Source organism: Lentzea sp. NPDC058450 (assembly GCF_042721395.1).
In the GTDB taxonomy this organism is placed as follows: domain Bacteria; phylum Actinomycetota; class Actinomycetes; order Mycobacteriales; family Pseudonocardiaceae; genus Lentzea.
This window is the reverse complement of record NZ_JBHXLO010000015.1, coordinates 128,248-183,952: the sequence shown is the minus strand read 5'-3', so window position 1 is coordinate 183,952 and position 55,705 is coordinate 128,248. Positions and strand designations below refer to the sequence as shown.

Below are 55,705 nucleotides of genomic sequence, written 5' to 3'. Positions count from 1 at the left end.
TCGAGGTGCAGCCCGTCCTCCGCCGCCCGCTCGCGCAACCCGGCCCGCCCCCAGGCCGCACGGCCGCCGCCACCACACACAAGGTGTCCGGCACGACCCCGCTCCCGTGCTCCCGGACCGCCGCGGCCAACGCTCCGTCGTACCCACCGCCGGGCAGTCCCGCCACCGAACCGTCCCAGCGCCGTCGCCCGAGCCGGCACGGTGTCGCAACGAGGCCTGCGAGGGGCCCCTGCGGATCGGGCCGCGCGCCGTTCGAGACGATCTCCACGAACCCGATCCCATGGAGGGCACGCCATGCTGCACCACGTCGAGCTCTGGGTCCCGGACCTCGCCCGCGCCGAGGCCACGTTCGGGTGGATCTTCACCGAGCTCGGCTGGACCGAGCACCAGCGCTGGCCGGCCGGCGTCAGCTGGAAGCACCAGGACACCTACGTCGTGGTCGAGCAGTCCCCGGCCGTGACCGGACCGCACGACCGCATGAAGGCGGGCCTCAACCACCTCGCCCTGCACGCCGGCACCCAGGCCGACGTCGACCGCCTCGTCGCGAAATCCGAGGCCAACGGCTGGAAGCTCATGTTCGCGGACAAGCACCCTCACGCGGGAGGACCAGACCACTACGCGGCGTTCATGGAGAACGAGGACGGGTTCGAAATCGAGCTCGTAGGCGTCTGAACGTGTAAAGATTCGCACCGTGCCAAGACTGCTGATCGCCGCGTTCGCACTGCTCCTGGCCGGGTGCGCGACCGCGCCGGAGCCCACGCCCGTCAGCAGTGAGACGACCACGAAGGCCACCGAGCAGATGTCGGACGAGGCGCTCCAGTCGCAGTGGTGGACGTGGGCCGCGTCGAGCACGGAGAAGCGCAACCCGCTCGTCGACGACAGCGGCCAGTGGTGCGCCGAGAACCAGCCGAAGGACGTGTGGTTCTTCGCGGGCACGCTCGGCGGTGGTGGCTCGGTGAACCGCCGCTGCCAGGTGCCGGCCGGCAGGCCGCTCGCCGGTCCGGCGATCAACACCTACACCAACTGCGACACGTTCCTGGCCGACGCCAAGGGCACGGTGACGCTTGACGGCCAGCTGGTCGAGCTGCGGCGGATCGACCCGACCGCCATCACCTTCCAGACCGTGCAGGACAACGTGATGGGCGCCCCGACCGGCAGGGTCGACGCCAGGGCGTGCGGCCTGTGGGCGTGGCTGCCGCCGCTCAGCCCGGGCGAGCACGAGCTGCGCGTGCAGGGCGAGTTCGGCAGCTTCAAGACGTCCGTGCGGTACATCCTCACCGTCAGGTAGACCGGCAGCGGGCGCCGGCGTGACTTCACCCGATCAGGTGGTGAAGTCGGCTAGCCCCGTGCCGATTCCTTCCGCGCCAGGAACCCGCCCAGCAGCATCCCCAGCCCGGCGGGCGCGAGCACGAGCAACGCGGTGAACGCCGCCCCGCCTGTCAGCGCCACCCACAGCGCCTCCTGCCCGGTCTGGTCGACCAGCAGCGCGGACCCGATCACGCCGAGCGCCCCCGCGAACGGACCGGCGATCAACGCCGCGACGAACCACTGCATGCCGCGTCCGTCCAGCTCGCGCAGCGCGTCGACCGCGCCCCACAGCACGGCGGCGACGATCAGCAGGCCGAGCGCGATCGGCCGGACCGACGAGGCCTCCGGGCTGCGCACGCCCACGGCCGCGACGCCGGTCTGCACGGCCCCGTGCAGGAGCCCCATCCACAACGCACGGACGAACCAAGGACGCATGCGGACAGCTTAGGACTGGCCGTACGCTGCGAGGCATGTCGTCGTACGCCGCGCGCCGAACCGCCCTGCGCCAGGAGCTCCAGGCCACGAACCTGGACGCGTTGCTCGTCACGAACCTCCTGAACGTCCGGTACCTCACGGGGTTCACCGGATCGAACGCCGCCGTGCTGATCGGCGCGGACGGCGACGACGTGTTCTGCACCGACGGCCGCTACCTCACCCAGTCGGCCAAGCAGGTGCCGGACCTGGAACGCCTGATCGACCGCCCGTGCGACACCACGCTCGCCGCGCGCGCCAAGGGCAGGCTCGGGTTCGAGAGCCACCACGTCACCGTCGACGGCCTGGACGAGCTGAAGGCCGCGGCGGCCAAGGCGGAGCTGCACAAGGCGGGTGGCCTGGTCGAGAAGCTGCGGCTGGTCAAGGACGAGGTCGAGATCGAGGCGTTGCGGATGGCGTGCGCGGCGGCGGACCGCGCGCTCGCGGCGTTGATCGGGCACGGCGGGCTGCGCGCCGGCCGCACCGAACGCGAGGTGGCCCGCGAGCTGGAGAGCCGCATGCTCGACCACGGCGCGGAGGGCCCGTCGTTCTCGTCGATCGTGGCGTTCGGCGCGAACTCGGCCGTGCCGCACCACTCGCCGACGGACGCGACGCTGCACGCGGGTGACTTCATCAAGCTCGACTTCGGCGCGCTGGTCGACGGCTACCACTCCGACATGACCCGCACGCTCGTCCTGGGCAAGCCCGCGGACTGGCAGCGCGACCTGTACGACCTGGTCGCGCGCTCGCAGGCGGCCGGCCGCAACGCGCTCGAGCCGGGCGTGCGGGTGAGCGATGTCGACCACGCGTCGCGCGAGGTGATCGAGAAGGCCGGGCACGGCGACGAGTTCCTGCACGGCCTCGGTCACGGGGTCGGCCTGGAGATCCACGAGGCACCGGCGTTGTCGAAGGTGGGTGCCGGTACACTTTCGGCCGGTATGGCGGTCACCGTCGAGCCCGGCGTCTACTTGTCGGGGCGGGGCGGGGTCCGCATCGAGGACACCCTCGTGGTCCGCGAAAGCGGTCCGGAGCTCCTCACCCTGACCACGAAAGAACTCGTGGTCGTCTGACACCCCCGTCCTACACAGGAGAAATCCCACCGTGGCCACCACGAACGACCTGAAGAACGGCCTGGTGCTGAACCTCGACGGCCAGCTCTGGACCGTCACCGCGTTCCAGCACGTCAAGCCCGGCAAGGGTGGCGCCTTCGTGCGCACGACCCTCAAGCACGTGCTGACCGGGAAGGTCGTCGACAAGACCTTCAACGCGGGCACCAAGGTCGAGACCGCCACCGTGGACAAGCGCGGCATGTCGTTCCTCTACAAGGACGGCTCCGACTTCATCTTCATGGACGGCGACACCTACGACCAGATCCCGGTTCCCTCGGAGACCGTTGGCGACGCCGCCAACTACATGCTCGAGAACCAGGAGGCCGTCGTGGCCGTCCACGAGGGCGTGCCGCTGTTCATCGAGCTCCCGACCTCGGTCGAGCTCGTCATCCAGCACACCGACCCGGGCCTGCAGGGCGACCGCTCCACCGGCGGCACCAAGCCCGCGACGCTCGAGACCGGCGCCGAGATCCAGGTCCCGCTGTTCGTCACGACCGGCGAGAAGATCAAGGTCGACACCCGCGACGGCCGCTACCTCGGCCGCATCAGCGACAAGTCCTGATGGGTGCTCGGAGCAAGGCCCGCAAGCGCGCGGTCGACTTCCTCTACGAAGCCGACCTGCTGGGCACCGACCCGGTGACGCTGCTGGCCGAACGAGTCGGATCCCCGGACGTGCCGCCGGTGAACGACTACACCGTGTCCCTGGTCGAGGGCGTCACCGCGCACAAGTCGCGCATCGACGACCTCATCTCGGAGCACGCCGAGGGCTGGACGTTGCAGCGCATGCCGGCGGTCGACCGCGCGGTCCTGCGCATCGGCCTGTACGAGCTGCTGTGGGCGGCCGACGTGCCGGACGCTGTGGCGATCGACGAGGCCGTGGAGCTCGCGAAGGGCCTGTCCACGGACGACTCGCCGCGGTTCGTCAACGGCGTGCTCGGCCGGATCGCGGTCATCGCGGACCAGCTGCGCGCCGTCCTGTAGTTCTCCGACACCGCGGGCGTTCCATCGACGACGTTGATGGAACGCCCGCGGTTTTGGCATTGGACGTCATGTGTCGGCGCCGCCACGCTGAACTGCATGAACCTGCAGACGTTCCTGGACGAGGTGGCCGCGACGGTCGCCGCGAACGACGACGAGCACGTGCTCACCAAGCAGGTGGCCGACCACCTGGCCACGCTGCTGACCAGTGGTTATCGGCTTCCTGTCGAGCTCACCCGCCCGGACCCGGACCACCACGTCAACTACCCGCTGCACCGCACCGGGACCTGGTGCGTCGCGGTGGTCGTGTGGGCTCCCGGCCAGCGCACGCCCGTGCACGGCCATGAGACGTGGGGCGTCGTAGGCATCTACTCAGGCGCTGAACGCGAGATCCGCTATGCCAAGCCCACGACCCCAGGCCCGCTCACGGCGTTGGACGAACAGACCTTCCCCGCCGGCAGCGTCACCGTGTGCTGCACGACCGACGACGACGTGCACGCCGTCGAGGCCGCGTCCGCCGACCCGACCATCGGCATCCACGTCTACGGCGCCGACATCGGCACGATCCGGCGGCGCCGCTACGACCCGGCGACCGGGGAGGTCACCTGGTTCACGGGTGGCTGGCACGAGCCCAGCCCCGCCGCTCTCCCTCGTCGATGAGCTGCAGCGCCGCCTCCCACAGCTTCGCCGACCCCTCACCGATCACGGCCTTGCGGGCCCGCACGTCGTCCGCCGTCACGCCGGGCGTCCGCCACGTCCCACCGCGGGCCATCCAGTTGAGCAGCAACGGTTGCAGCCGGTCCATGGCCTTCGCGAACCGCGCCTCGGGCGTCTTGCGCGCCTCGAACTCGTCCCACAACGCCCGCATCGCCACCCCCGTGTCCGCCGGCAGGATCCCGAACAGCCGGTCCGCCGCGGCTTCTTCGCGTTCCTGCTGACTCTCGGCCAGCGCGGTGTCGTAGATCGGCGTGTCCCCGGCGTAGATCTCGATCAGGTCGTGCACGACGACGAGCTTGATCGTGTGGCCGACGTCGACGGGTTCGTCGGCGTACTCGGCGAGCGTCATGACCATCAACGCGAGGTGCCACGAGTGCTCGGCGTCGTTCTCGCGCCGGTCGGCGGCGGCCAGGGGAGAGGCGCGCAGGATCGTCTTGAGCCGGTCCACCTCGATCAGGAACGTGAGGTGCTCGCGCAGCCGGGAGTCCACGACGGACGGCAACGGGTTCTGGTCAGCGAGGAGGTCCACGTTGACAGGACCCTACCGCCCTGCCAGGAACTCCTCCCACGTGCGCGTGCCGCGGTCGCCGGCCAGGCTCAGGTTCAGCCCGCCCCGGTAGGCCTTCCCCGCCTTTCCCGGCAGCGGCAACGGCACCGTGAGCCGGCGCTTGCCCTCGACGGTCAGGTAGCTCCGCACGAGGTCGCGGAGGTCGAGGTCGGCGGGGCCGGCGAGGTCGGCCACACGACCGGCGGGCGACCCCAGCGCGAGCTCGACCAGCCGGACGGCCACGTCCCGGGCGTCGACCGGCTGCAACCGCAGTCCCGGCACCGGCACGATCGGGAGCGTCGCGAGACCGCGCACCATCGTCAGCGCGAGGTCGTGGAACTGGGCGGCGCGCAGGATCGTGAACGGGATGCCTGAAGCCTCGACCGCGTGCTCGCAGGCGAGTTTCGTGCGCAACCAGGCCAGCGGCACCGTGTCGGCCCCGATCACCGAGATGTGGACGAAGTGGCGGACGCCCGCGCAGGCCGCGAGCAGGTTGCGGGTGGCGACGTCGTCCCCCTTCTGCCCGCCGGCCAGGTGCACCACGACGTCGGCCTCGATCGGCGGCACGTCCCCGAGCAGGTCGCAGGCGATGTCGCCGTGCCGGCTCAGCACCGTCACGGTGGCGCCCGCCGCGCGCAGCAACGGGACCACGTGCCTGCCGAGAGTGCCGGTTCCACCCGTGACGACGATCTTCATGATTACCCTCCAGGAAGAGTCCGTTGCCCGCTCGACCCGGTGGCGCCCGGGAACGTGACAGGGTGTGGGCCAGGCCACAGGGGGAAGTCGTGATCGCACAGTTCGAGCAGGAACGGCCGCGCCTGCGCGCCATCGCCCACCGCATGCTGGGCTCGTTCGCCGAGGCGGACGACGCGCTGCAGGACGCCTGGCTGCGCGTGGACAGGGCCGGCACCGCCGAGGTCGAGAACCCCGCCGCGTGGCTCACCACCGTCGTCGGCCGGGTGTGCCTGAACATGCTGCGCGACCGCCGCGAGCACGCCCACGAGATGCCCGACCCGGTGATCGAGAAGAGCGAGGAGCCCGAGCAGCAGGCCGTCGCGAAGGACCAGGTCGGACTGGCGATGCTGATCGTGCTCGACACCCTCAAGCCCGACGAGCGCCTGTCGTTCGTGCTGCACGACATGTTCGCCGTGCCGTTCGACGACATCGCGCCGGTGCTCGGCAAGACCCCGGCCGCGGTGCGGCAGTTGGCCAGCAGGGCAAGAAAACGTGTCCAGGACCGCCCTCAGCCCAACGTCGACATGGCCACCCAACGCGAGGTCGTCGGGGCATTCCTCAAGGCGTCCCGCGAGGGCGACCTGGAGGGACTGGTCGCGGTGCTGCACCCGGACGTGCTGCTGCGCGCGGGTGCGCTGAGCGTCGTCGGTGGGCGCGAGGTCGCCGGTCGTGCCAGCCTGTTCCGCAGGTTCGCGGCACGGGCGAGCATCGAGTTCGTGGTGGTCGGTGGCGAGATCGGCTTCGTCGCGAGGGTGGACGGCAGGCCGTTCTCGGTCATGGCGTTCACGGTGCGCGACGGCCGTGTCGCCGCGATCTACGTGATCCAGGACGAACAGCAACTGTCGTCGATTATTCCGTGAGCAATACCACTGCTGTCGCTGGTCACGTCGAACGCCCGTGAGGTGTCTATTTGTGTGGGCGCTCGATTGAAGGGACCAACGTGATCGGGGAGTTGGACCAGGAGAACAAGCTCGCCTACCGCATGCTCGGCCGTTTCGCGGAGGCGGCGGACGCGGTCGAGGAGGCGCGGCGCAAGATCAGGAAGACCGGTGAGCCGAGCTGGCTCAGCACCGTCGTCGCGCGGGTGAGCCTCACGATGCTGCGCGCGCGGGCCAAGAACGGCTTCGAGATGCCGGACCCCGTGGTGAGCAAGGGGCCGAACCACGAACCCGGCCTCGGCGTGCTGACCGCGCTCGACGCGCTGACCCCCGACGAACGCGTCGCCTACGTGCTGCACGACATGTTCGAGGAACCGTTCGAGCAGGTGGCGCCGCTGATCGGCCGCACACCGCTCGGCGCGTTGCAGGTCGAGGCACGCGCCCGCAAGCGGGTCGAGAACAGACCGGTGTCCGACGTGGGGCTGCTCGGCCAGCGCGAGGTCGTCGACGCGTTCATGGCGGGCGAGGACGTGCTGGACCCGGACGTGACGCTGCGTTCGGAGGAGATCTGGCTGCGCGGCGCGGGCATGGTCGGGCCCAAGGCGGCGGTGCTGCAGAACGCGCCGTGCGTGGAACCCGCGGTGGTCGGCGGCGAGGCGGGCCTCGTGTCCACAGTGGAGGGGCGGCCGGTCGCGCTGGTGTCGTTCACGGTGCGCGAGCGCCGGATCGCGGCGATCCACGCGATCACGGACCGGGAGCACGTCCGCCGACTGTTCTCACCCGAATGACCCCGTGAACGCACGAGGCTCCCACGAACGTCCTCAGGGCGACTGACAGGACGTCGGGGGAGCCTCGCGTTGCGAGTTCGAGGAAGCTCAGTCTTCCTTCGCGGGACGCGCCTCGGGAGGAAGCACACCCCAGTCGATGAGCTGCTCGGTGAGCTCGCCCGGCGTCATGTCGTAGATGATCGCGAGCGAACGCAGGTCCTCGGTGCGGATGGAGAGGACCTTGCCGTTGTAGTCGCCGCGCTGCGACTGGATGGTCGCGGCGTAGCGGGCCAGCGGGCCGACCTTCTCGACCGGCAGCTGCTGGAGCCGTTCGAGGTTGATCACGATCTTGGTGGCCGGCTCGGCGCCCGACGGCACGCGGCCCTCCGGCAGCAGCTCGGCGACGGGAACCCCGTAGAAGTCGGCCAGCTCGGCCAGCTTCTGCACGGTCACCGCGCGGTCACCGCGCTCGTAGGAGCCGACGACCACGGCCTTCCAGCGACCGCCGGACTTCTGCTCGACGCCGTGCAGGGACAGACCCTGCTGCTGGCGGATAGCGCGGAGCTTGGCCCCCAGCGCCTTGGCGTAGTCGCCCATGTGGCGGTTCTCCGTTCATTCGCCCCGTCAGCAGTACACGCGTGCTGCGGGGAGGCTTAGATCGATACGCAGAGTAATGATTACTCGCCGTGGTCGGCAGGTCAAGCTGATCTCAAGGAGAGACGCGCGCCACGCCTGGCCTACCACTCGGATGGTTGACCGTCCGTAGGTGATACGGTGCAGGTCAGCCTAGTTATTACTAGGTGTCCGACGTCCTTTAAGGACCCGTCCAGTGAGGCGGGGAAGGAGGTCCAGCCGTGGCGTCACGTCAACGTGGCGCGACGGATCCGGCCGGGGATCGCGAGATTCTCTCGGCCGGTGACGTCGCGCGCACTGTCGCCCGAATGGCCCATCAGATCATCGAGAAGACCGCTCTCGATGCACCCAGCGCACCCGACGTCGTCTTGATGGGTATTCCCAGCCGGGGAGCCCCCCTCGCACGACGCCTTGCCGCTAAGATCGCCGAATTTTCCGGCCGCACGGTGCACGAGGGCACGCTCGACATCACCCTCTACCGGGACGATCTCCGCCGAGGCCCCACCAGGCCGTTGGAGGCGACGAAGCTGCCCGAGGGCGGCGTCGACGACAAGCTGGTCGTGCTCGTGGACGACGTGCTGTTCTCCGGACGCACGATCCGCGCCGCCCTCGACGCCCTGCGCGACCACGGCCGGCCCCGCGCCGTCCAGCTGGCCGTGCTCGTCGACCGCGGTCACCGGGAGCTGCCGATCCGCGCGGACTACGTCGGCAAGAACCTGCCGACGTCGAAGACCGAGGACGTCGTCGTGATGCTCGAGGAGTTCGACGGCCGCGACGGAGTGGTGCTGAAGTGAAGCACCTGCTCACCACCGACGGCCTCGGCCGCGACCAGGCGGTCGCGATCCTCGACACCGCGGACCGGCTGAAGCAGGCGCTGCTCGGCCGCGAGGTCCGCAAGCTGCCGACGCTGCGCGGCCGCACGGTGATCACGATGTTCTACGAGAACAGCACCCGCACGCGGGTGTCGTTCGAGATCGCCGGCAAGTGGATGTCCGCGGACGTGATCAACGTCAGTAGCTCCGGTTCCAGCGTCAGCAAGGGCGAGTCGCTGCGGGACACCGCGCTCACGTTGCAGGCGGCGGGTGCCGACTGCGTGATCGTGCGCCACCCGGCGTCCGGTGCCGCGCACCGGCTCGCGGGCTGGCTCAAGCACACCAGCACGTCCGTGGTGAACGCGGGCGACGGCATGCACGAGCACCCCACCCAGGCGTTGCTCGACGCCGCCACGCTGCGCGACCGCCTCGGCAGCCTCGACGGCCGCCGCGTCGCGATCGTCGGTGACGTCCTGCACAGCCGGGTCGCCCGGTCGAACGTGCACCTGCTGACCACGCTCGGTGCCGAGGTCACGCTCGTCGCCCCGCCCACGCTGCTGCCGACGGGCGTGGAGAACTGGCCGGTCACGGTCTCGCACGAGATCGACTCCGAGCTCGCCTCGCAGGACGCGGTGATGTTGCTGCGCGTGCAGGCCGAGCGGATGACCGGCGGGTTCTTCCCGAGCTCACGCGAGTACTCGATCGCGTACGGCCTCAACGAGCGCCGCCTGAAGCTGCTGCCCGAGCACGCCGTCGTGCTGCACCCCGGCCCGATGCTGCGCGGCATGGAGATCGCCTCCGTCGTCGCCGACAGCCCGCAGGCCGCCATCACCGAGCAGGTCCGCAACGGTGTCCACGTGCGCATGGCCGTGCTGTACCACCTGCTTGCCCACGAGGAGGAAAACGCGTGAAGCCCTTGCTTCTCAAGGGAGTTAGGCCCTACGGCGAGGGGGAACCGCAGGACGTTCTGATCCGTGACGGCGTCATCGCCGAGGGCACGGACGAGAACGCGGAGGTCATCGAAGGCAACGGCGCGGTTCTGCTGCCTGGCTTCGTCGACCTGCACACCCACCTGCGTGAGCCCGGTCGCGAGGACACCGAGACCATCGAGACGGGTTCGAAGGCCGCCGCTCTCGGCGGCTACACGGCCGTTTTCGCGATGGCCAACACCGACCCGGTCGCGGACAACGCCGTGATCGTCGAGCACGTCGCCCGCCGCGGCCAGGAGGTCGGCCTCGTCGACGTCCACCCGGTCGGCGCCGTCACCGTCGGGCTCAAGGGCGAGAAGCTCGCCGAGCTCGGCACGATGGCCAAGTCCAAGGCGAACGTCCGGGTGTTCTCCGACGACGGCCACTGCGTGCACGACCCGTTGATCATGCGCAGGGCCCTGGAGTACTCGAAGGCGCTCGGCGCCGTCATCGCGCAGCACGCCGAGGAGCCCAAGCTCACCGTCGGTGCCCAGGCGCACGAGGGCGAGAACGCCTCACGCCTCGGCCTGCAGGGCTGGCCCGCCGCGGCCGAGGAGTCGATCGTCGCCCGTGACTGCATCCTCGCGCAGCAGGTCGACGCGAAGCTGCACGTCTGCCACGTCAGCACCACCGGCACGGCGGACGTCCTGAAGTGGGCCAAGGCCCGTGGCACCAAGGTGTCCGCCGAGGTCACCCCGCACCACCTGATCCTGACCGACGACCGGCTCGCCACCTACGACCCGGTCAACAAGGTCAACCCGCCGCTGCGCACGCAGAGCGACGTGGACGCGCTGCGCCAGGCCCTGGCCGACGGCACGATCGACTGCGTCGCCACGGACCACGCCCCGCACGCGATCCAGGACAAGGACTGCGAGTGGTCGGCGGCCCGTCCGGGCATGCTCGGCCTGCAGACCGCGCTGGGCATCGTCGTCGAGACCATGGTCAGGACGGGCCTGCTGGACTGGCGCGGCGTCGCCCGGGTCATGAGCGAGAAGCCCGCCGAGATCGCCGGCCTGACCGACCAGGGCCGTCCGATCGCGGTCGGCGAGCCCGCGAACCTCGTGCTGGTCGACCCCGACGCGTCGTGGACCGTCAACGGCGCGGAGCTCGCGAGCATCGCGGGCAACACCCCGTTCGAAGGCATGGAACTGCCCGCCGCGGTGACGGCCACCATCTTGCGTGGCCGGGTGACCGCACTGGCGGGAAGGATTGCGGAATGAGCCGGATCCTCCTCTCCCTGGCGGTCTTCGTCTTCTTCGCCCTGTGCGTCTACGGCATGTGGCACGGCTGGAAGCGACGCCAGCGCAAGCAGGCCGACCTGCCGGCGTTCCCCTCGACGCCGGAGAAGCTCGGCGCGGCGCGGCTCGCGACCACCGGCGTCTACATCGGAACGACGAACGCGGGTAACTGGCAGGACCGCATCCAGGTCGGCGACATCGGCCACCGCGCCGAGGCGACGCTGAGCCTGGTGCCGGAAGGCATCGCGATCGACCGGACCGGCGCCTCGCCGTTGTTCATCCCCGCCGAGTCCATCCGGGACGCCCGGACCGACCGCGGCCTCGCGGGCAAGGTCATGTTCAGCGAGCAGGGCTTGTTGGTGGTGCAGTGGGAAAACGATGGCCACCTGTTCGACACTGGCTTCCGCGGTGACGACAAAGACGTTTACGACGAATGGGTCAAAGCTCTCGTGGGAGGCAAGGCGTGACGAACGCGGCATTGGTGCTGGAAGACGGACGAGTCTTCCGCGGTGAGGCGTACGGAGCGACCGGCGTCTCGCTCGGCGAGGTCGTGTTCTCCACGGCCATGACCGGGTACCAGGAAACCCTGACCGACCCGTCCTACCACCGCCAGATCGTGGTGCAGACCGCGCCGCAGATCGGCAACACCGGCTGGAACGACGAGGACGACGAGTCGTCGAAGATCTGGGTGGCGGGCTACGTCGTCCGCGACCCCGCGCGCACGCCGTCGAACTGGCGCTCGAAGCGCGGTCTCGACGAGGAGCTCGCGAACCAGGGCGTCGTCGGCATCGCGGGTCTCGACACCCGCACGCTGACCCGTCACATCCGCGAGCAGGGCGCGATGCGCGCCGGCGTGTTCTCCGGGGCCGAGCTCACGGACGCCGCGTCGATGGTCGGGCAGGTCAAGGCGTCGGCGCAGATGGTCGGCGCGAACCTCGCGGTCGACGTCACCACCGAGAAGCCGTACGTGGTCGAGGCCGTCGGCGAGAAGAAGTTCACCGTCGCGGCGCTGGACCTGGGCATCAAGTCCAACACCCCGCGGATGATGGCCGCACGCGGCATCGAGGTGCACGTCCTGCCGCTGACCAGCACGTTCGAGGACATCCTCAAGGTCAGCCCGGACGGTCTGTTCCTGTCGAACGGTCCTGGTGACCCGGCGACGCAGGACCACGCGATCGAACTGACGAAGCAGGCGCTGGGCCGCAAGCTGCCGCTGTTCGGCATCTGCTTCGGCAACCAGATCCTGGGCCGCGCGGTCGGCCGCGGGACGTACAAGATGCGCTACGGCCACCGCGGCATCAACATCCCGGTCATCGACGTGACCACCGGCAAGGTCGCCATCACCTCGCAGAACCACGGGTTCGCGCTGGAAGGGACTCCGGGGGAGGAGTTCTCCTCGGAGTTCGGCCGCGCCGTGCTGTCGCACTACTGCCCCAACGACGGCACCGTCGAGGGCGTCCGGCTGCTCGACGCGCCGGCGTTCTCCGTGCAGTACCACCCCGAGGCCGCGGCCGGTCCGCACGACGCCGCGCCCCTGTTCGACGACTTCGTGACCATGATGAATGAGGCCCGCTGATGCCGAAGAGGACTGATCTCAAGCACATCCTGGTCATCGGCTCCGGCCCGATCGTCATCGGTCAGGCCTGCGAGTTCGACTACTCCGGCACCCAGGCGTGCCGGGTGCTGCGCGAGGAGGGCATCAGGGTCAGCCTGGTGAACTCCAACCCGGCCACGATCATGACCGACCCCGAGTTCGCCGACGCCACCTACATCGAGCCGATCACGGCCGAGTTCGTGGAGAAGGTCATCGCGCAGGAACGCCCGGACGCGATCCTGGCGACGCTGGGCGGGCAGACGGCGCTGAACACGGCCATCGCGCTGCACGAGCGCGGCGTCCTGGAGAAGTACGACGTCGAGCTGATCGGCGCGAACATCGACGCCATCCAGCGCGGCGAGGACCGGCAGATCTTCAAGGACCTGGTCCGCCGCATCGGCTCGGACGTCCCGCGCTCGGCCGTTTGCAAGACGATGGACGAGGTCCGCGCGACCGTCGCCGACCTCGGCCTGCCGGTCGTCATCCGGCCGTCGTTCACCATGGGCGGCCTGGGTTCCGGCATGGCGTACACGCCCGAGGAGCTGGAGCGGCTCGCGGCGATCGGCCTGGAGGAGTCCCCGGTCACCGAGGTGCTCATCGAGGAGAGCGTGCTCGGGTGGAAGGAGTACGAGCTCGAGCTGATGCGCGACCGCAACGACAACGTCGTCGTGATCTGCTCGATCGAGAACATCGACCCGATGGGCGTGCACACCGGTGACTCGGTGACGGTGGCGCCGGCGATGACGCTGACCGACCGCGAGTACCAGCACATGCGCGACGTCGGCATCCAGGTCATCCGCGAGGTCGGCGTCGACACCGGTGGCTGCAACATCCAGTTCGCGATCCACCCGGACAACGGCCGCATGGTCGTCATCGAGATGAACCCGCGCGTGTCGCGGTCGTCGGCTCTCGCTTCCAAGGCAACGGGTTTCCCGATCGCCAAGATCGCCGCGAAGCTCGCGATCGGCTACACGCTGGACGAGATCACCAACGACATCACCGGCGAGACCCCCGCGTCGTTCGAGCCGACGCTCGACTACGTCGTCGTGAAGGCGCCGCGGTTCGCGTTCGAGAAGTTCCCCGGTGCGGACCCGACCCTGACGACCACGATGAAGTCGGTCGGCGAGGCCATGTCCATCGGCCGCAACTTCGTCGAGGCGCTCGGCAAGGCACTGCGTTCGCTGGAAACGAAATCGGTCGGTTTCTGGACTCAGCCCGACCCGGAGGGCACTACGCTGGAGTCCGTCCTGGCCCAGCTGGAACGAGGTCACGACGGCCGCCTGTACACGGTCGAGCGTGCTCTTCGGCTCGGGGCGTCCATTGAGGACGTCTACACCGCGTCGAAGATCGACCCGTGGTTCATCGAGCAGATCGCGTGGCTCGGCACGTTGCGCACGGAGCTGCTGGACGCCCCCGTGCTCGACGAACCGTTGCTGCGCAAGGCGAAGCGCGCCGGTCTGTCCGACCGGCAGATCTCCGTTCTCCGCCCGGAGCTGGCGGGTGAGGACGGCGTGCGCGCGCTGCGCCACCGTCTCGGCGTGCGTCCGGTCTACAAGACGGTCGACACGTGCGCGGCGGAGTTCAAGTCCGAGACGCCGTACCACTACTCGGCGTACGAGCTGGACCCCGACGCCGAGACCGAGGTCGCGGAGCAGCGCGAGAAGCCCAAGGTGCTGATCCTGGGCTCCGGGCCGAACCGCATCGGTCAGGGCATCGAGTTCGACTACTCGTGCGTGCACGCGGCGATGGCGCTGCGGGCGGCCGGGTACGAGACCGTGATGGTGAACTGCAACCCGGAGACGGTGTCGACGGACTACGACACCTCCGACCGCCTGTACTTCGAGCCGCTGACGTTCGAGGACGTGCTGGAGGTCGTGCACTCCGAGCAGCGCTCCGGCACGGTCGCGGGCGTCATCGTGCAGCTGGGCGGCCAGACGCCGCTGGGTCTGGCGAAGCGCCTGGCCGACGCCGGCGTGCCCGTCGTGGGCACTACGCCCGAGGCGATCCACCTGGCCGAGGACCGCGGCGCGTTCGGCAAGGTGCTGACCGACGCCGGCCTGCCCGCGCCGAAGTTCGGCACGGCCACGTCGTTCGGCGAGGCGAAGGAGATCGCGGACGAGATCGGCTACCCGGTCCTCGTGCGCCCCTCCTACGTGCTCGGCGGGCGCGGCATGGAGATCGTGTACGACGAGGAGTCGCTGTCGGGCTACATCGCCCGCGCGACCGAGGTGACGCCCGAGCACCCGGTGCTGGTCGACCGGTTCCTCGACGACGCCATCGAGATCGACGTGGACGCGCTGTGCGACGGCACCGAGGTGTTCATCGGCGGCGTGATGGAGCACATCGAGGAAGCCGGTGTGCACTCCGGCGACTCGTCGTGCGCGCTGCCGCCGATCACCCTGGGCGCCTCGGACATCGAGAACGTCCGCCGCTCCACCGAGGCCATCGCGCGCGGCATCGGCGTGAAGGGGCTCCTGAACGTCCAGTACGCGCTCAAGGACGACGTGCTGTACGTCCTGGAGGCGAACCCGCGTGCGTCGCGCACGGTGCCGTTCGTGTCCAAGGCGACGGCCGTGTCGATGGCCAAGGCCGCGTCGCGCGTCATGCTCGGCGCCACGATCGCGGAGCTGCGCGTCGAGGGCATCCTGCCGGCCACCGGTGACGGTGCCCGGCTGCCCGAGCACGCGCCCGTCGCGGTCAAGGAGGCGGTCATGCAGTTCCACCGCTTCCGCACGCCCGAAGGCCACGGCGTCGACTCGTTGCTCGGCCCGGAGATGAAGTCCACCGGCGAGGTCATGGGCATCGACTCGTCGTTCGGCAAGGCGTTCGCGAAGTCGCAGACGGCGTCGTACGGCTCGCTGCCCACCAAGGGCAAGGTGTTCGTGTCGTTCGCTAACCGCGACAAGCGCGCGATGATCTTCCCTGTGAAGCGCCTCGCCGACCTCGGGTTCCAGATCCTGGCGACCGCGGGCACAGCGGAGGTCCTGAAGCGCAACGGGATCCCGTGCACCGAGGTGCGCAAGCACTTCGAGGGCGAGGGCAACGTCGTCGACATGATCCTCAACGGCGAGATCGACATGATCTTCAACACGCCGTACGGCAACAGCGGGCCCCGTGTGGACGGTTACGAGATCCGCACCGCCGCCGTCGCCAAGGACATCCCGTGCGTCACCACCATCCAGGGCGCCGCCGCGGCCGTGCACGGCATCGAGGCGCTCATCCGGGGTGACATCGGGGTCCAGCCGCTGCAGGCCCTCCAGGCCGCGCTGCGGGGTGACGCGTGACGTTCGGCGAGAAGCTCGCGAAAGCCGTTGCGGCGCACGGACCCCTGTGCGTCGGGATCGACCCGCACCCCAGCCTGCTGGAGTCGTGGGGCCTCTCGCCGACCGCGGAAGGCCTCGAACGGTTCGCCATGACGTCCGTGGAGGCGTTCGGCGGCACCGTCGCGATGGTGAAGCCGCAGGCGGCGTTCTTCGAGGCCTACGGGTCCCGTGGCGTCGCCGTGCTGGAGCGGGTGATCGCGGGGCTGCGCGACTCGGGCACGCTCGTGCTCGTGGACGCCAAGCGCGGCGACATCGGTTCGACCATGGCCGCCTACGCCCAGGCGTTCCTGAGCGACGGCTCGCCGCTCGCCGGTGACGCCGTGACGGTCTCGCCCTTCCTCGGGTTCGGGTCGTTGCAGCCCGCGCTCGACACGGCACGGGCGACGGGCCGGGGCGTGTTCGTGCTCGCGCTGACGTCGAACCCCGAAGGGGCCGAGGTCCAGCGCGCCGTTGCTCCGGACGGGCGAACCGTGGCGCAGACGATCATCGATTTCGCAACCGCTCGGAATTCAGGCATTTCCCCGAGCGGTGATGTCGGGCTCGTCGTGGGTGCCACGATCGGGGAAACGGATGTAGACCTCTCCGGGTTCAACGGACCGATCCTGGCCCCCGGTTTCGGTGCCCAGGGCGGCTCTGTGGCAGATCTAAAACGGCTCTTCGGGCCCGACATGCGGGGCGTTCTGCCCACTTCTTCACGAGATGTTCTCAAGCACGGCCCGGACGTGTCTTCGCTGGTCAGCGCCGTGCGGAGGGTCCAGGAGAGCCTCTAGGGGACGGGCGCGCCACAACTTTTGTGTGTGGCGCGCTCACCTGGGGAAACATGTGTTGGTAGGGTCCACGCCACCGGCTGCCCCGCTGGTCACCGGGCTCATAGCACACGTAACGTGGGCGACGAGTTGCCGGAGGCAGTGATCAGGCCGCCGGAGGGTGTTGGTACTACTACCACCCGCCGCATCACTCACCACCGCTGAAGATTTACCTGACTGGGTCACGTTGTACTCAGGCAATTGCGGTCGGTACGGTCGCGGCACCGATCCGAAAAGAATCCACACCACGGAGGAAATCGTGGCTCTTCCCCAGCTTACCGAGGAGCAGCGAGCCGCAGCGCTGGAGAAGGCTGCTGCCGCTCGTCGCGCTCGGGCTGAGCTCAAGGAGCGCCTCAAGCGCGGCGGCACGACCCTGACGGACGTGCTCAAGGCCGCCGAGAGCGACGAGGTCCTGGGCAAGATGAAGGTGTCCGCGCTGCTCGAGGCCCTCCCGGGCGTCGGCAAGGTTCGCGCGCAGCAGATCATGGAGCGCCTCGAGATCGCTCCCAGCCGTCGCCTGCGCGGTCTCGGTGACCGTCAGCGCAAGGCCCTGCTCTCCGAGTTCAGCGGAGAGTGATTGGCACCGAGGCGGGGACGGGTTCTGCCCGTTCCCGCCTCACCGTCTTGTCCGGGCCGTCCGGCGTTGGCAAGTCCAGCGTCCTGGCGGAGCTGCGCAGGCAGCAGCCCGACGTCTACTTCTCCGTCTCGGCGACCACCAGGAAGCCGAGGCCGGGCGAGGTCGACGGGGTGCACTACCACTTCGTGGACCGAGAGAAGTTCCAGCAGATGGCCGAGGCGGGCGAGTTCCTCGAACACGCCGAGTTCGCGGGCAACTGCTACGGAACGCCTCGCCGGCCCGTCGAGGAAGCACTGGCCGCCGGCCGTCCCGCCCTGCTGGAGATCGAGCTGCAGGGCGCGCGGCAGGTCCGAGTGGCCATGCCAGAGGCCCAGCTGGTCATGCTGATGCCCCCGTCCTGGGAGCACCTGGTCGACCGGTTGACCGGCCGAGGCACCGAACACCCGGACGTCGTCGAACGTCGCTTGGAGATCGCCCGCGACGAGCTGGCGGCCGAAAAGGAGTTCGACGAGGTCGTCGTGAACGCCGACGTGCAGTCGGCCGCGGCCGACTTGCTATCCTTGATGGTCGGACCACGAATTTCAGGAGTCTGAAAGTGATCACCCACACCGAGCTCGGTCATCTGACCGGTTCCCCGGAGGGCATCACCAACCCGCCGATCGACGACCTGCTTGAGCAGGTGAGCTCGAAGTACGCGTTGGTGATCTACGCCGCGAAGCGTGCCCGCCAGATCAACGACTACTACGCGCAGCTCGGCGAGGGCCTGCTGGAGTACGTCGGCCCGCTCGTCGAGCCGGGCCCGCGTGAGAAGCCCCTCTCCATCGCGCTCCGGGAGATCCACGCCGGTCTCCTCGAGCACACCGAGGGCGAGTAGTTCCTCGTGGGGCTTGCCCCACACCCACGCCGGGGGCGACCCCGGACCCCCAGCGGGTCCTCCCTTGTGGGCGTGACCGCGCCGGTCATCGCTCACAGGAGAGTCTTTGAACCCCGCTGCATCTGACGCCGATGCCCCCGTCAAGCCCAAGATCGTCCTTGGGGTTGGCGGGGGCATCGCCGCGTACAAGGCCTGTGAGGTCCTGCGGCGGCTGACCGAGTCCGGTCACTCGGTGCGGGTCATCCCGACCGAGGGCGCGCTGAAGTTCGTGGGAGCCGCCACGTTCGAGGCGCTGTCGGGCCAGGTCGTGTCCGCGGACCCGTTCGACGACGTGCACGAGGTGCCGCACGTCAAGCTGGGCCAGAACGCCGACCTCGTCGTCGTGGCCCCCGCGACCGCGAACCTCATCGCCAAGGCCGCCCACGGCCTCGCGGACGACCTGCTGACGAACACCCTGCTCACCGCGCGCTGCCCGGTCCTGCTGGTCCCGGCCATGCACACAGAGATGTGGGAGCACCCGGCGACGCAGCACAACGTGCAGCTGCTGCGCAGCCGTGGCGTGAACGTCGCCGAACCCGCTTCCGGCCGGCTGACCGGCAAGGACACCGGCAAGGGCCGCCTGCCCGACCCCTCCGAGATCGTCGAGCTCGCCCGGCTCCTCTTGGTGCAGAGCGACGCGCTGAAGCGGACACTCGAAGGTGTGCACGTCGCGATCTCCGCCGGTGGCACGCGAGAACCACTCGATCCGGTGCGGTTCATCGGCAACCGCTCGTCCGGGAAACAGGGCTACGCGCTCGCTCGGGTGGCCGCGCAACGCGGTGCGAAGGTGACTTTGGTCGCGGGAAACACAGCGGATCTGGCCACACCTGCCGGCGTCGATCTGGTCCGCGTGGGCTCCGCGATGGAGCTGCGCGACGCCATGCACAAGGTCGCGGCCGACGCGGACGTGGTCGTGATGGCCGCCGCGGTGGCCGACTTCCGGCCGGTGTCGCTCACCGGGCACAAGATCAAGAAGACCGACGGCGACCCCGACCCGATCGCGTTGACGAAGAACCCCGACATCCTCGTGGAGCTCGTTTCCGCACGTAGGAATGGCCAGCTCATCGTGGGTTTCGCGGCGGAGACCGGCGACGAGACCACGTCGGTGCTCGACTACGGCCGGGCGAAGCTGCGCCGCAAGGGCTGCGATCTCCTGGTCCTCAACGCGGTCGGCGACGGCAAGGCGTTCGAGCAGGACGACAACGCCGGCTGGCTGCTGTCCCCGGACGGCGCCGAGACGCCTATACCCCACGGGCCGAAAACTCAAGTGGCGTCCGCTGTCTGGGACGCAGTTACCGCTCGCTTGACTATGTCTCGGTAGAGTTTTTCCTCAGTCCAACCCCGCAACTAAGGAGTGTCCGTGAGCCAGCACAGCAGCAGGCTGTTCACCAGTGAGTCGGTGACCGAGGGACACCCGGACAAGATCTGTGACGCGATCAGCGACTCGATCCTGGACGCCTTGCTGGCCAAGGATCCGCGCTCGCGTGTCGCCGTGGAGACGATGGTCACCACCGGCCAGGTCCACGTCGCGGGTGAGGTCACCACCGAGGCCTACGCGGACATCCCCACCATCGTCCGCGAGAAGATCCTCGAGATCGGCTACGACTCGTCCGCGAAGGGCTTCGACGGCCACTCGTGCGGCGTCAACGTCGCCATCGGCGCGCAGTCCCCGGACATCGCGCAGGGCGTCGACACCGCCTTCGAGAACCGCGTCGAAGGCGCCGACGACGAGATCGACAAGCAGGGCGCCGGCGACCAGGGCCTGATGTTCGGCTACGCGTGCACCGACACGCCCGAGTTGATGCCGCTCCCGATCGCGCTGGCCCACCGCCTGTCCCGCCGCCTGACCGGGGTCCGCAAGGACGGCACCGTCCCGTACCTGCGCCCGGACGGCAAGACCCAGGTCACCATCGAGTACGCGGGCGACCAGCCCGTCCGCCTCGACACGGTCGTCATCTCCACCCAGCACGCCGACGGCATCGACCTCGAGAAGCTCCTCGGCGTCGACCTCCGCGAGCACGTGGTCGCCCCCGAGATCGCCGAGCTGGGCCTCGACACCACGAACGTCCGCCTGCTGACCAACCCGACCGGCCGCTTCGTCATCGGTGGCCCCATGGGCGACGCGGGCCTCACCGGACGCAAGATCATCGTCGACACCTACGGCGGCATGGCCCGCCACGGCGGCGGCGCCTTCTCCGGCAAGGACCCGTCGAAGGTGGACCGCTCGGCCGCCTACGCCATGCGCTGGGTCGCCAAGAACACCGTCGCCGCCGGCCTGGCCACGCGCGTCGAGGTCCAGGTCGCCTACGCCATCGGCAAGGCGGCCCCGGTCGGCCTGTTCGTCGAGACCTTCGGCACCGAGACCGTGGACCCGCAGAAGATCCAGCAGGCCATCACCGAGGTCTTCGACCTCCGGCCCGCCGCGATCATCCGCGACCTCGACCTGCTCCGCCCGATCTACGCGCCGACCGCCGCGTACGGCCACTTCGGCCGCACCGACGTCGACCTCCCCTGGGAGTCGACCGACCGCGCGGAGGCCCTGCGCAACGCCGCAGGCGCCTGATTCGCCTCTGACGGCCCGCTTCCCTTCGGGGAGGCGGGCCGTTCTGGTTTGAAGGGTGCGCCTCGCCGGTTGCGTCAGGAGGGAGCGCTGGCGCTGCCCGGCGAGGCGCGGCACGCCACCTGGTCCGGGGTGTGTCAAGGGGGCACGGACCAGGTGGGCGTTGGCCCACGTTCGGGCGGAGTTCCTTGCGGCGCCCCTGATACACGAGCCGCCCGAACTTCTTGAGCGCACCGGCCGCCTCGCCGCTTCCCGCCTGCTGTGATCTGTGAAGAACACCCCGGTCTTCCAGGGTCTTTGTTCATACGAGGGTCGGTTCCGCGCCATGTACCGGGACTACAAACTGCGGGTATGTCGCTCTCTCGTCGTGGGTTCATGGCTGCGGTCGCTGCTGCTGGTGCGGGCACGCTGTTGCCGCCGTCGGTGTACGCCGCGTTGGCCCGTGAGCCTCGTGCGGGTGGGTTGCGTGCCATCAAGCACGTGGTGATGTTGGTGCAGGAGAACCGTTCGTTCGACCACTACTACGGGTCGCTTCGTGGCGTGCGGGGGTTCTCGGACCGCAACGCGCTGAAGGGCGTGTTCAACCAGTCCGGTGTGTTGCCGTTCCCGGTGCGTGAGGCCGCATCCGGGCGGGACATCCAGTACATCGGAGACCTCGACCACAGCTGGAACGGCGGGCACTCCGCCTTGCGGGGCGGGTGGAACGACAACTGGGTGCCCGCCAAGACCGGGGCGACCATGGCGTTCTACACGCGTCAGGACATCCCGTTCCACTACGAGCTGGCGGACACGTTCACGTTGTGCGACGCGTACCACTGCTCAGTGCCGTCCTCCACCTCGCCCAACCGCAACTACTGGGTGTCCGGCTACACGGGGTTCGAGCCTGCCGGTGGGCGGGCCACCGGCAACGCGGCCTACAGCGAGGACACGCACGCCGGGTACTCGTGGAAGACGTATCCGGAGCGTCTCGAGGCCGCCGGGAAGTCGTGGCGGGTCTACCAGGAGTGGGACAACTTCCAGGACAACAACCTCGAGTTCTACCTGCGCTTCAAGGAGATCGCGAGGAAGGTGTTGCCCGCCGGGTTCAAGTCGCTCGACAAGCTGTACGGCACCGGCGACGCCGCGTTGATCGGGTCGCTGGACCTGTCGGCGCTGTCGGCGGCGGAGAGGTCCTTGTACGACAGGGGCTTGCAGCGGGTGAAGCCCGGCGGGCTGGGGGAGACGTTCCGGGCCGACGTCGCCGCGGGGCGGTTGCCGGCCGTGTCGTACCTGGTTCCGTCCTCTGTGGACTCCGAGCACCCCGGGGCCTCGTCACCGGCCGCATCCGCGTCGATCACCTACCAGGTGCTGGACGCACTGGCTTCCAACCAGGACGTGTGGGAGTCCACCGTTCTGTTCATCACCTACGACGAGAACGACGGGTTCTTCGACCACATGCCGCCGCCGCGGCCGCCGTTGTCCGTCACGGACGAATACGTGGGTGACCGGCCGTTGGGGCTTGGTGCGCGTGTGCCCATGACGGTCGTGTCGCCGTGGTCTGTCGGTGGGTATGTCAACTCGCAGGTGTTCGACCACACGTCGATGACGCGGTTCCTGGAGAAGTGGACCGGCGTGCGGTCGGAGGAGATCTCCGCATGGCGCCGCACGGTCGCTGGCGACCTGACGTCGGCGTTCGACTTCGATCGGCGGCGAACCTGGCCCGAGGTCGGAGAACCGGCTCCCGTGCCGCCCGCCACGCCTCGGTGGCGGCCCGCGCCTCCGTCCGAGCAGAAGATGCCGGAACAGGAGGCCGGACGGCGGCGTGCGCGCGCTCTGCCGTACCAGCCTGACGCGTCGTTGCGCGGGGCCACGTTGGAGATGTCGAACTCGGGCGCGGCCTCCGCGCACCTCGCGCTGTACCCGTACTCCGGGCAGTTCGCGCTGCCGCAGCACTTCGACGTGGCCGGTACCGCGACGGTCGAGGTCACCGGAGACCACGACCTCGTGCTGCTGGGGCCCAACGGGTTCCGTCGTGAGTTCGTCGGCAGTTCTTCGGACCGTGCGCGCGTGTCGTCGTCGGTGCGCGGCTACAGCCGTGTGCTGACGTTGACGTTCGAGAACAGCGGTTCGTCGCGGCTGACGTTCGTGCTGGGGCGGCGTCGCTACGTCGTGAGGCCCGGCCACCGCACCGTGATCCCGTGGCTGACCATCATGAACTCCGGCTGGTACGACCTGACGGTCACGGTGGAGGAGGAGCCCCGGTTCCGCCGGCGGCTCTGCGGTCACATCGAGAACGGCCAGGAGTCGATCTCAGGCTAACGTCTGGCCCGTGGAGATCACGGGGGACGAGATCCGGCGGCGGATGATCGAGCACGAGTCGCTGGGTCCGGGTGGGTTGAAGCTCGTCGGCGCGACGATCACCGGTCAACTCGACCTGAGTGACGTCGTGGCGAAGAAACCGTTGGTGCTGCACGACTGCACCACCGAGTCGCCGGTGGTGCTCAGCCGAGCGCAGTTCTCGCTGCTGGACCTGCGCGGCCTGGTCGCCCCGGCGATCGAGGCCCGCGGCCTGGCCGTGGACCACCACCTGCGGCTGAGCGGCGCGCGCCTGAGCGGCGCCGAGTCGATCGACGCGCTGCACATGCGCATCGGCGGCAGCGTGTACCTGGACGACGGCTTCCACGCGACCGGCTCCGTCACCCTGAGCGGCTCGCGCGTCGCCGGGGTGCTGGCGTGCCAGGGCGGCCGGTTCGAAGGCGGCCTGAACCTGGTCGACCTGCACGTGGGTGACGCCATCTTCCTGTCGCACGGGTGCGAGGTGTCCGGCGGCGCGCACTCGGCCGTGCGCATGCGCGGCACACACGTGGACGGCCAGCTCATCTTCCGGCGCGGCCGGTTCACCTCACCCGGCGTGGCGCTCGACCTGAGGCACATGAGCGTCGGCAAGGAGCTGTTCCTGCCCTTCGAGTGCGTAGACGGCCAGGTGCAGCTCGAAGGACTCACCTACGAAGGCCTCCCACGGGACGCCACTGTGGACGATTGGCTGACAGCGTTACCCACGCGCACCCCGTACTACGCCACACAACCGTGGACGCAACTCGCCGCCGCACACGCCGCCGCAGGCCACGAACGCGACGTGCGCCGCATCCGCGTTGCCCAGCAACGCGATCTGCGCCGCCGCGGCCGGCTCTCGCGGTGGGGACGCGTGTGGCACCTGATCCGAGGCGTGACCGTCGGACACGGCTACCGCCCGGGCCTGGCGCTCGTGTGGCTGGCCGGGGTGCTGGCGGTGTCGGTCGGCGTGGTGCTCACCAGCGGCGCCGTGCGCTGCTCGGTGGTGGAACAGATCGGCTACGCGCTGAACGTGGCCACACCGCTGGTCAAGGTGGACGCCGCCCGATGCACGGTCGACGTGACCTCAGGCGCCGGCCAACTCGTCCTGGCCTCGACCTGGCTGCTCCAGGTCCTGGCGTGGGCGTTCGCAACCCTGTTCGTGGCGGGCTTCACCGGTTTGGTGAGGCGCAACGCGTGACTGTCGGGGGTGTCTGATACACCAGGAGGCATGAGCGCGAAGACCGGAGCGAGAAAAGGGGAGCGAATCCCCGCGGAGTCGCTGCCGGTCGCCCGAATCGTGGTGGACGTCCCCCTGGCCCACCTGGACCGCCCGTTCGACTACGCGGTTCCGTCCGAACTGGACGAAACCGCCACACCGGGAGTCCGAGTCCGAGTCCGGTTCGCGGGCCAACTGGTGGACGGCTACCTGCTGGAGCGCAAGGAAACCTCCGAGTACGGCAAGAAGCTGGCCTTCATCGAAAAGGTGGTGTCCCCCGAACCGGTGCTGGCGCCGGAAATCGCCGCCCTGGCCCGCGCCGTGGCCGACAGGTACGCGGGCGGCATGATCGACGTGCTGCGCCTGGCGATCCCACCCCGCCACGCCCGAGCAGAAGCCGCCGCACAAGGCGAAGCACCACCGCTACCCCAACTCCCGGCCTGGGTGACGCAGCAGCCCGCACCGGAGGGACCCGCCGCCGCGGTTGTCGTCGCTGACGCCGCCGCCGACGCTGCCGCCGAACCGGAAGCGCAGCCTGCCGACGCAGCACCCGGCCAGCCTGCCGCGGCCGACCCCACTGCCACCCTCGGCCAGCTCACCGCGGATGACTCCACCGCCACATCCGGCACGTCCGCTGTGGCTGAACCCGCCGCATCCCCCGCAGCCGGTCCCGCTTCTGCACCCGCTGACCTCACCCTCGCCGAGGCCGAACCTCTGGTGCCGGAGCCCGCCGTCCCCGTGCGTTCGGAGTTGCCGCCCGTCCCCGCGGACGCCTGGTCGCGGTACCCGCGCGGGCCCAAGTACCTGGAGGCCCTGCGTGAGGGCCGTCCCGCCCACGCCGTCTGGCAGGCGTTGCCGGCGGAGGACTGGCCCGCCCGCCTCGCGGAGGCCGCTGCGGCGGTGGCTTCGTCCGGGCGCGGGGTGGCGATCGTCGTGCCCGACCACCGCGACCTGGCGCGTGTTGCCGAGGCCTGCGGGAGGTTGATCGAGGGTGTGGTGACGCTGTCTGCCGACCTCGGGCCTTCTGAGCGGTACAAGCGGTGGCTGGCTGTGCGGCGCGGGGTTGCTCGGGTGGTGGTCGGGACGCGCGCCACGGCGTTCGCGCCCGTTCGGGACCCCGGGCTGCTCGTGGTGTGGGACGACGGTGATGACCTGCACGTGGAGCAGCGGTCGCCCTATCCGAACGTGCGGGACGTGCTGGTGCAGCGCGCGCACATGACCGGGGCGGCGTTGCTCATCGGCGGGTTCGCTCGTACTGCTGAGGCGCAGTTGCTCGTCGAGACGGGCTGGGCGCACGAGATCGTGGCTTCTCGCGAGACGTTGAGGTCCGTGGCGCCGCGGGTGGTGTCGGTGGGCGACACCGACTGGCAGGACGTGAAGGACTCGGCCGCGCGGACGGCTCGGTTGCCGTCCATCGCGTTCGACGCCGCCCGGTTCGCGCTGGCCGACTCGCCGGTGCTGATCCAGGTGCCGCGGCGCGGGTACGTGCCGTCACTGGCCTGTGGGCAGTGCCGGGGGCCCGCGCGGTGCCGCCGGTGCGCGGGGCCGCTGGCGTTGCCCGGTGGCACGCAGGACGGCCTGCCGAAGCCCGCGTACTGCCGGTGGTGCGCGGCCACCGAGGCCGGCTTTCGGTGTCCCACCTGCGGGTCGCGCAAGCTGCGCGGGCAGATCATCGGCGCCCGGCGCACGGCCGAGGAGCTCGGGCGGGCGTTCCCGGGGCACCCGGTGCGCACCAGCGGCGCGGACGAGGTGCTGACCAAGGTGCCTGGCAAGCCCTCGCTGGTGGTCGCCACGCCGGGTGCCGAGCCCGTCGCCGAGGGCGGGTACGGCGCCGTGCTGCTGCTCGACGGGTGGGCGTTGCTCGGCAGGGCCGACCTGCGGGCGTCCGAGGAGGCGCTGCGGCGCTGGATGACGGCCGCCGGACTGGTGCGGCCCGGCAACGGGCGGGTGGTGGTGATCGCCGACTCGTCGCTCACGCCGGTGCAGGCCCTCGTCCGCTGGGACCCGGTGTGGCACGCCGCGACCGAACTGGCCGCGCGCACCGAGCTCGGGTTCCCGCCGGCGGTCAGGATGGCGACCGTCGACGGCACCCCGGACGCCCTCAACGCCATGCTCGACGAGCTGCGGCTGCCGTCCACCGGGGAGATCCTCGGGCCGGTGCCGCTGGGCGAGGACGAGACCAAGGAACGCGCGCTGGTGCGGGTGTCCCGCGCGGAGGGCCGGCAGCTCGCCGCCGTGCTGGCAGAGGCTCAGGCCGTGCGGACGGCCCGCAAGGAGCAGGAGCTGGTGCGCATCAAGCTCGACCCGCTGGAAGTGCTGTAGCGGTCAGCTCTCGTAGTGGGAACGCAGACCGGCGATGTGCTCGCGGATGTCCTCGTCGGTCAGCTTCTCGTACTCCAGGTACTCGCTCATGTAGGTCATGAGGTCGTTGCGCTCGGGGTGCTGCTCGCCCGCGATCACGTGCGCCGTCGTGCCCGCGATGCCCGCCGGGAACAGCAGGAACCCGTCGAGGCCCGCCATGGTGTCGAAGGAGGCGTTCTTGGCCTCCCACAGGGCCCACACGTCGTCCTCGCGGCCGCACTCGGCGAGCAGCAGCGCGGCCAGCACCAGCGCCTCGCGCACGCCCCAGCCCTCCTGGTGCGCGGCGGTCTCCTCGGCGAGCAGGTGGCGCACCAGGTCGGCGTCGCCATCGCGGCGTTCGCGCAGCAGGAGGTGCAGCGCCTCCTCGCGGTCGGCCTCGTCGAGCGGGGTGTTCGTGAAATCGTTTCGCAACTGGTCAAGATCGATCGACACGCCCGCACCTTAGGCCTTCCTCAAGGGGTGTTGCCATCCGGTCACAACGGAGTAGAAGTTTCCGCATGTTGCGAACGGTCGCCGCCTTGACGCTCTCCGTAGCCCTGGTCGCCCCCGCCCCGGCGGGAGCGGCGGAGTCCTCGCCAGCGCCACGCGTACCCGAGCAGGTCGGCTGGGGAGGCGCGGTCTCCAGCGTCGACCCGGACGCCTCCCAGATCGGCATCGACGTGCTCCGCCGCGGTGGCAACGCCGTGGACGCCGCCGTCGCCACCGCCGCCGCGCTCGGCGTCACCGACCCGTTCAGCGCGGGCATCGGCGGCGGCGGCTTCTTCGTCTACTACGACGCCCGCTCCGGCAGGGTGTCCACTCTGGACGGCCGGGAGACCGCGCCGAGGTCCGCGACCGACCAGCTGTTCGTGGAGAACGGCGCGCCGCTGCCCTTCGCCGAGGCGATGACGAGCGGCAAGTCCGTCGGAGTCCCCGGCACGCCGAAGACGTGGCAGCAGGCGCTGCGCAAGTGGGGCACGCTCAACCTGCGTGAGGCCATGGGGCCCGCGGAGTCGTTGGCACGGCGCGGTTTCGTCGTCGACCAGACGTTCAACACGCAGATCGCGAACAACGCCGCCCGCTTCGCCGACTTCACCTCTACCCGCGACCTCTACCTGCCCGGCGGCCAGCCGCCCGCGGTCGGCAGCACGTTCCGCAACCCGCAGCTCGCCGACACCTACCGCGAGCTCGCCCGCACTGAGCTCGCCTCGCTCTACGGCGGCGCCGTCGGCCGCGACCTGGTGAAGACCGTGCAGAAGCCGCCGGTCGTCCCCGGCTCCACCCGCAACGTCCGCGCCGGCGACATGCAGCTCTCCGACCTCGCCCGCTACCAGGTCGAACGCCGCGACCCGACGCACACCCGCTACCGCGGCCTCGACGTCTACGGCATGGCCGCGCCGTCGTCCGGCGGTACGACCGTCGGCGAGGCGCTCAACATCCTGGAGTCGACCGACCTCTCGAAGGTCTCCGACGTCGAGTACCTGCACCGCTTCATCGAGTCGACCAAGCTCTCCTTCGCGGACCGGCTGCGCTGGGTCGGCGACCCGAAGTTCAACCGGGTGCCGACCGAGGGCCTGCTGTCGCAGAAGTTCGCCGACAGCCGCGCCTGCCTGATCAAGCCCGACGCCGTGCTGCCCGCCCCGCAGCCCGCCGCAGACCCGTACAACCCGAAGGCCTGTGAAGCCACCGCCGGCCTCTCCGCCCTCCGCGAGGACGCCGAACGCACCACGCACCTCACCACGGCCGACCGCTGGGGCAACGTCGTCGCCTACACGCTCACCATCGAGGCGGAGGGCGGCAGCGGCATCGTCGTCCCGGGCCGCGGCTTCCTGCTCAACAACGAGCTCACCGACTTCGAGTTCGTCGCCCCGACCGCCGGCGTCCCGCACCCGAACCTCCCCGGCCCCGGCAAGCGCCCGCGCTCGTCCATGGCCCCGACGATCGTCCTCGACCACGGCAAGGTCCTGCTCGCCGTCGGCTCACCGGGCGGCTCCACCATCATCACCACGGTCACCCAGATCCTGACCGCCCGCCTCGACCGCAAGATGTCCCTGGTCGACGCGGTCAAGGCCCCGCGCGCCTCGCAGCGCAACGCCGCGACCACCCCGGCCGAGGCGGAGTTCATCGCCGCCTCCACCACCGCGGGCCTCCAGGCCATCGGGCACAAGTTCAGCCAGAACGCCGAGATCGGCGCCGCCACCGCCGTCGAACGCACCAAGGACGGCCGCTGGCGCGCCGTCGCCGAACCCACCCGACGCGGCGGAGGCGCCGCCCGCGTGGTGAAGGTGGGCTGAGCCGCCCGAACCTGACACACGAAGAAGGGGCAGGCCGTCACGCGGCCTGCCCCTCCTTCACGCCGTGGTGACCGACGGTCACTCGAGTGCACCCTCGTAGGCGACATCGCCGTGGTCGTCCCGGACGACCACGTGCAGGCGTCCCGGTTCGAGCGGGGAGGTCGGCCTCGAGAGGTCTTCGCGCCCGTCCCTGAGGGGGACGTTCGCCAGGAAGAACCCGTCGACCATCTCGGCCTTGACCGCGGGACCGTCGCGGTCCGACACCTCGACCGTCCCGGTGTGACGACCGAGGTGACCGACGACCGAGTACTCCCCGGTGGACACGATCGAGGCGCTGTGACGTTCCCGGCCGGTCCCCTGTTGCGCGATCAGGTACGGCTTGTCGGGGTCCTCCCGCACGTTGCGGACGATCCAGAAGGACTCGGCCGCGTCGTCGACGAAGCAGTACCCGAACTCCGCGTCCCCCCGCCGCGCGATCAGCGCGCCCTGCCGGTTCGCGAGCCCCGTGGCGACAGCGGGTTCCCAGTTCTCCAGCAGATCGGAGTGCAGCCCGCTGTCCTCCCACTCCTTGTCCAGGCACTGGGCGAGGACGTTCTCCGGAGACGCGCTGTCGGGGTCACCGCTCTCGAAGCTGGGCGTGGCGACCGCGGAACTCGGATCGATGATCGGCGTCTCCACGGGCCGATCGTCGAAGAACAGCGTTGGTCTCCGGGTTCCCGCGCCCCAGACCTCGATGACGAAGAAGCCGGCGGTGACCACGCTGTCGTTGAACGACTCGGGACCGAGCTGAGGGGCGCTCGCGATCCCGAGAGGGTCGCGGTCGATCCGTTCCCTCCCCGCGGTGGTCGTGCCCTGCGGCGGTACGCCGGCGATGATCCGGGGCGAGCGGTAGGTGATCGACCCTGCCTTCAGCACGGCAGGCTCGAAGTCGTCCTTCGCGACGCTGGCCGTGGAGCGGGTGAGCTCGCAGAAGCGACCGTCCACGCCGTGCAGGACCTTGCGCTGGCGGAGGACGGCCATCTCGGTGGACTGCCAGTTCGGGTCTCTCAGGGCGGCGCGACAGCGTGCCAGGTCCTGGTCGGAAGGCAGGACGACGCGCGGGTTGCCGGGGCTGACCTCGTGGCCGGCCGTCTGCGTGACGACCACACCGCCCGCGATGAGGAGGGCCACCCCGGCGGCGACCGCGAGCGGAGCGCGGCTGCGGTGCGGCCGGACGGTGACCGACTCGGTGAAGTCCGGGCGCATCCGCTCCTTGACGTCCGCGGGCAGTTCGCGGTGGGGAGGCAGGTCGAAGGCCATCACCGCACCTCCAGGGTGTCGAAGGAGACCTGCTTGCGCAGGCGGGTGCGGGCGCGCGAGATGCGGGACCGGATGCTCACCTCGGCCACGCCCAGGGCCTCGGCGGCCTGCGCGGTGGACAGTTCGCCGAGCAGGACCAGTTCCACGGCCTCGCGTTCGGCGCGGGGGAGACGTTCGACCGCCTCCAGCACCTCGCGCAGCCGGGCCTCGTGGTCGAGCGACGCGACCACGTCGTCGGCGTGGTCGCGCTGCACGTCGTTGCGCGGCACGCGGTGCAGCAGCCGGGTGAACCGCGCCTTGCGGCGGAACTCCGACCGGGCCAGGAAGCCCGCGACGGTGTACAGCCACGGCAGCGCGCTGTCGTGCACGAGCTTCATCTCGGCGCGGCGGCGCCACGCCGTCATGAACGTCGCGGACGTCAGGTCCTCCGCGGTCGACCACGAGGCCGTCAGCCGGTAGGCGTGGTTCCACACCGCCTCGGCATGACGGTCGTAGAGCAAGCCGAAGGCGCGCTCATCGCCGCGTGCCCACAGTTCGGCGTCCGACGGGGCGTCGTCAGGCATGGCGGCGGCCCCCTCCCAGATCGGTCGCATCAGCCTCATGTCCCGTTGGTGTCCACCTTCCGGCCGAGTGTTGCAGCCGATCTTCCTACCTCGGGCTGACCACCTCTCGATACTCCGAGCCGATGTGCGCTGACCTGCGCGAACGGCACAGTTGACACCATGACGACGACTACCGCATCCAGGGCCGCAGTTGCTCACTTCGACTTCCACGCGCTGCTGCGCCCCGTGCTGACGGCGCTGCGCTTCACCGGCCACTTCCTCATGGCGCTGGTGGGCGTGATCTTCCTCGGCAGCGCGTCCGAGCACTGACCGCGTTCCTCGTAGACTGACTCCCAGTCCACACGAGGAGCACTGCGTGACCGTCCAACCCATCCGCCTGTTCGGCGACCCCGTGCTGCGCACCGCGGCCACCGAGGTCACCGACTTCGACAAGGAACTGCGCACCCTGGTCAAGGACCTGTGGGACACGATGCAGGACGCGGGTGGCGCCGGCCTCGCCGCGCCCCAGCTCGGTGTCGGACTGCGGGTGTTCACCTACCACTGCGACGGCTTCGCGGGGCACCTCGTGAACCCCACCTGGGACGTCGTCGGCGAGGAGATGCAGGACGGCTCCGAGGGCTGCCTGTCCATCCCCGGCATGTCGTGGGACTGCAAGCGCCACCTGCACGTCGTGGCGAAGGGCTGGAACATGCACGGCGAGCCCGTCGAGGTCGAAGGCACCGAGACGCTGGCGCGCTGCATCCAGCACGAGTCGGACCACCTCGACGGAGTGCTCTTCCTCGACCGCCTCGACGCCGAGACCCGCAAGCAGGCCATGCGCGAGATCCGGCAGTCCTCGTGGTTCGACGGTACGGTGCCCACCTTGAAGCAGAGCCCGCACCCACTCTTCGGCAGGTCCAGCTGACCATGCGACTCGTGTTCGCCGGTACGCCCGAGGTCGCACTTCCCTCGCTGCGCGCCTTCATCGACTCCTCCCGCCACGACGTCGTCGCCGTGGTCACCCGCCCCGACGCACCCTCCGGCCGCGGCCGGAAGCTGGAGCGCTCCCCGGTCGCCGCCCTCGCCGACGAGCACGGCATCGAGGTCCTCACCCCGGCCAAGGCGGGCGATCCCGAGTTCCTCGACCGCCTGCGCGCGCTGGAACCCGACCTCTGCCCGGTCGTCGCCTACGGCAACCTCCTTCCCCAGCGGACGCTGGACGTTCCCAAGTTCGGCTGGGTCAACCTCCACTTCTCCGTGCTGCCCGCGTGGCGCGGCGCCGCGCCGGTGCAGGCCTCCGTGCGCAACGGCGACGACATCACCGGCGCCTCGACGTTCCGCATCGTCAAGGAGCTCGACGCGGGCCCGGTGTTCGGCGTCGTCACCGAGAAGGTGCGCGACCGCGACACCTCCGGCGACCTGCTCACCCGGCTGTCGATCTCGGGCGCCGACCTGCTGCTGTCCACTGTGGACGGCATCGAGGACGGCACCCTGGTCGCCGTCGACCAGCCCGCCGACGGCGTCACCTACGCCGCGAAGATCACCGTCGAGGACGCGCGCCTCGACTTCACCACGCCCGCCGCGGCCGTCGACCGCCTGGCGCGCGCCGTGACACCGGAACCCGGCCCGTGGGCCGAGTTCCGCGGCGAGCGGCTCAAGCTCGGCCCCGTCACGCCCGTCGCCGACGTGACGCTGCCCGCCGGTGAGGTGCTCGTCGAGCGCAAGCGCGTGCTCGTGGGCACCGCGACCACCGCCGTGGCCCTCGGCGAGGTCCAGGCGCAGGGCAAGAAGCGCATGGCCGCCACCGACTGGGCGCGCGGCGTGCGGATCGAACCAGGGGAGCGCATCGCGTGACGTTCCCCCGACCGAGCTCACCCGACCTCGCCCGTGAGGCGCGGGATGGGGACGCGCCGCTCGTGACCCGTGCCGGAGCACGCGAGTCCGGGCGTGTCGTCCTCGCCGCCGCGAGCAAGCCCAAGACAGTGGAGTGCACCGCATGACCAACGACCCGCGAGGCGCCTCCAAGCCTTCCCGCCCGCGCAGGCCGCACCCGCCGAAGCGCCGCACCGGCCCCTCCCGGCCACCCGTGGAGGACCCGCCTCGCCTCGCCGCGCTGGAGACCCTGCGCGCCGTGCGGCAGCGCGACGCGTACGCGAACCTGGTGCTGCCGCAGATGCTGCGCGACCGCCGCATCACCGGCCGTGATGCCGCATTGGCCACCGAACTCACCTACGGCGCGGCACGGGCACAAGGACTGCTCGACGCCGTCATCGAGGCGTGCTCGGACCGCCCGCTGTCCGAAGTGGACGGCTCGGCGCTCGACGCGTTGCGGCTGGGCACGTACCAGTTGCTGCGCACCCGCATCCCGTCCCACGCCGCCGTCGCCTCGACCGTCGACCTCGTGCGCGGTGAGCTCGGGTCCGGTGTCGCCGGCTTCGTCAACGCGGTGCTGCGCCGCGTGGCCGAGCAGGACGAGGCCGCCTGGGTTGACGAACTCGCACCTGACCCGGACACCGACCCGATCGGCAACGTGGCCTTCGGTCATGCCCACCCGCGCTGGATCGCGCAGGCGTTCGCCGAGGCCCTCGGCAGCCGCGAGGAACCGTTGAAGCTCGCCCTGGAGGCGGACGACGCCCGGCCGGCCGTGCACCTGGTCGCCCGCCCCGGCGAGGTGAGCGCCGACGAGCTCGCCGCGATCGTCGGCGGCGACGTGGCGCCCTACTCGCCTTACGGCGTGCACCTGGAAGCCGGCGCGGGCGATCCCGGTGATCTGGAACCGGTCCGGGAACGCCTGGCCAACGTCCAGGACGAGGGCAGCCAGCTGTGCGCCCTTGCTCTGACGCGCGCGCCGATCAAGGGCACGGACGACCGCTGGCTGGACCTCTGCGCAGGCCCCGGTGGCAAGGCCGCCCTGCTGGCCGCGCTGGTCGGCCTGGAAGGCGGCGAGCTGATCGCCGTCGAGAAGGCACCCCACCGCGCGGAGCTCGTGCGCAAGATCACCACCGGCCTGCCGGTGACCGTGGAGGTCGCCGACGGGCGCGAGACCGACTTCGTCGAAGGAGCGTTCGACCGCGTGCTGGTCGATGCGCCCTGCACCGGTCTTGGTGCTCTGCGCAGGCGCCCGGAGGCGCGGTGGAGGCGCCAGCCCGCCGACGTCGGCACGCTCACGAAGTTGCAACGTGAGCTGCTCACCGAGGCGTTGCGGCTGGTGCGCCCTGGAGGCGTCGTGGCTTATGTCGTGTGCTCACCTCATCTCTCGGAGACCGTCGGGGTGGTGACGGACGTCGCCAAGCGGACCGGGGCCGAAGTGCTGGACACGCGGGAGCTCTTCCCCGGAGTCCCGGGACTCGGAGAAGGCCCGCACGTCCAGCTCTGGCCTCATCTGCACGGCACCGACGCGATGTTCTGCGCGGTGCTGCGACGCCCGAACTGAGCGCTCAGAACCTGCGAGAACGACGCTAGCGGCGGGGTCTGACAGAGCCGGACAGGCCGGAAGCGGACCAAGGGCGAGACGAGCTCGGTGGCGCGACGGTGGGTGACGTGCGGAGTGCGCGTCACCCAGTTCCGTGACGTCCGCAGCCGGGTCCGGAGCGGCTGAGTCGGCGGAGTTCGGCATCAGAGAGTCACGTCGGGAGTGGCTGGTGCCCTGATGGTGTCTGTCGGGGTCTCGATCGTGTCGTCGGACCGGCGGTGAGATTCGGTGGTCGGAGAACCGGCGGTGCCGTTCGCCCCGGCCACCGAACCTAAGATCGTCGCCATGACACGTGGTCTGCTCGGACTTGTCGCGTCGGGCTGCGGCGGCGTGGAGAAGTGGTTCCGCACCGACCTCGCCGAACCGGCCGTCCAACGGGGCTGGCAGTTGGCCATCACCTTCACCCCGTCGGTCGCGCCGTGGTTCGAGGCGGCCGGCGAGATCGACCAGCTCCAGGCGCTCACCGACCTCCCGATCCGCTGGGAGCCGCGGATGCCGAGCGAGCCCAAGCCGTACCGCACGCCGGACGCGTTCATCTTCGCCCCCGCCAGCGCGAACTCCGTGGCCAAGCTGGCGCTGGGCATCGGCGACAACCAGGCGCTGACCGCGTTGAACGAGGCGATCGGCGTCGAGGACTGCAAGGTCGTCGTCGCGCCCCACGCCAACGCGGACAAGCGCCGTCACCCGATGTGGGAGACCCACGTCACGACACTCACCGGAGCGGGTGTCGTCGTGGTCTCAGACGTGCCTCCCCGCAGCCTGCTCGACCTGCTGGACACCTAGACTTCATCCTCGTGGTCCACACGCCGATGATCGCTCCCAGCATCCTGTCCGCCGACTTCGCGCGCCTCGCCGACGAGCTCGCCGCGGTGCCCACGTCGGACTGGATCCACGTCGACGTCATGGACAACCACTTCGTGCCGAACCTGACGCTCGGCCTGCCGGTGGTGAAGTCGCTGCTCAAGGTGACCGACATCCCGATCGACTGCCACCTGATGATCGAGGACCCCGACCGCTGGGCCATCGGTTACGCGGAGGCGGGCGCCTACAACGTGACCGTGCACGTCGAGGCGGCGAACGACCCGATCGCGCTGGCCAAGAACCTCAGGGCCGCGGGCAGCAAGGCGGGCCTGAGCATCAAGCCCGGCACTCCGCTGGAGCCGTACGTCGAGGTCCTGAAGCACTACGACACGCTGCTGGTCATGTCGGTCGAGCCGGGCTTCGGCGGCCAGAGCTTCATGGCGGACGTGCTGGACAAGGTCCGCCAGGCCCGTCACCTCGTCGACACCGGCCACCTCAAGCTGGTCGTGGAGATCGACGGCGGCATCAACGCCGACACGATCGAGCAGGCCGCGCAGGCGGGTGTCGACTGCTTCGTCGCGGGCTCCGCGGTCTACGACGCCGCCGACCCCGGCAAGGCCGTCGAGGCCCTGCGCGCCCAGGCGGCCGGCGCCCAGGGAACCAGGACCACGTGACGCCCGAGGACGCGATGGCGCTCGCCATCGCCGAGAGCGAACGGGTGCGGGGCACCACGAGCCCCAACCCGCCGGTCGGGTGCGTGATCCTCGACGAGGACGGCAAGGCGGTCGGATTCGGTGCCACGCAGCCCGTCGGTGGTTCGCACGCCGAAGTCATGGCGCTGAAGGAAGCGGGCACGAAAGCACGGGGTGGCACGGCCGTGGTCACCCTTGAGCCGTGCGCGCACTACGGCCGTACGCCGCCGTGCACCGAAGCGTTGCGCGAAGCGGGTATCAAGCACGTCGTCCACGCCATCAGCGACCCGAACCCGAGGGCCGCGGGCGGTGCGAAGGTTCTCGAAGAAGCCGGCGTCACGGTCGAAAGCGGCCTTCTCGCGGACGACGTCGCCAAGGGCCCCCTCAGGGCGTGGCTGCACTACGCGCGCACGGGCCGTCCGCACGTCACGTGGAAGTACGCGGCCTCGCTCGACGGCCGGATCGCGGCGAGCGACGGCACCAGCCAGTGGATCAGCTCGGAGACCTCCCGCAAGGAGGTCCACGACCTGCGGACCAAGCTCGACGCGATCATGGTCGGCACGAACACGGTCCGCACGGACGACCCCGCGCTGACCGCCAGGGACGCCGGCGGAATGCCGCTGCCCCGCCAGCCGTTGCCCGTGGTCGTGGGCATGAGCGACCTGCCGGGTGGAGCGAAGCTCCAGCAGACCGCGCTGCACTTGCGCACGCACGACCCGGACACCGTGCTGAAGGCCCTGGCCGAACGCGGAGTGGTCGACGTGCTGCTGGAGGGCGGCCCGACCCTGGCGGGTGCGTTCCTGCGCGCGGGCAGGATCGACCGCGTGCTCGCCTACGTCGCGCCGGCGCTGCTCGGGGACGGTCCCGCGGCGGTGCTGGGTGCGGGCGTGTCAACCATCACGGACGCTGTGAGGTTGACCGTGGAAGACGTCACCATGAGCGGACCGGACTTGCGGATCAGCGCGGTTCCGCAAACTTAGGAGGAGCGGTGTTCACCGGGATCGTCGAGGAACTCGGCCACGTCGAGGCGATTGAGGACCTGCCCGACGCGGCACGGATCCGCATCACCGGGCCGATCGTGACCAGCGACGCGAAGCACGGCGACTCCATCGCGGTGAGCGGCGTGTGCCTCACCGTCGTGGAGGTCGAGAACGGCGCCTTCACCGCGGACGTGATGCGCGAGACCCTCACGCGCAGCAGTCTCGCCAAGGTCGCCGCGGGCGACCGGGTCAACCTGGAGCGCGCGGCCGCGGTCGGCCAGCGCCTCGGCGGCCACATCGTGCAGGGCCACGTGGACGGCACGGGCACGATTCTCGCGCGGGAGAAGGCGGAGCACTGGGAGATCGTCCACATCGGACTCCCGGCGAATCTCGCCCGCTACGTCGTGGAGAAGGGCTCGATCACGGTCGACGGAGTCTCGCTGACGGTCGTGACCGTCACCGACGACGAGTTCACCGTGAGCCTCATCCCGACGACGCTCGAACTCACCACGCTCGGTCGCCGCCAGCCCGGCGACCTGGTGAACCTGGAAGTCGACGTGCTCGCGAAGTACGTCGAGCGACTGGCGGTTCCGCACCTGCGGGCCATCGCGGGCGAGGAGGCCCAGTGAGCACCGACTTCGCCGACATCGAGCGCGCGGTCAAGGACATCGCCGCCGGACGGCCGGTGGTCGTCGTGGACGACGAGGACCGCGAGAACGAGGGCGACCTGATCTTCGCCGCCGAGAAGGCGACGCCGGAGCTGCTCGCGTTCATGGTCCGCTACACGTCCGGGTACGTCTGCGTGGCGCTGACGGACTCCGACTGCGACCGTCTCGACCTGCCGCCGATGTACCACACGAACCAGGACCAGCGCGGCACCGCGTACACGGTCACGGTGGACGCCCGCGAGGGCATCAGCACCGGCATCTCGGCCGCGGACCGCGCCCGCACGATCCGGTTGCTCGCGGACCCGACCGCGAAGGCCACCGACTTCAACCGGCCCGGTCACGTGGTGCCGCTGCGCGCCCGTGACGGCGGCGTGCTGCGCCGTCCCGGCCACACCGAGGCGTCGGTGGACCTCGCGCGTCTCGCGGGTCTGTCGCCCGCCGGCGTGCTCTGCGAGATCGTGTCGCAGAAGGACGAGGGCGACATGGCGCGCCGCGACGAGCTCGAGGTCTTCGCCGCTGACCACGACCTCGCGCTGATCACGATCGCGGACCTCATCGCGTACCGCCGCCGGGTCGAGACCCAGGTCGTGCGCGCCGCCGAGGCCCGCATCCCGACCGCGCACGGCGTGTTCACCGCGTTCGGCTACGACAGCCTGCTCGACGGCATCGAGCACGTCGCGATGGTGTACGGCGAGATCGGCGACGGCGAGGACGTGCTGGTGCGCGTGCACTCCGAGTGCCTCACCGGCGACGTCCTCGGGTCGTTGCGCTGCGACTGCGGCCCGCAGCTCGACGCGGCACTGGAAGCCGTTGCGGCACAAGGCCGTGGGGTCGTGCTGTACATGCGCGGCCACGAAGGCCGCGGCATCGGCCTGATGCACAAGCTGCAGGCGTACCAGCTGCAGGACCAGGGCGCTGACACGGTGGACGCGAACCTCCAGCAGGGCCTGCCCGCCGACGCGCGCGACTACGGCACGGGCGCGCAGATCCTGGTGGAGCTCGGCATCAAGTCCATGCGGCTGCTGACGAACAACCCGGCCAAGCGCGTCGGACTGGAGGCCGGATACGGTCTCAGGGTGCTCGACAGGGTGCCGCTGCCGATCTCCCCGAACCCGGAGAACCTGCGGTACCTGCGCACCAAGCGCGACCGGATGGGTCACGAACTGAGCCAGCTGGAGCAGTACGAGACCGTTGTTTCCGCTACGGAGGACCAGGAATGAGCGGCGAGGGCCGTCCAGAGCAGACGAAGCTCGACGGCAAGGGCCTGAGCGTCGCCATCGCGGCGACGCGCTGGCACACCAAGATCACCGACCAGCTCGTCTCGCGTGCCCTGCAGGCCGCTGAAGACGCCGGCTGCGTCGACACCACGGTCGTGCGCGTCGCGGGCGCGATCGAGCTTCCCGTTGTGGTGCAGGAACTCGCGCGCCACCACGACGCGGTGGTCGCGCTGGGCGTGGTCATCCGCGGCGGCACCCCGCACTTCGAGTACGTGTGCGACTCGGTCACCGACGGGCTCACCCGCGTGGCGCTGGACGAGTCCACGCCGGTCGGCAACGGCGTGCTGACGACGAACACCGAGGAGCAGGCGCTGGCCCGTGCCGGGCTGCCGGACTCGGTGGAGGACAAGGGATACGAGGCGACCGTCGCCGCGATCGACACCGCACTGGTGTTGCGCGGCCTGCGTCAGCCGTGGACCGAGCAGGGATTCGAATGATGACGGCGATCGTGTTGCGTCCCAAGAAGATCCGCCGCGTCGCGTGGGCGTGCGCGATCGGTCTCGTCGCCGTGTTCACGGTGGTGGGCATTCTGCTCGGCGACACCCCGACCGGCGTGATCTTCCGGACCTCCGACCAGGTCGCGATGATCGTGCTCGGGTTCCTGCTGGCGGGCGGTGTGCTGCTGCTGACGCGTCCGCGCGTCACGGCCGATGAGGCCGGTGTCGACGTGCGCAACGTCGTGACGTCCCACCACTACGACTGGAACGACGTGCTGTCGGTCAGCTTCCCGGACGGCGCCGCGTGGGCCCGCCTCGAGCTGCCCGACGACGAGTACGTGTCCATCATGGCCGTGCAGGCGACGGACCGCGAGTACGCCGTGACGTCCGTGCGCGCGTTGCGTGAACTGCACAAGGCAGCACGCATCTAGACCCACTGTCCGAGGATCGCGCCCGCGAGCGTGAGTCCGACGATGTGATAGCCCGCTCCGATGGCCGCGAACGTCAACGGGGCGGGCTTCGTCATGTCGTAGCTGCCCGTCACCATCCTGACGGGCAGGGCGACGCCGATGCCGACGACGAGGCCGAGCAGGATGCCTTCCATGATGTTGTCGGTGCTGGAGGCGTGCCCGATCATCGCGGTCGCGAGGGTGATGACGAAGCACGTGAGCAAGGGGACGGCGACGACGGCCGCGCTGCGCTTCTCCGGAGGGCTCAGGTCCTGGCCGGACGCGCGTTGGTAGGCCCTGCCGAAGGCGTACTCCGCGTACCAGACCGCGCCCAGCCCGAAGTAGGCGATCGTGGCCACGACGACGGCCAACCAGTTCAGGTCGCCGAGCACGCTCAGGTTCATGGAATCTCCCGCGATGATCAGGGTGTCTTGGCATCGCGGGGCGAACGCGGACCGTTACGAACGCATTGACGGCGAAAGGGCCGCCCACCTATCGGTGAGCGGCCCTTTCGGTCGAACGGGGACTAGCTGCGGACCATCTTGCGCAGCACGTACTGCATGATGCCGCCGTTGCGGTAGTAGTCGGCCTCACCGGGCGTGTCGATGCGGACGACCGCGTCGAACTCCACCTTCGAGCCGTCCGCCTTGGTGGCGACGACGTGCACCGTCGACGGCGTGGTGCCGTTGTTCAGCTCCGTGACGCCGCTGAAGTCGAACGTCTCGGTGCCGTCGAGGCCCAGTGACGACGCGTTGTCGCCCGCCGGGAACTGCAGCGGCAGCACGCCCATGCCGATCAGGTTCGAGCGGTGGATGCGCTCGTAGGACTCGGCGATGACGGCGCGGACGCCGAGCAGCGAGGTGCCCTTGGCGGCCCAGTCGCGCGACGAACCCGAGCCGTACTCCTTGCCCGCCAGCACGACGAGCGGCACGCCGGCCTCCGCGTACGACACCGAGGCGTCGTAGATGGTGGTCTGCGGGGCGCCCTCGGCCAGGAAGTCGCGGGTGAAGCCGCCCTGGACGTCGTCGAGCAGCAGGTTCCGGAGGCGGATGTTCGCGAACGTGCCGCGGATCATCACCTCGTGGTTGCCACGACGCGAGCCGTAGGAGTTGAAGTCCTTGCGCTCCACGCCGTGCTCGGTCAGGTACTTGCCCGCGGGCGAGTCGGCCTTGATCGAACCGGCGGGGGAGATGTGGTCCGTGGTGACCGAGTCGCCCAGCAGCGCGAGGACGCGTGCGCCCGCGATGTCGGTGACCGGCTTCGGCTCCATCTCCATGCCCTCGAAGTACGGGGGCTTGCGCACGTAGGTGGACTCGGAGTCCCACTCGAACGTGTTACCGGTCGGCGTGGGCAGCGACTGCCAGCGCTCGTCACCGGAGAACACGTTCGTGTAGCCCTTGGTGAAGCCCTCCGCGGAGATCGAGGTCGAGATGACCTCGGCGATCTCGGCCGGCGACGGCCAGATCTCGGAGAGGTACACCGGCTTGCCGTCGGTGTCGAGGCCGAGCGGCTCGGTGGTGATGTCCTTGTCCATCGAACCGGCCAGCGCGTACGCCACGACGAGCGGCGGCGACGCGAGGTAGTTCATCTTGATGTCCGGGTTGATCCGGCCCTCGAAGTTGCGGTTGCCAGACAGCACCGAGACGACCGCGAGGTCGCCTTCCTGCACGCCCGCCGAGATCTCCTCCTGCAGCGGGCCCGAGTTGCCGATGCAGGTGGTGCAGCCGTAGCCGACCAGGTGGAAGCCGAGCTTCTCCAGGTACGGCATGAGGCCGGCGCGCTCGTAGTAGTCCATGACGACCTTCGAGCCCGGCGCCAGGGTCGTCTTGACCCACGGCTTGCGCTCGAGGCCGCGCTCGACGGCCTTCTTCGCGAGCAGGGCCGCGCCGAGCATCACGGACGGGTTCGAGGTGTTGGTGCACGACGTGATCGCGGCGATCGCGACGGCGCCGTGGTCCAGCTCGAACTCGTTGCCGTCGACGGTGACCTTGACCGGGTTGGAGACGCGGCCCTCGCAGCCCTCCGCGGCGGACTGCACCGGGGCGCCGTTGGTCATGCCCTCGTGCAGCGCGGCCGGGTCGGACGCCGGGAACGTCTCGTCGATGGCCTCGTCCACGTCACCCTTCGGGGCGTCGGTGACGTAGGCGCTCAGCGCGGCGCGGAAGGACTCCTTGGCCGAGGTGAGCTCGATGCGGTCCTGGGGGCGCTTCGGGCCGGCGATGGACGGGACGACCGTCGCCAGGTCGAGCTCCAGCGTCTCGGAGAACACCGGCTCGTTGGACGCGTCGTGCCAGAGGCCCTGCTCCTTGGCGTAGGCCTCGACGAGCGCGATCTGCTCCTCGGAACGGCCGGTCAGGCGCAGGTAGTCGATGGTCTCGCCGTCGATCGGGAAGATGCCGACCGTGGAGCCGAACTCCGGCGACATGTTGCCGATCGTGGCGCGGTTCGCGAGCGGAACGGCGCTGACGCCCTCGCCGTAGAACTCGACGAACTTGCCGACGACGCCCTGCTTGCGCAGCATCTCGGTGATCGTGAGCACGAGGTCGGTCGCGGTGGCGCCGGGGGGCAGCTCACCGGAGAGCTTGAAGCCCACGACCCGCGGGATCAGCATGGAGACCGGCTGGCCGAGCATCGCGGCCTCGGCCTCGATGCCGCCGACGCCCCAGCCCAGCACGCCGATGCCGTTGACCATCGTGGTGTGCGAGTCGGTGCCGACCAGCGTGTCCGGGTACGCCTGGCCGTTGCGGACCATGACGACGCGGGCCAGGTGCTCGATGTTGACCTGGTGGACGATGCCGGTGCCCGGCGGGACGACCTTGAACTCGTCGAACGCGGTCTGGCCCCAGCGCAGGAACTGGTAGCGCTCGCGGTTGCGCTCGTACTCCAGGTCGACGTTCAGCTCGAACGCGTCCGGGCGGCCGAAGATGTCGGCGATGACCGAGTGGTCGATCACGAGCTCGGCGGGCGCGAGCGGGTTGACCTTCTCGGCGTCGCCGCCGAGCTGGGTGACGGCCTCGCGCATGGTGGCGAGGTCGACGACGCAGGGGACGCCGGTGAAGTCCTGCATCACGACGCGGGCCGGCGTGAACTGGATCTCGGTGTTCGGCTCGGCGGCCGGGTCCCAGTTGGCGAGAGCGCGCACGTGGTCGGCGGTGATGTTCGCGCCGTCCTCGGTCCGCAGCAGGTTCTCCAGCAGGATCTTCAGGCTGAACGGAAGACGCTCGGCGCCCTCCACGGCGCTCAGCCGGAACACCTCGTACGAGGCGTCGCCGACGTTGAGCGTGCCGCGGGCGCCGAAGCTGTCCTTGCTAGCTGGTGCAGTCACGTGCAACTCCATAACTGGTGACAGCGCGGTGGTCAGTTCGGGATGGGACAGAGTCTTCCTCAAGCGGTCGACAGCTGCCCCTCGACCCCAAACAGTACGCTTGTCCTGTAAGCCTCTTCAACTCAGGTTGCCCTAAGTCACTCGCCGGACCCGATCACAGCAGGACGACCGCGAACGCGACCAGCATCAGCACTTTCACCCCTTCCAGGGCGATGTAGACGAGGTGCGTGCGGGACTTCGGCGGCGTCTCGCCCGCGATGATGGCCGCGGCCCTGGTTTCGAGCCGGGGTCGCAGCACCGCCACCTGGGCCGCCAGGGTCACCGCGAGTGCGATGAGCAGCACCGTCGCTGTCCCGGGACGCGCGGCGAGCGCGAACGTGACCGCCGTGGCCGCCGCCAGCACGATCTCCGCGGCGTTCAGCGCGCGGAACACGAGCCTGCCGATGCCGAGCCCCAGCGGCAGCGTGATGCCCGGCGCGCGGAACTTCAGCGGGGCCTCGATCGAGATCGCCACGACCATGCCCAGCCAGATGCACGCCAAAGCGAGCGGAAGGTGCGTCATGGGTGGTTATCTTGGCGTGGTGCACCTCGATCAGGTTTCGAAGCGGTACGGGCGCGGGCCCTGGGTGCTGCGCGACCTCACGCTGGAGGTGTCCGGGCTGACGGTCCTGACCGGGGCCAACGGCACCGGGAAGTCGACGCTGCTCAAGATCGCCGCAGGCGTGCTGAAGCCGACGTCCGGCCGGATCTCGAGGCCTGCTTCGATCGGCTACGTACCCGAACGCTTTCCTTCTGACGTCAAGATGTCCGCTTCGTCTTATCTGACGCACATGGGGCGCATCCGGCGTGCCGCGGCCACGGATGTCCTGGAACGACTGGGGTTCGTCGGCTCGCTGACGGCGCCGATGTCGGAGCTGTCCAAGGGCAACGCCCAGAAAGTGGCTCTGGCACAGGCGTTTCTGGCCTCGGACGTGCTGGTGCTCGACGAACCGTGGACCGGTCTCGATCCCGTGGCGGCCGCGGAGCTGGTGGTGCTCCTGGAGGGACGGACGGCGCTCGTGTCCGACCACGAAGGACACCTCGCCTCGGCCACGCGCGTGGATCTCGCCGGTGGGCACGTGACGATCGACCTGAGTCAGGTGTCGGCGCTGGAAGTGCTGGAGGCGTTGGAGGGCGTGCGGTCCGTGCAGACTCGGGGGTCGTCGGTGCGGGTGCTCGTCTCGCCGGACCGCAGCGATCACGTGCTGGCGGAGGCGTTGCGGCTCGGGTGCTCGGTGCGGAGCGTGCGGTGATCTCTCTCGTCCGGTATCTCGCTGTCGACGTCCTTCGCGGGCAACGGTATCTGGCGCCGTTGCTGGTGTTCCTCGGTGTGCTGGGGATGCTGTTCTCGTCGGACGCCGGGCAGCCGCTGGAGGCGTACTCGGGGTCGTCGGCGTTGCTGTACCCGATCGCGGCGTGGATGGCCGTGGTGGTGGCGACGTCCGAGGACGTGGTGCGGCGCGAGATCACCGTCGTGGCCGCGGGCGGGTGGTCGCGGGTGCTGTCGGCCGCCGCGCTGGTCGCGGTGCTGTTCACGCTCGTGCTGGCGCTGCTCGCCGCGGTGTGGCCGGTGGTGACCAACCCGCACCCGTACACGGCGGGCGAATTTTTTGTCGGACTCGCCGCGCATACTGGAGTGGCGTTGCTGGGCGTCGGTGTGGGCCTGATGTTCGCCCGCCCCGTTTTCGACGCCATCGGGCGCACCGTGCTGGCGGTGTTCTCGGTGGTGGTGCTGACTTATCCGCTCGGGCGGGCCACCCCGCTCGGCTGGGTGCTGGACGCGCTGGGCCACAACCGGGCGTCGCTGTCCGTGCTGGGGACGGCGGCGGTCGGCGTGGCGCTCGTGACGGCCGCGGTGGTGGTCGGGGTGCGGCGGGCCTGATGAAGGTCGACGTGCTTCGAACGTTGCCGGGCGTCGGCGTGCCTGGTGCGGTGCGTGGCGGGCGGGTGTCTCGGCGCGTGCGGGCTTTGGTGGCGAGGGCTGACGTGCCTGAGTCGCTGAGAGCGGTGCGCGTCGGCGGCTGCTGCGGGTCGTGGGCAGCGGCGCTTCGGTCGAGGCGCGTGGCTGGAGACCGTTCTGGCCCGTGCCGGCCGGGATGCGGTGGTGCCGGTGAGGGCTGACGTGCTCGGGACGGTGTGGGTCGTGGGTGGTGCGCTGGTTGCGGTGCGCGGTCGGCGGCTGTGCCGGTCGGTGGCCGGGGTGCGGTGGGGCCGGTGAGGGTCGACGTGCTCGGGCCGCTGCGGGTCGTCTCGGCGGACGGCGCTGTCGTCGAGGTGCGCGGAAAGCGGCTGCGCTGGTTGCTGATCCGGCTCGCGATGGAGCCCAGCACGGTTGTCACGACGGACCGCCTCATCGCCGACCTGTGGCCGGACGAGCCGCCGGTCGACGGTCCCGCTGCGGTGCAGTCGCTGGTGTCTCGGCTGCGGCGGGCGGTCGGTGCCTCGGCGGTGTCGTCGCACGCGTCCGGCTACCGGCTGGAGGCGTCGACGGACGTCGAGGAGTTCGCGCGGACGCGTGATCCCGCGTTGTGGCGCGGGGCGGCGTTCGAGGAGGCGCCGTTCGCGGTGGACGAGGCCGTGCGGCTGGCGTCGTTGCGCGCGGACCTCGCCGGCTTGGAGGCGCTGGCGGCCGCGCACCCGTTGCGCGAGGACGTCCAGGCCAGGTTGATGCTGGCGCTGAACGCCGCCGGACGGCGGCCGGACGCGCTGGCGGTGTTCGCGCGCGTTCGCACTGCCCTGGCCGACGAACTGGGCGTGGATCCCGGCGAGGCGCTGTCGGCCGCCCACCTGACGGTGCTGCGCGAACGCGTCTCGCGGGGCAACCTGCCGGCGTCGGTCGGCTCGTTCGTCGGCCGCGACGAGGATCTGGCCGTGCTGGCGGATCTGTTGCGCGACAACAGGTTGGTCACGCTGACCGGCTTCGGCGGCGTGGGCAAGACCCGCCTGGCGCTCACTCACGCCGCCACGACGACGGAGGCGTGGTTCGTCGAGCTGGACTCGGCGGCCGACCCTCTGGCGGCGCTGGACGCCGCCCTGGGGCCGAACCCGTTGGCGGCGCCGGTGTTCACCCGCCTCGGCTCGTCCCTGGTGGTGCTCGACAACTGCGAGCACGTCGTCGACGCCGCTGCGGCGCTGTGCGTCCGCCTGCTGGCGGAGGCGCCGGACGTGCGCGTCCTGGCGACGTCGCGCGAGCCGCTGGGCATCCCCGGCGAGGTGGTGCACCCGGTGGCGCCCCTGGACCTCGACCACGCCGTGCGGCTGTTCACGGCACGGGTCGGGTCGGCGTTCGACCTCGACGTCGTGCGCCGGGTTTGTGCTGCCCTGGACGGCATTCCGCTCGCGGTGGAGCTGGCGGCGGCACGGGCGCGCTCGTTGTCGGCCGCGCAGCTGGAGTCGCGGGTGGACAGCCGGCTGCGGTTGCTCGACCGGGGCGCGCGGACGGGACCGGCGCGGCACCGGACGTTGCGGGCGGTGATCGACTGGAGCTGGGACCTGCTGGACGAGGCGGAGCGGTCGCTGCTGGCGCGGCTGGCGGTGTTCGTGGGCGGCGCGACGGCTGCGGCGGTGCATTTCGTGGCCGGGGCAGGCTCGCGCAGGGGTACCCCCGAGCTGGGAACCCCTGCGTTTCACCGTACTCAGGAGGTCCGACAAGATCAGGATCTCTGGGACACCGAGGACCTGCTGGGGGCGCTCGTCGAGAAGTCCTTGGTGGTGCGCAACGGGGATCGGTACCGGCTGTTGGAGACGGTGCGCGAGTACGCGTTGGAGCAGGGGCAGGCCGATCACGCGCGGCACGCTGTTTGCTACACCGAGCTGGCTGAGCGCACCGAGCCGTTGTTGCGGGGGCCGCGGCAGTTGGAGGCGTTGAAGGTCTTCGACGTCGAGCGCGCCAACCTCGACGCGGCGATGGCGTGGGCCGTGGTGCACGACCAGGGTGTCGCGCGGCGGATGATGGCCGCGCGGACGTGGCATTGGCTGGTGATGACCAAGCGGTTCGAGGAGATTCGGCGGTGGGCGCCGCAGGTGCGGGGTGACGCGCTGGCGGAGGTGCTGGCCTCGCTCGGCACGCCGGACGCGGTCACGGCGGCAGAGCGGTTGTGGCTGGAGGACGTGCCCACGGCGTTGTGCGCGTTGATGCTGACCAGCGGGCAGGTCTGGGGTGCGCGCGAGCTGGGTGAGCGGCTCGCGGTGCTCGCGGACCGGTTGGAGCGGTCGCCGGACGCGTGGATGCGGGCGTTCTCGGCGCTGGTGCGCGGGGTGGTGGCCGGCGAGTTCAGCGAGGGGGCCGCGCCCGAGGCCGAGGTGCAGTACCGGCGGGCGTTGGAGTTGTTCCGCGTGGTCGGTGATCGGTGGGCCGTGGTCTTCGGGCTGTCGTGCCTGGTGATGGTGCTGATCAACCGGGGTGCGTTCGCCGAGGGGTTCGCGGCGGCCGCGGAGGCCACGCGGGTCGCCGAGGAGCTGGGGGAACCGGACAGCGTGCTGGTGCCGATGTCGGTGCTGGTGCTGACGGCGCGGTTGAAGATCAGGATCGGGGATCTCGCCGGGGCCGGGGAGGATCTCGCGAAGGTGCCGGCGGCGGCGATCGACCTGGAACGCGGGCGGATCCAGCAGGCGCACGGCGAGGTGGCGTACTTCAGCGGCGACTTCGACCAGGCGGTCGCGTTGTACCGCAGGGCTCTCGTGGTCGCGGGCGACGTGAAGGCCAACCAGTTCAAGGCGACCGTGCACGCCGGGCTCGGGCTCGCGCTGACGCGGCTGGGACGGCTCCGGGAGGCGGGGGAGGAGCATCGGACGGCGCTCGACACCGTCAGCCGGAGTGCGGACGGGCCCGCGCGGGCGTCGATCCTGGAGTCGTACGCGGACTGGTTGCTCGCCCAGGGCGATCCGGCACGGGCGAAGGACGCCCTGGACGAGGCGGAACGGCTACGCGGCGGTCCCAGCGGCGACCCGGCGGTGGTGCAGCTGCGTGACCGGGTTCGCGCCGAAGTAGGCGTCGATCGCTGACCTGCCGACGGCGGCCACGTAGCCGTCGGGGCGGACCAGGACCGGGCCTTCCGCGAGGTCCAGCGTCACGAAGTCAGGGCCGCGCAGCAGGTCGAAGACGCGGCCCTGGTCGGTGACACCGTCGGGCATGCGGTCGCCGGGCTGCAGGCCGGGGCCGTCGGTGGTCCGGTACGACAACGACAGCTGCAGGGTCTCGTCGCCCCGCTTCTGGAACGGGAGGCCGGACATGGCGATCGCCGTGGTCATGCCCAGCAGCCACTCGGCGACGGGCTTGCGCTCGGCCTCGTAGGTGTCGAGCAGCGTTTCCATGCCGAGCTTCCAGCCGAGGTTGTAGGCGTCCTGGATGCCCGTGTTCATGCCCTGCGCGCCGGCGGGGGAGTGCACGTGCGCGGAGTCGCCCGCGAGGAACACGCGGCCCACGCGGAACCGGTCGACCATGCGGATGTTGGTGCGGAACAACGACATCCACGTCACGTCGCGCAGCACCACGTCGTCACGGCCGGTGCGCTCGCGGATGATCTCGCGGTACAGCTCCACCGACGGGTCGCCGTCGCCGGTCGCCTGGAACTGGAAGAGGTCGGTGCCGGGCAACGGGCACAGCGCGAGCCACTGGTCGACGCTGCCACCCCACTGGTGCCAGTGGTCGCGGTCGAGGCCGGAGAGCCGGACGTCGCCGACGAGCATCCGCATGTCCTCGTGGGTCTCGCCGACGAACGACACGCCGAGTTCCTTGCGCACGAACGACTTCCCACCGTCGCACCCGACCAGGTAGGCGGCCCGCACGGTCTCGCCGCCCACCACGGCCGTCACGCCGGAGTCGTCCTGGGTGAACGAGGTCAGCGGCATGCCGTACTCGACGGGCTGCGGCAGCGCCTCGCGCAGGATCTGCTCGACCCGGAACTGCGGGATCAGCATCGTGCTCGCGTACGGGCGGTCGACGGTGGGCTCGCGGCCCTCGTGCACGTCCCACTCGCGCACCACCTCGAGACCCCGGTAGGCGCGCATCTTCATGTGGAACCGGCCCGACGCCAGCACCGGCTCGATCACGCCCAGGTCGTGGAAGACCTCCATGCTGCGCGGCTGGAGGCCCTTACCGCGCGAGCCGGCGAACGGCGCGGGCGCGGCGTCGACGATGCGGAACGGCACGCCGCGGCGGGAGAGGTCGAGTGCGAGGGTCAGGCCGGTCGCGCCGGCGCCGATGATCAGAACCTGTGTGTCCATGGCGGCAACACTTCGCCCACGTGCTGCCAGGGCCCTGTCATCGCGCTGTTGCGGATGACAGGGCCCTGGTCAGAGCGGTGCGGGACTACTTCTTCATGAGCTCGATCAGCGCGTCGACGTCCTTCGGCTCGAAGCCGCGGAACAGCGTGAGCGCCAGCTCGTAGTAGGAGCGGACCGGGCTGACGTACCACTTGCCGTCGACCTCGGTGGAGACGACGCCGACACCGGTCTTCATGATCGAACCGGCCACCCGGCCGATGATCTCGACGGCCTCGGCGGGGATCTTCGCGCCGCCCTGCTGCTGCAGGAGCTGCGTGATCTCGTCCGCGCAGAGCTTCTGCGAACCCTGGCCGGGCACGTCGGCGGCGTAGCAGTCACCCTCGCGGGTGATCGTCACCGTCTCGCCCTCGGCCGTGATCGACAGCTTCTTGATCGTCACCTGCTTGCCGCCGGTCACGTCCTTGACGTCGGTCTCCAGCGCGTTCAGCTTGGCGCCGGTCGGCTTCTGCGGGCCGGCCTCGTCGATCAGCAACGGGCCGAGGTCCTGCAGCACACCCGCCTCGTCCGGCGGCAGCAGCGCGATGACCTTGGTCAGGTCGGCGTCGAGCGCGGCGTTGACCATCTGCTTCGCGGCCTCCTCGGCCGAGTTCGCGCCCGCCGCGGCGATGCCCTGCGACGGCCACTTCAGCTTCTCCTCCTCCAGGACCGCGTTGGCGATCGTGTAGAAGGCGCTCGGGTACCACTTGTCGTCGACCTTGATCGACGCGATGCCGATCGGGGCGCCGCGCTTGGCGACCTCGGCGGTGATGTCGAGGGTCTCGGACTTGGTCGACGTGAGGTTCAGGTCGTCGCCCAGGGCGTCCACGAGCTTGTCCGTGAGCGGGATCTTCGAGGCGTCCGAGGTGATCGTGATCTTGCCCTCGACCAGCTTGTTGATGGTGAGGTGGTCGTTGATCTTCTCGGCCTTGGCCTCGTCGAACTTGATGCCCTCGCTCTTGAACTCGACGCCGGTGAGCTTGTTCGGGTCGGCGTCCTTCTTGAGGATCTCGAGCCGCTTCATCTCCTTCGTCATCGACTCCATGTAGTCCTTGGACAACGCGGCCTCGGCCGGCGCCAGGGAGGCCATGATGCCGACGACGTCACCGCTGCCGAGCTGCTCGATGAGGTTCTTCGCCGCGACGGCCGGGGTGTCCTGACCGGCGTTCGCACCGGGGTCGGCCTTCTTCAGCGCGAAGAACGTGACACCGCCGCCGATCAGCAGCAACACGGCGACGACGGCCGTGACGACCAGGCCGGTGCGCTTCTTCTTCGGCGGCTCGCCGCCCATCGGCGCGTAGCCGTACGGCTGCTGGTCGAAGCCCTGCTGCGGGAAGCCCTGCGGTCCGGTCTGCGGGAAACCCTGCTGCGGGTAGCCCTGCTGGGGGAACCCCTGAGGCCCGGTCTGCGGGTAGCCGCCCTGCTGCGGGTAACCGCCGGGCTGCTGCTGCGGGTAGCCGCCCTGCTGCGGCTGCTGCGGCTGCTGGCCGTACGGGTTGTTCTGCGGCTGCCACTGGCCACCGCCACCACCTGGGTAGCTCACGGGTTCCCTCCTGAGGTTCTCACTGCGCTGCGCCTGGTCGAGGTGAGCACCGTGATCGCCCCCACGATCGTCAGTACGGCACCGGCAAGGGTCGTGACTGGTCCGGCGATGCTGATTCCGACCAATGAACCCTTGCTATCCCCTTGGACTGTGGCTAGTAGGGCCACGGTTCCCCCGATCGTGCCAAAGAGAAGTGCGACGCACGCGGCGAATCGTGGAAAACGGACCACGTAGAGACCAATCGCCACCATGGCCAGTGGCGTTAGCCCCACCCAGATCGACGTCACCACGGTCCCCGCCACCCCGTCCAACCCGGCGAGATCACGCAGCGAGAGCACCTCGTAACTGTCCCTCGTGGTCGATCCGGATTTCAGCCAGGGAAGGAAAGTCCCCGCGATGGTCGTGACCAAGCCCACTGCCGCGATGGCGGCTCCCACAGCGCTGCGCACCCGACTAGTGTGAACCGATGGGGTCCCAGGCGTGCGCAGCGGCACGGGCGCTGGTCGCGTCCGCCCACCGGATCACGGTGCTGACCGGCGCCGGAGTCTCCACCGATTCGGGCATTCCGGACTTCCGCGGCCCCGACGGCCTCTGGACGCGCGACGCCGACGCCGGGCTCGGCGCCTCCCTCGACGCCTACGTCTCCGACCCCGCCGTGCGCAGGCTCTCCTGGCGGGCGAAACTCGACAGTCCCGTGTGGACCGCGAAACCCAACGCCGCGCACAAGGCGTTGGTGGAGCTCGAACGGTCCGGCCGGTTGCGCACCGTCGTCACCCAGAACATCGACGGCCTGCACCAGAAGGCGGGCTCCGATCCGCACCGCGTGCTGGAGTTGCACGGCACGTTGCACGCCACCGTGTGCCTCGGTTGCGGTGCCACGGGCCCGATGCGCGACGCGTTGAAGCGCGTCGCGGAGGGCGAGGACGACCCGGACTGCCTGCGGTGCCGAGGAATCCTCAAGTCCGCCACGGTGTCGTTCGGACAGGAGCTCGACGGCGAGGTGCTGCGCCGCGCTCGGCTCGCCGCCCTGGACTGCGACGTGCTGCTGGTAGCGGGAACATCGCTGTCCGTGCAACCCGCCGCGGGACTCGTGCCGCTGGCGGCGAAGGCGGGCGCCCAGGTCGTCATCTGCAACGCCGAGCCGACGCCGTACGACGACGTGGCGGCCGTCGTGCTGCACGAACCCGTCGCCGACGTGCTCCCCGAGCTCAGTTCCGTTCCTCCATCCGGGGGAGGCCAGTTCTCGTCCTGGGGAGATCCGAGCACCTGGTCGTAGTGTCGGTCCATGCGCGTACCGCTGATCACCACGGACTTCCTGGACCGGGCGTCGTTCGCGTTCGCGGCGACCACGGCGACGATCGACGAACCCGACCAGCCCGCGAAGCCGGTCGAGACGACGACGTACGCGGACATGGCGAAACGCGTGCGCGCGTGGCAGGCGGGATTCGACGCGCTGGGCATCGGCGAGGGCGAACGGGTCGCCGTCGTCAGCCACAACTCCGCGCGGATGCTGGAGCTGCTGCACGCGCTGCCCGGCAGCGGCCGCATCTGCGTGCCGGTGAACTTCCGCCTGCGTCCCGACGAGGTGAAGTACATCGTCGAGCACAGCGGCGCGTCGGCGTTGTTCGTCGACCCGGAGCTCGAACTCGATGACGTCGTGGCGCGCCATCGGTTCACGCTCGGCGAGGAGTCGGAGTCGCTGCTTCGGTTCGATGTGGAGCCACGGCCGTGGAGCGCGCCCTCGGAGGACGCGACGGCGACCATCAACTACACGTCGGGCACGACCGCGCGGCCTAAGGGCGTGCAGCTGACGCATCGCAACATCTGGCTGAACGCCGTCACGTTCGCCATGCACACACGGGCGTGGGAAGGCGACGTGTATATGCACGTGCTGCCGATGTTCCACTGCAACGGCTGGGGAATGCCGTTCGGACTCGCGGGCCTCGGTGTGCCACAGGTGGTGCTGCGCAAAGTCGACGGCAACGAGATCCTGCGCCGTGTGCGCGACCACGGCGTCACGCTCATGTGCGGCGCACCGGCCGTGTGGAACGCCGTGCTCGACGCCGCGCAGACGTGGGACGGCGAGATCCCCGGCCGTGACACCGTGCGGATCGTGTGCGCCGGTGCGCCGCCGCCCTCGCGCACGATCCAGCGCGTCACCGAGGAGCTCGGCTGGGAGTTCCTGCAGATCTACGGCCTGACCGAGACGGCGCCGCTGCTCACCTTCAACCGGGCCCAGCCGGGTCCGCAGGGGGAGGAGAGGGCGAAGCTCCAGTCACGGGCGGGCGCGCCGGCGTTGGGCGCGCACCTGCGGATCTCGGAGAACGGCGAGGTGATGGCGCGCTCGAACGTCGTCATGGAGGGCTACTGGGACAACCCGGAGTCCACGGCGGACGCCATCGAGGACGGCTGGTTCCACACCGGCGACGGCGGCTACTTCGACGACGACGGCTACCTGACGATCTCGGACCGCAAGAAGGACGTGATCATCACCGGCGGCGAGAACGTCTCGTCCATCGAGGTCGAGGACTGCCTGTTCTCGCACCCGGCCGTCGCCGAGGTCGCGGTCATCGGCGTGCCCCACGAGAAGTGGGGTGAAACGATCAAGGCGCTCGTCGTGCTCTCCGGCGAGGCCACCGAGGCGGAGCTCGTCAAGCACTGCAAGGAGCGGCTCGCGGGCTACAAGGCGCCGACGTCGATCGAGTTCCGCGACTCCATCCCGCGCACGGCGACCGGGAAGATCCAGAAGTTCAAGCTCCGCGAGCCGTACTGGACGGGCCGGGACCGCGGCGTGAACTGATGAACGTCAACTAGTCCATACCGGCGACACGCCGGACTTCGATCGTCCCAAAAGGACCACCGACCGTGTTCCACTGTGACACGTGTGGTTGACGGTGCGTTAGTTCCTGATGCGCCGGATGCGTCTGATTGGTCTAATGCGGTCGGAGGTGATGCCCTGTGTTGACACGACTCTCCGCCGTGGTGGTGTTGATGACGGCCGTCCTCACGGGGACGGCCTCCGCCGTGCCGCCTCCTCCGCCGAACCCCAGTGACGCGGAGATCTCGGCGTCCCGGGCGGAGGCGGACGCGAAGGCCTCTCGCGTCGGGGAGCTGACCGGGCGGCTCACGCAGGCCGAATCGCGCCTGCAGGAGCTGTTCGACGACCTGTCGTACAAGCGCGAGCTCGCGAACAAGGCGCGCGTCGACCTGGAGACCGCGATCTCCGAGGCCGAGGCCGCGCGCAAGCAGGCCTCCGCCGCCCGCGTGGAGGCCGACGCCGCGTCCGCCGCCGTCGAGGAGAGCCGCCGCCAGCTCGACGAGTTCGCCGCCGCCTCCTACGCGCAGGGCACGACCGTCGGGTCGTTCTCCGCCTACATCGGCGCCAAGTCGCCGGAGGACCTGCTCGCCCGCGCCCAGATGCTGGAGGCGGTGTCGGCGTCGAGCCTCAACCGCCTCGACCAGGTCACCCGCGACCAGGGCACCGCCGCGAACCTCGACTCCGCCGCCCGTGCCGCGCTGAAGAACGCCGAGGTCAAGCAGGCGGCGGCCGACGAGGCCAAGAAGGTCGCCGAGCAGGCCCAGCAGGCGGCCGTGGACGCGCACTCCGCGCAGTCCGCCGCGACCCAGGAACTTCAGGGCAACAAGGACGCCGTCGAACGAGAACTCGCCGCCGCGCGCGGTGAGGTCAGCGGCCTCGAGGCCCAGCGCCGCCAGTACGACCAGTGGTCCGAGGCGAAGAGGCTGGAGGACGAGGAGAACGCCCGCCGGGCCGCGGCCGCCGCTGCTGCCGCCGCCCCGGCACCGCAGGCTCCCGCACCCAGGCCGGCCGCGTCCGCACCGGCGCCGTCGGGCAACCGCGTGCAGACGGTCATCAACCGGGCGTTGGCCCAACGCGGTGTCATCTACGCGTGGGGCGGTGGCAACTACTACGGCCCGACGTACGGCGTGCGCGACGGCGGCGTCGCCGACTCGTACGGCGACTACCGCAAGATCGGTTTCGACTGCTCGGGCCTGATGATGTACGCCTTCGCGGGCGTCGGCGTGTACCTGCCGCACTACAGCGGCTACCAGTACAACTCCGGCCGCAAGGTGCCGCTGTCGCAGATGGCCCCCGGCGACATGATCTTCTGGGGACCCGGCGGCGGCACGCACGTGGCGCTCTACCTGGGCGGCGGGATGATGGTCGAGGCGCCGCACTCCGGTGCCGTGGTGCGGATCTCGCCCGTGCGGTACGGCGGGATCATGCCGTACGTGACCCGCATGCTCTGAGGGTGGCCCGCTCGGGAGAGCGGGCCGGTGTCACTCAGGCCGCGCCGAGACGGAGCGGGTTCGCCTTCGTGGTCGCGCTGCGCAGCCAGTTGTGGTGCGGGTGGAGGGTCACGCCCTGCGGACCGCGCACGACGACCTCCTCGAGGCACCAGTGCGAGCTGTCGCCCTTGTTGTCGAACGCGATGTCGAACGACGACAGCGGGCCGAGGTCGGACAGCGTGAAGTTGTAGGAGTCGGTCTTGCCGCGCTCGCGGTCGTCGCCGGGGTTGTCGAGGTTGATCCACGCGGACGACGTGGTGCCGTTCAGGCGCACCTCGACGCGGGAGTCGGTGCCCGCGTTCTCGACGTTGCAGGTCTTGACCTCGATGCGGTACTGCGCCGGTGCGGCCTGGGCGGTGCCCATGGTCAGCGTGCCGGCGAACGCGGCGGCGAGAACGCCGATGACCGCGGTGGTCGTCACCCTCATGTTCGTTCCCCTCTCGTGGGTCGTGCTGGGGGAGAACGTCGCAGCGGGCGGTTGCGGGACTGTTCGGCGATCATGAAATCCGCAGCTC

General features: G+C 70.2%; 58 protein-coding genes (2 of these 58 running past the window's edge). 42 read left to right on the top strand and 16 right to left on the bottom strand.

Annotation, left to right across the window (positions count from 1 at the left end; genetic code table 11):
• Positions 1-38, bottom strand: partial view of a hypothetical protein gene (locus ACFWNN_RS23970; RefSeq protein ID WP_382442150.1) — the 5' end (the start) only. Its footprint begins 238 nt before the window's first position; only the first 38 of its 276 coding nucleotides appear in the window; it begins with the start codon at positions 36-38; its stop codon lies off the left edge, out of view.
• A gap of 256 nt (positions 39-294) precedes the next feature.
• Here ACFWNN_RS23970 and ACFWNN_RS23965 point away from each other — a divergent pair, with 256 nt between their 5' ends.
• Both ACFWNN_RS23965 and ACFWNN_RS23960 read left to right on the top strand, forming a co-directional pair.
• Positions 295-672 carry a VOC family protein gene (locus tag ACFWNN_RS23965; RefSeq protein WP_382442149.1) on the top strand — a complete coding sequence of 126 codons (378 nt, stop codon included), beginning with the start codon at positions 295-297 and terminating at the stop codon, positions 670-672.
• 19 nt (positions 673-691) lie between these two features.
• Complete coding sequence (locus ACFWNN_RS23960) at positions 692-1,288, top strand: hypothetical protein (RefSeq protein ID WP_382442148.1); 597 nt, start codon at positions 692-694, stop codon at positions 1,286-1,288.
• A 50-nt stretch (positions 1,289-1,338) separates the two neighbouring features.
• On the opposite strand, the gene ACFWNN_RS23955 is transcribed toward ACFWNN_RS23960, so the two are convergent.
• Positions 1,339-1,743 (bottom strand): B-4DMT family transporter, encoded by a 405-nt coding sequence (locus tag ACFWNN_RS23955; protein WP_382442147.1) that lies wholly within the window; start codon positions 1,741-1,743, stop codon positions 1,339-1,341.
• Between the two features lie 35 nt (positions 1,744-1,778).
• On the opposite strand from ACFWNN_RS23955, the gene ACFWNN_RS23950 reads away from it, so the two are divergent.
• The 4 genes from ACFWNN_RS23950 to ACFWNN_RS23935 all read left to right on the top strand — a co-directional run bounded on the left by ACFWNN_RS23950 (position 1,779) and on the right by ACFWNN_RS23935 (position 4,526).
• Entirely contained in the window at positions 1,779-2,849 is a 1,071-nt protein-coding gene (locus ACFWNN_RS23950; RefSeq protein ID WP_382442146.1) for a M24 family metallopeptidase, read from the top strand.
• 31 nt (positions 2,850-2,880) lie between these two features.
• A complete protein-coding gene (gene efp / locus ACFWNN_RS23945; RefSeq protein WP_382442145.1) occupies positions 2,881-3,450 on the top strand; it encodes an elongation factor P in 570 nt (189 codons plus the stop codon).
• Complete coding sequence (nusB, locus tag ACFWNN_RS23940; protein ID WP_382442144.1) at positions 3,450-3,869, top strand: transcription antitermination factor NusB; 420 nt, start codon at positions 3,450-3,452, stop codon at positions 3,867-3,869. The genes efp and nusB overlap by 1 nt, the downstream gene beginning before the upstream one ends.
• A 96-nt stretch (positions 3,870-3,965) precedes the next feature.
• Positions 3,966-4,526 carry a hypothetical protein gene (locus ACFWNN_RS23935; protein ID WP_382442143.1) on the top strand — a complete coding sequence of 187 codons (561 nt, stop codon included), beginning with the start codon at positions 3,966-3,968 and terminating at the stop codon, positions 4,524-4,526.
• Here the strand turns inward: ACFWNN_RS23935 and ACFWNN_RS23930 are convergent.
• Together ACFWNN_RS23930 and ACFWNN_RS23925 are read right to left on the bottom strand one after the other, a co-directional pair.
• Positions 4,477-5,112 (bottom strand): HD family hydrolase, encoded by a 636-nt coding sequence (locus ACFWNN_RS23930; protein ID WP_382442142.1) that lies wholly within the window; start codon positions 5,110-5,112, stop codon positions 4,477-4,479. The two genes, ACFWNN_RS23935 and ACFWNN_RS23930, sit on opposite strands and share 50 nt — an antisense overlap.
• Before the next feature lie 12 nt (positions 5,113-5,124).
• On the bottom strand, positions 5,125-5,826 hold the full coding sequence (locus ACFWNN_RS23925) for an SDR family oxidoreductase (RefSeq protein WP_382442141.1): 702 nt from the start codon (positions 5,824-5,826) through the stop codon (positions 5,125-5,127).
• 89 nt (positions 5,827-5,915) lie between these two features.
• Here ACFWNN_RS23925 and ACFWNN_RS23920 point away from each other — a divergent pair, with 89 nt between their 5' ends.
• Positions 5,916-6,725: a sigma-70 family RNA polymerase sigma factor gene (locus tag ACFWNN_RS23920; RefSeq protein WP_382442140.1), complete on the top strand. Its 810-nt coding sequence runs from the start codon at positions 5,916-5,918 to the stop codon at positions 6,723-6,725.
• Between the two features lie 80 nt (positions 6,726-6,805).
• A complete protein-coding gene (locus ACFWNN_RS23915; protein WP_382442139.1) occupies positions 6,806-7,531 on the top strand; it encodes an RNA polymerase subunit sigma-70 in 726 nt (241 codons plus the stop codon).
• 87 nt (positions 7,532-7,618) lie between these two features.
• Here ACFWNN_RS23915 and ACFWNN_RS23910 read toward each other — a convergent pair whose 3' ends face one another.
• Positions 7,619-8,107 carry a transcriptional regulator gene (locus ACFWNN_RS23910; RefSeq protein WP_030471611.1) on the bottom strand — a complete coding sequence of 163 codons (489 nt, stop codon included), beginning with the start codon at positions 8,105-8,107 and terminating at the stop codon, positions 7,619-7,621.
• 257 nt (positions 8,108-8,364) lie between these two features.
• On the opposite strand from ACFWNN_RS23910, the gene pyrR reads away from it, so the two are divergent.
• The 15 genes from pyrR to ACFWNN_RS23835 all read left to right on the top strand — a co-directional run bounded on the left by pyrR (position 8,365) and on the right by ACFWNN_RS23835 (position 26,785).
• Complete coding sequence (pyrR, locus tag ACFWNN_RS23905) at positions 8,365-8,937, top strand: bifunctional pyr operon transcriptional regulator/uracil phosphoribosyltransferase PyrR (RefSeq protein ID WP_266034724.1); 573 nt, start codon at positions 8,365-8,367, stop codon at positions 8,935-8,937.
• Positions 8,934-9,866, top strand: coding sequence for an aspartate carbamoyltransferase catalytic subunit (locus tag ACFWNN_RS23900; RefSeq protein ID WP_382442138.1), 933 nt, complete (start codon positions 8,934-8,936; stop codon positions 9,864-9,866). Before pyrR ends, ACFWNN_RS23900 begins: the two co-directional genes overlap by 4 nt.
• On the top strand, positions 9,863-11,143 hold the full coding sequence (locus tag ACFWNN_RS23895) for a dihydroorotase (RefSeq protein ID WP_382442137.1): 1,281 nt from the start codon (positions 9,863-9,865) through the stop codon (positions 11,141-11,143). Before ACFWNN_RS23900 ends, ACFWNN_RS23895 begins: the two co-directional genes overlap by 4 nt.
• Positions 11,140-11,628, top strand: a complete 489-nt coding sequence (locus tag ACFWNN_RS23890; RefSeq protein ID WP_382442136.1) for a transporter — start codon at positions 11,140-11,142, stop codon at positions 11,626-11,628. Before ACFWNN_RS23895 ends, ACFWNN_RS23890 begins: the two co-directional genes overlap by 4 nt.
• Entirely contained in the window at positions 11,595-12,737 is a 1,143-nt protein-coding gene (carA, locus tag ACFWNN_RS23885; RefSeq protein ID WP_382442135.1) for a glutamine-hydrolyzing carbamoyl-phosphate synthase small subunit, read from the top strand. Before ACFWNN_RS23890 ends, carA begins: the two co-directional genes overlap by 34 nt.
• Complete coding sequence (gene carB, locus ACFWNN_RS23880) at positions 12,737-16,039, top strand: carbamoyl-phosphate synthase large subunit (RefSeq protein WP_382442134.1); 3,303 nt, start codon at positions 12,737-12,739, stop codon at positions 16,037-16,039. Before carA ends, carB begins: the two co-directional genes overlap by 1 nt.
• Positions 16,036-16,848 (top strand): orotidine-5'-phosphate decarboxylase, encoded by an 813-nt coding sequence (pyrF, locus tag ACFWNN_RS23875; RefSeq protein ID WP_382442133.1) that lies wholly within the window; start codon positions 16,036-16,038, stop codon positions 16,846-16,848. The genes carB and pyrF overlap by 4 nt, the downstream gene beginning before the upstream one ends.
• Positions 16,849-17,143: 295 nt before the next feature.
• On the top strand, positions 17,144-17,461 hold the full coding sequence (gene mihF, locus ACFWNN_RS23870; protein ID WP_030471603.1) for an integration host factor, actinobacterial type: 318 nt from the start codon (positions 17,144-17,146) through the stop codon (positions 17,459-17,461).
• Complete coding sequence (gene gmk / locus ACFWNN_RS23865; RefSeq protein ID WP_382442132.1) at positions 17,458-18,054, top strand: guanylate kinase; 597 nt, start codon at positions 17,458-17,460, stop codon at positions 18,052-18,054. Before mihF ends, gmk begins: the two co-directional genes overlap by 4 nt.
• Positions 18,055-18,056: 2 nt before the next feature.
• Positions 18,057-18,335, top strand: a complete 279-nt coding sequence (rpoZ, locus tag ACFWNN_RS23860) for a DNA-directed RNA polymerase subunit omega (protein ID WP_045313812.1) — start codon at positions 18,057-18,059, stop codon at positions 18,333-18,335.
• A 106-nt stretch (positions 18,336-18,441) separates the two neighbouring features.
• Positions 18,442-19,695 carry a bifunctional phosphopantothenoylcysteine decarboxylase/phosphopantothenate--cysteine ligase CoaBC gene (coaBC, locus tag ACFWNN_RS23855; RefSeq protein ID WP_382442131.1) on the top strand — a complete coding sequence of 418 codons (1,254 nt, stop codon included), beginning with the start codon at positions 18,442-18,444 and terminating at the stop codon, positions 19,693-19,695.
• A gap of 39 nt (positions 19,696-19,734) precedes the next feature.
• Positions 19,735-20,937 carry a methionine adenosyltransferase gene (gene metK, locus ACFWNN_RS23850; protein ID WP_382442130.1) on the top strand — a complete coding sequence of 401 codons (1,203 nt, stop codon included), beginning with the start codon at positions 19,735-19,737 and terminating at the stop codon, positions 20,935-20,937.
• A gap of 348 nt (positions 20,938-21,285) precedes the next feature.
• Positions 21,286-23,232, top strand: a complete 1,947-nt coding sequence (locus ACFWNN_RS23845) for a phosphocholine-specific phospholipase C (protein ID WP_382442129.1) — start codon at positions 21,286-21,288, stop codon at positions 23,230-23,232.
• A gap of 10 nt (positions 23,233-23,242) precedes the next feature.
• Positions 23,243-24,445, top strand: coding sequence for a hypothetical protein (locus tag ACFWNN_RS23840; RefSeq protein ID WP_382442128.1), 1,203 nt, complete (start codon positions 23,243-23,245; stop codon positions 24,443-24,445).
• Positions 24,446-24,475: 30 nt separating this feature from the next.
• Positions 24,476-26,785: a primosomal protein N' gene (locus ACFWNN_RS23835; RefSeq protein WP_382442127.1), complete on the top strand. Its 2,310-nt coding sequence runs from the start codon at positions 24,476-24,478 to the stop codon at positions 26,783-26,785.
• Positions 26,786-26,788: 3 nt separating this feature from the next.
• Here ACFWNN_RS23835 and ACFWNN_RS23830 read toward each other — a convergent pair whose 3' ends face one another.
• Positions 26,789-27,256, bottom strand: coding sequence for a hypothetical protein (locus ACFWNN_RS23830; RefSeq protein ID WP_382442126.1), 468 nt, complete (start codon positions 27,254-27,256; stop codon positions 26,789-26,791).
• 65 nt (positions 27,257-27,321) lie between these two features.
• On the opposite strand from ACFWNN_RS23830, the gene ggt reads away from it, so the two are divergent.
• Positions 27,322-29,097: a gamma-glutamyltransferase gene (gene ggt, locus ACFWNN_RS23825; RefSeq protein WP_382442125.1), complete on the top strand. Its 1,776-nt coding sequence runs from the start codon at positions 27,322-27,324 to the stop codon at positions 29,095-29,097.
• Between the two features lie 78 nt (positions 29,098-29,175).
• On the opposite strand, the gene ACFWNN_RS23820 is transcribed toward ggt, so the two are convergent.
• Both ACFWNN_RS23820 and ACFWNN_RS23815 read right to left on the bottom strand, forming a co-directional pair.
• The gene (locus ACFWNN_RS23820; RefSeq protein WP_382442124.1) at positions 29,176-30,396 is read right to left on the bottom strand and encodes a hypothetical protein; all 1,221 of its coding nucleotides are present in this window, start codon (positions 30,394-30,396) and stop codon (positions 29,176-29,178) included.
• Positions 30,396-30,989 (bottom strand): RNA polymerase sigma factor, encoded by a 594-nt coding sequence (locus ACFWNN_RS23815; protein ID WP_382442193.1) that lies wholly within the window; start codon positions 30,987-30,989, stop codon positions 30,396-30,398. The genes ACFWNN_RS23820 and ACFWNN_RS23815 overlap by 1 nt, the downstream gene beginning before the upstream one ends.
• 129 nt (positions 30,990-31,118) lie before the next feature.
• Here ACFWNN_RS23815 and ACFWNN_RS23810 point away from each other — a divergent pair, with 129 nt between their 5' ends.
• The 12 genes from ACFWNN_RS23810 (at position 31,119) to ACFWNN_RS23755 (ending at position 39,696) form a co-directional block, all read left to right on the top strand.
• Positions 31,119-31,268 (top strand): hypothetical protein, encoded by a 150-nt coding sequence (locus ACFWNN_RS23810; protein WP_382442123.1) that lies wholly within the window; start codon positions 31,119-31,121, stop codon positions 31,266-31,268.
• Between the two features lie 46 nt (positions 31,269-31,314).
• The gene (gene def / locus ACFWNN_RS23805; RefSeq protein WP_382442122.1) at positions 31,315-31,863 is read left to right on the top strand and encodes a peptide deformylase; all 549 of its coding nucleotides are present in this window, start codon (positions 31,315-31,317) and stop codon (positions 31,861-31,863) included.
• A 2-nt stretch (positions 31,864-31,865) separates the two neighbouring features.
• Positions 31,866-32,792, top strand: a complete 927-nt coding sequence (gene fmt, locus ACFWNN_RS23800; RefSeq protein ID WP_382442121.1) for a methionyl-tRNA formyltransferase — start codon at positions 31,866-31,868, stop codon at positions 32,790-32,792.
• Positions 32,789-32,938, top strand: coding sequence for a hypothetical protein (locus tag ACFWNN_RS23795; RefSeq protein ID WP_382442120.1), 150 nt, complete (start codon positions 32,789-32,791; stop codon positions 32,936-32,938). Before fmt ends, ACFWNN_RS23795 begins: the two co-directional genes overlap by 4 nt.
• On the top strand, positions 32,935-34,371 hold the full coding sequence (locus ACFWNN_RS23790) for an RsmB/NOP family class I SAM-dependent RNA methyltransferase (protein WP_382442119.1): 1,437 nt from the start codon (positions 32,935-32,937) through the stop codon (positions 34,369-34,371). Before ACFWNN_RS23795 ends, ACFWNN_RS23790 begins: the two co-directional genes overlap by 4 nt.
• Positions 34,372-34,695: 324 nt before the next feature.
• Positions 34,696-35,193: a flavoprotein gene (locus ACFWNN_RS23785; RefSeq protein WP_382442118.1), complete on the top strand. Its 498-nt coding sequence runs from the start codon at positions 34,696-34,698 to the stop codon at positions 35,191-35,193.
• A 26-nt stretch (positions 35,194-35,219) separates the two neighbouring features.
• Positions 35,220-35,885, top strand: coding sequence for a ribulose-phosphate 3-epimerase (gene rpe / locus ACFWNN_RS23780; protein ID WP_382442192.1), 666 nt, complete (start codon positions 35,220-35,222; stop codon positions 35,883-35,885).
• Positions 35,886-35,899: 14 nt separating this feature from the next.
• The gene (ribD, locus tag ACFWNN_RS23775) at positions 35,900-36,883 is read left to right on the top strand and encodes a bifunctional diaminohydroxyphosphoribosylaminopyrimidine deaminase/5-amino-6-(5-phosphoribosylamino)uracil reductase RibD (protein ID WP_382442191.1); all 984 of its coding nucleotides are present in this window, start codon (positions 35,900-35,902) and stop codon (positions 36,881-36,883) included.
• An 8-nt stretch (positions 36,884-36,891) separates the two neighbouring features.
• Positions 36,892-37,512, top strand: coding sequence for a riboflavin synthase (locus tag ACFWNN_RS23770; RefSeq protein ID WP_382442117.1), 621 nt, complete (start codon positions 36,892-36,894; stop codon positions 37,510-37,512).
• A complete protein-coding gene (locus ACFWNN_RS23765) occupies positions 37,509-38,771 on the top strand; it encodes a bifunctional 3,4-dihydroxy-2-butanone-4-phosphate synthase/GTP cyclohydrolase II (RefSeq protein ID WP_382442116.1) in 1,263 nt (420 codons plus the stop codon). Before ACFWNN_RS23770 ends, ACFWNN_RS23765 begins: the two co-directional genes overlap by 4 nt.
• On the top strand, positions 38,768-39,265 hold the full coding sequence (gene ribH, locus ACFWNN_RS23760) for a 6,7-dimethyl-8-ribityllumazine synthase (protein WP_285642271.1): 498 nt from the start codon (positions 38,768-38,770) through the stop codon (positions 39,263-39,265). The genes ACFWNN_RS23765 and ribH overlap by 4 nt, the downstream gene beginning before the upstream one ends.
• Positions 39,265-39,696: a PH domain-containing protein gene (locus ACFWNN_RS23755; RefSeq protein WP_382442115.1), complete on the top strand. Its 432-nt coding sequence runs from the start codon at positions 39,265-39,267 to the stop codon at positions 39,694-39,696. Before ribH ends, ACFWNN_RS23755 begins: the two co-directional genes overlap by 1 nt.
• Here the strand turns inward: ACFWNN_RS23755 and ACFWNN_RS23750 are convergent.
• From ACFWNN_RS23750 to ACFWNN_RS23740, 3 genes are all read right to left on the bottom strand, one after another.
• Entirely contained in the window at positions 39,693-40,118 is a 426-nt protein-coding gene (locus ACFWNN_RS23750) for a DUF1761 domain-containing protein (RefSeq protein ID WP_382442114.1), read from the bottom strand. The two genes, ACFWNN_RS23755 and ACFWNN_RS23750, sit on opposite strands and share 4 nt — an antisense overlap.
• 122 nt (positions 40,119-40,240) lie before the next feature.
• A complete protein-coding gene (acnA, locus tag ACFWNN_RS23745) occupies positions 40,241-43,039 on the bottom strand; it encodes an aconitate hydratase AcnA (protein WP_382442113.1) in 2,799 nt (932 codons plus the stop codon).
• A 154-nt stretch (positions 43,040-43,193) separates the two neighbouring features.
• Positions 43,194-43,601: a hypothetical protein gene (locus ACFWNN_RS23740; protein ID WP_382442112.1), complete on the bottom strand. Its 408-nt coding sequence runs from the start codon at positions 43,599-43,601 to the stop codon at positions 43,194-43,196.
• Between ACFWNN_RS23740 and ACFWNN_RS23735 the strand changes: the two genes are divergently transcribed.
• From ACFWNN_RS23735 to ACFWNN_RS23725, 3 genes are all read left to right on the top strand, one after another.
• Positions 43,600-44,331, top strand: coding sequence for an ATP-binding cassette domain-containing protein (locus ACFWNN_RS23735; protein ID WP_382442111.1), 732 nt, complete (start codon positions 43,600-43,602; stop codon positions 44,329-44,331). The genes ACFWNN_RS23740 and ACFWNN_RS23735 overlap by 2 nt on opposite strands.
• Positions 44,328-44,960 (top strand): hypothetical protein, encoded by a 633-nt coding sequence (locus ACFWNN_RS23730; protein ID WP_382442110.1) that lies wholly within the window; start codon positions 44,328-44,330, stop codon positions 44,958-44,960. Before ACFWNN_RS23735 ends, ACFWNN_RS23730 begins: the two co-directional genes overlap by 4 nt.
• Positions 44,961-45,292: 332 nt before the next feature.
• Entirely contained in the window at positions 45,293-48,082 is a 2,790-nt protein-coding gene (locus ACFWNN_RS23725) for a BTAD domain-containing putative transcriptional regulator (RefSeq protein WP_382442109.1), read from the top strand.
• Here the strand turns inward: ACFWNN_RS23725 and ACFWNN_RS23720 are convergent.
• The 3 genes from ACFWNN_RS23720 to ACFWNN_RS23710 all read right to left on the bottom strand — a co-directional run bounded on the left by ACFWNN_RS23720 (position 48,002) and on the right by ACFWNN_RS23710 (position 51,331).
• A complete protein-coding gene (locus tag ACFWNN_RS23720; RefSeq protein ID WP_382442108.1) occupies positions 48,002-49,303 on the bottom strand; it encodes an FAD-dependent monooxygenase in 1,302 nt (433 codons plus the stop codon). The genes ACFWNN_RS23725 and ACFWNN_RS23720 overlap by 81 nt on opposite strands.
• Positions 49,304-49,388: 85 nt before the next feature.
• On the bottom strand, positions 49,389-50,882 hold the full coding sequence (locus tag ACFWNN_RS23715; RefSeq protein ID WP_382442107.1) for a flagellar basal body protein FliL: 1,494 nt from the start codon (positions 50,880-50,882) through the stop codon (positions 49,389-49,391).
• Positions 50,879-51,331, bottom strand: a complete 453-nt coding sequence (locus ACFWNN_RS23710; protein ID WP_382442106.1) for a hypothetical protein — start codon at positions 51,329-51,331, stop codon at positions 50,879-50,881. Before ACFWNN_RS23710 ends, ACFWNN_RS23715 begins: the two co-directional genes overlap by 4 nt.
• Positions 51,332-51,348: 17 nt before the next feature.
• Here ACFWNN_RS23710 and ACFWNN_RS23705 point away from each other — a divergent pair, with 17 nt between their 5' ends.
• The 3 genes from ACFWNN_RS23705 (at position 51,349) to ACFWNN_RS23695 (ending at position 55,151) form a co-directional block, all read left to right on the top strand.
• Positions 51,349-52,158, top strand: coding sequence for an NAD-dependent deacetylase (locus tag ACFWNN_RS23705; protein ID WP_382442105.1), 810 nt, complete (start codon positions 51,349-51,351; stop codon positions 52,156-52,158).
• 9 nt (positions 52,159-52,167) lie between these two features.
• Positions 52,168-53,682: an AMP-binding protein gene (locus ACFWNN_RS23700; protein ID WP_382442104.1), complete on the top strand. Its 1,515-nt coding sequence runs from the start codon at positions 52,168-52,170 to the stop codon at positions 53,680-53,682.
• 158 nt (positions 53,683-53,840) lie between these two features.
• The gene (locus ACFWNN_RS23695; RefSeq protein WP_382442103.1) at positions 53,841-55,151 is read left to right on the top strand and encodes an NlpC/P60 family protein; all 1,311 of its coding nucleotides are present in this window, start codon (positions 53,841-53,843) and stop codon (positions 55,149-55,151) included.
• Between the two features lie 34 nt (positions 55,152-55,185).
• Here ACFWNN_RS23695 and ACFWNN_RS23690 read toward each other — a convergent pair whose 3' ends face one another.
• Both ACFWNN_RS23690 and ACFWNN_RS23685 read right to left on the bottom strand, forming a co-directional pair.
• Positions 55,186-55,617 carry a PLAT/LH2 domain-containing protein gene (locus ACFWNN_RS23690; RefSeq protein WP_382442102.1) on the bottom strand — a complete coding sequence of 144 codons (432 nt, stop codon included), beginning with the start codon at positions 55,615-55,617 and terminating at the stop codon, positions 55,186-55,188.
• A 70-nt stretch (positions 55,618-55,687) separates the two neighbouring features.
• On the bottom strand, positions 55,688-55,705 hold the 3' end of the coding sequence (locus tag ACFWNN_RS23685) for a GNAT family N-acetyltransferase (protein ID WP_382442101.1). 468 nt of this gene lie beyond the right edge of the window; only the last 18 of its 486 coding nucleotides appear in the window; its start codon lies off the right edge, out of view; it ends in the stop codon at positions 55,688-55,690.

Bases quoted from the DNA above. Each gene is read 5' to 3' on its own strand.
- ACFWNN_RS23965 (WP_382442149.1), top strand. From the start codon at position 295: ATGCTGCACCACGTCGAGCTCTGGGTCCCGGACCTCGCCCGCGCCGAG.
- ACFWNN_RS23955 (WP_382442147.1), bottom strand. From the start codon at position 1,743: ATGCGTCCTTGGTTCGTCCGTGCGTTGTGGATGGGGCTCCTGCACGGG.
- ACFWNN_RS23950 (WP_382442146.1), top strand. From the start codon at position 1,779: ATGTCGTCGTACGCCGCGCGCCGAACCGCCCTGCGCCAGGAGCTCCAG.
- nusB (WP_382442144.1), top strand. From the start codon at position 3,450: ATGGGTGCTCGGAGCAAGGCCCGCAAGCGCGCGGTCGACTTCCTCTAC.
- ACFWNN_RS23935 (WP_382442143.1), top strand. From the start codon at position 3,966: ATGAACCTGCAGACGTTCCTGGACGAGGTGGCCGCGACGGTCGCCGCG.
- ACFWNN_RS23925 (WP_382442141.1), bottom strand. From the start codon at position 5,826: ATGAAGATCGTCGTCACGGGTGGAACCGGCACTCTCGGCAGGCACGTG.
- ACFWNN_RS23910 (WP_030471611.1), bottom strand. From the start codon at position 8,107: ATGGGCGACTACGCCAAGGCGCTGGGGGCCAAGCTCCGCGCTATCCGC.
- ACFWNN_RS23890 (WP_382442136.1), top strand. From the start codon at position 11,140: ATGAGCCGGATCCTCCTCTCCCTGGCGGTCTTCGTCTTCTTCGCCCTG.
- carA (WP_382442135.1), top strand. From the start codon at position 11,595: ATGGGTCAAAGCTCTCGTGGGAGGCAAGGCGTGACGAACGCGGCATTG.
- carB (WP_382442134.1), top strand. From the start codon at position 12,737: ATGCCGAAGAGGACTGATCTCAAGCACATCCTGGTCATCGGCTCCGGC.
- ACFWNN_RS23845 (WP_382442129.1), top strand. From the start codon at position 21,286: ATGTCGCTCTCTCGTCGTGGGTTCATGGCTGCGGTCGCTGCTGCTGGT.
- ACFWNN_RS23835 (WP_382442127.1), top strand. From the start codon at position 24,476: ATGAGCGCGAAGACCGGAGCGAGAAAAGGGGAGCGAATCCCCGCGGAG.
- ggt (WP_382442125.1), top strand. From the start codon at position 27,322: ATGTTGCGAACGGTCGCCGCCTTGACGCTCTCCGTAGCCCTGGTCGCC.
- ACFWNN_RS23820 (WP_382442124.1), bottom strand. From the start codon at position 30,396: ATGGCCTTCGACCTGCCTCCCCACCGCGAACTGCCCGCGGACGTCAAG.
- ACFWNN_RS23815 (WP_382442193.1), bottom strand. From the start codon at position 30,989: ATGCGACCGATCTGGGAGGGGGCCGCCGCCATGCCTGACGACGCCCCG.
- ACFWNN_RS23810 (WP_382442123.1), top strand. From the start codon at position 31,119: ATGACGACGACTACCGCATCCAGGGCCGCAGTTGCTCACTTCGACTTC.
- fmt (WP_382442121.1), top strand. From the start codon at position 31,866: ATGCGACTCGTGTTCGCCGGTACGCCCGAGGTCGCACTTCCCTCGCTG.
- ACFWNN_RS23790 (WP_382442119.1), top strand. From the start codon at position 32,935: ATGACCAACGACCCGCGAGGCGCCTCCAAGCCTTCCCGCCCGCGCAGG.
- ACFWNN_RS23785 (WP_382442118.1), top strand. From the start codon at position 34,696: ATGACACGTGGTCTGCTCGGACTTGTCGCGTCGGGCTGCGGCGGCGTG.
- rpe (WP_382442192.1), top strand. From the start codon at position 35,220: ATGATCGCTCCCAGCATCCTGTCCGCCGACTTCGCGCGCCTCGCCGAC.
- ribD (WP_382442191.1), top strand. From the start codon at position 35,900: ATGGCGCTCGCCATCGCCGAGAGCGAACGGGTGCGGGGCACCACGAGC.
- ribH (WP_285642271.1), top strand. From the start codon at position 38,768: ATGAGCGGCGAGGGCCGTCCAGAGCAGACGAAGCTCGACGGCAAGGGC.
- ACFWNN_RS23755 (WP_382442115.1), top strand. From the start codon at position 39,265: ATGACGGCGATCGTGTTGCGTCCCAAGAAGATCCGCCGCGTCGCGTGG.
- ACFWNN_RS23750 (WP_382442114.1), bottom strand. From the start codon at position 40,118: ATGAACCTGAGCGTGCTCGGCGACCTGAACTGGTTGGCCGTCGTCGTG.
- ACFWNN_RS23735 (WP_382442111.1), top strand. From the start codon at position 43,600: ATGGGTGGTTATCTTGGCGTGGTGCACCTCGATCAGGTTTCGAAGCGG.
- ACFWNN_RS23740 (WP_382442112.1), bottom strand. From the start codon at position 43,601: ATGACGCACCTTCCGCTCGCTTTGGCGTGCATCTGGCTGGGCATGGTC.
- ACFWNN_RS23720 (WP_382442108.1), bottom strand. From the start codon at position 49,303: ATGGACACACAGGTTCTGATCATCGGCGCCGGCGCGACCGGCCTGACC.
- ACFWNN_RS23705 (WP_382442105.1), top strand. From the start codon at position 51,349: ATGGGGTCCCAGGCGTGCGCAGCGGCACGGGCGCTGGTCGCGTCCGCC.
- ACFWNN_RS23700 (WP_382442104.1), top strand. From the start codon at position 52,168: ATGCGCGTACCGCTGATCACCACGGACTTCCTGGACCGGGCGTCGTTC.
- ACFWNN_RS23690 (WP_382442102.1), bottom strand. From the start codon at position 55,617: ATGAGGGTGACGACCACCGCGGTCATCGGCGTTCTCGCCGCCGCGTTC.